At 58.9% G+C, this 56,012-nt stretch carries 44 protein-coding genes and 1 pseudogene; 35 read left to right on the forward strand and 10 right to left on the reverse strand.

Features of this window, described 5'->3' with window-relative positions:
- Nucleotides 1-294: 294 nt before the first annotated feature.
- The 3 genes from CMG77_RS08755 to uxuA form a co-directional block, all read right to left on the reverse strand.
- A complete protein-coding gene (locus tag CMG77_RS08755; protein WP_286875262.1) occupies nucleotides 295-3,006 on the reverse strand; it encodes a [protein-PII] uridylyltransferase in 2,712 nt (903 codons plus the stop codon).
- Nucleotides 3,007-3,008: 2 nt separating this feature from the next.
- Entirely contained in the window at nucleotides 3,009-3,779 is a 771-nt protein-coding gene (gene map, locus CMG77_RS08760; protein WP_286875265.1) for a type I methionyl aminopeptidase, read from the reverse strand.
- 78 nt (nucleotides 3,780-3,857) lie between these two features.
- The gene (gene uxuA, locus CMG77_RS08765; protein WP_286875267.1) at nucleotides 3,858-5,045 is read right to left on the reverse strand and encodes a mannonate dehydratase; all 1,188 of its coding nucleotides are present in this window, start codon (nucleotides 5,043-5,045) and stop codon (nucleotides 3,858-3,860) included.
- Nucleotides 5,046-5,388: 343 nt separating this feature from the next.
- Between uxuA and rpsB the strand changes: the two genes are divergently transcribed.
- The 17 genes and pseudogenes from rpsB to CMG77_RS08850 all read left to right on the forward strand — a co-directional run bounded on the left by rpsB (nucleotide 5,389) and on the right by CMG77_RS08850 (nucleotide 24,983).
- The gene (rpsB, locus tag CMG77_RS08770; protein WP_286904135.1) at nucleotides 5,389-6,132 is read left to right on the forward strand and encodes a 30S ribosomal protein S2; all 744 of its coding nucleotides are present in this window, start codon (nucleotides 5,389-5,391) and stop codon (nucleotides 6,130-6,132) included.
- Between the two features lie 99 nt (nucleotides 6,133-6,231).
- Nucleotides 6,232-7,107 carry a translation elongation factor Ts gene (gene tsf, locus CMG77_RS08775; protein ID WP_286904137.1) on the forward strand — a complete coding sequence of 292 codons (876 nt, stop codon included), beginning with the start codon at nucleotides 6,232-6,234 and terminating at the stop codon, nucleotides 7,105-7,107.
- Between the two features lie 88 nt (nucleotides 7,108-7,195).
- On the forward strand, nucleotides 7,196-7,939 hold the full coding sequence (pyrH, locus tag CMG77_RS08780; RefSeq protein ID WP_286904139.1) for a UMP kinase: 744 nt from the start codon (nucleotides 7,196-7,198) through the stop codon (nucleotides 7,937-7,939).
- Nucleotides 7,929-8,486 (forward strand): ribosome recycling factor, encoded by a 558-nt coding sequence (gene frr, locus CMG77_RS08785; protein WP_286904141.1) that lies wholly within the window; start codon nucleotides 7,929-7,931, stop codon nucleotides 8,484-8,486. The genes pyrH and frr overlap by 11 nt, the downstream gene beginning before the upstream one ends.
- Before the next feature lie 100 nt (nucleotides 8,487-8,586).
- Entirely contained in the window at nucleotides 8,587-9,300 is a 714-nt protein-coding gene (gene uppS / locus CMG77_RS08790) for a polyprenyl diphosphate synthase (RefSeq protein ID WP_502691807.1), read from the forward strand.
- On the forward strand, nucleotides 9,293-10,159 hold the full coding sequence (locus tag CMG77_RS08795; protein WP_286904145.1) for a phosphatidate cytidylyltransferase: 867 nt from the start codon (nucleotides 9,293-9,295) through the stop codon (nucleotides 10,157-10,159). Before uppS ends, CMG77_RS08795 begins: the two co-directional genes overlap by 8 nt.
- Nucleotides 10,160-10,166: 7 nt before the next feature.
- Nucleotides 10,167-11,354: a 1-deoxy-D-xylulose-5-phosphate reductoisomerase gene (ispC, locus tag CMG77_RS08800; RefSeq protein ID WP_286904147.1), complete on the forward strand. Its 1,188-nt coding sequence runs from the start codon at nucleotides 10,167-10,169 to the stop codon at nucleotides 11,352-11,354.
- Nucleotides 11,355-11,364: 10 nt separating this feature from the next.
- Entirely contained in the window at nucleotides 11,365-12,717 is a 1,353-nt protein-coding gene (rseP, locus tag CMG77_RS08805) for a sigma E protease regulator RseP (RefSeq protein WP_286904149.1), read from the forward strand.
- Nucleotides 12,718-12,840: 123 nt separating this feature from the next.
- Nucleotides 12,841-15,486 (forward strand): outer membrane protein assembly factor BamA, encoded by a 2,646-nt coding sequence (gene bamA, locus CMG77_RS08810; protein WP_286904184.1) that lies wholly within the window; start codon nucleotides 12,841-12,843, stop codon nucleotides 15,484-15,486.
- Between the two features lie 126 nt (nucleotides 15,487-15,612).
- Nucleotides 15,613-16,128, forward strand: coding sequence for an OmpH/Skp family outer membrane protein (locus CMG77_RS08815; RefSeq protein WP_286875281.1), 516 nt, complete (start codon nucleotides 15,613-15,615; stop codon nucleotides 16,126-16,128).
- Between the two features lie 14 nt (nucleotides 16,129-16,142).
- Entirely contained in the window at nucleotides 16,143-17,153 is a 1,011-nt protein-coding gene (gene lpxD / locus CMG77_RS08820; protein ID WP_286875284.1) for a UDP-3-O-(3-hydroxymyristoyl)glucosamine N-acyltransferase, read from the forward strand.
- 89 nt (nucleotides 17,154-17,242) lie between these two features.
- Complete coding sequence (gene fabZ / locus CMG77_RS08825; RefSeq protein ID WP_024460588.1) at nucleotides 17,243-17,680, forward strand: 3-hydroxyacyl-ACP dehydratase FabZ; 438 nt, start codon at nucleotides 17,243-17,245, stop codon at nucleotides 17,678-17,680.
- A 71-nt stretch (nucleotides 17,681-17,751) separates the two neighbouring features.
- Nucleotides 17,752-18,522: an acyl-ACP--UDP-N-acetylglucosamine O-acyltransferase gene (gene lpxA, locus CMG77_RS08830; RefSeq protein WP_502691806.1), complete on the forward strand. Its 771-nt coding sequence runs from the start codon at nucleotides 17,752-17,754 to the stop codon at nucleotides 18,520-18,522.
- Nucleotides 18,523-18,531: 9 nt separating this feature from the next.
- On the forward strand, nucleotides 18,532-19,716 hold the full coding sequence (gene lpxB, locus CMG77_RS08835; protein WP_286904153.1) for a lipid-A-disaccharide synthase: 1,185 nt from the start codon (nucleotides 18,532-18,534) through the stop codon (nucleotides 19,714-19,716).
- Complete coding sequence (rnhB, locus tag CMG77_RS08840; RefSeq protein WP_286904155.1) at nucleotides 19,713-20,330, forward strand: ribonuclease HII; 618 nt, start codon at nucleotides 19,713-19,715, stop codon at nucleotides 20,328-20,330. Before lpxB ends, rnhB begins: the two co-directional genes overlap by 4 nt.
- A gap of 15 nt (nucleotides 20,331-20,345) precedes the next feature.
- A pseudogene (dnaE, locus tag CMG77_RS08845) lies at nucleotides 20,346-23,847 on the forward strand (DNA polymerase III subunit alpha).
- A gap of 185 nt (nucleotides 23,848-24,032) precedes the next feature.
- Nucleotides 24,033-24,983 carry an acetyl-CoA carboxylase carboxyltransferase subunit alpha gene (locus CMG77_RS08850; protein WP_286875295.1) on the forward strand — a complete coding sequence of 317 codons (951 nt, stop codon included), beginning with the start codon at nucleotides 24,033-24,035 and terminating at the stop codon, nucleotides 24,981-24,983.
- Between the two features lie 75 nt (nucleotides 24,984-25,058).
- On the opposite strand, the gene CMG77_RS08855 is transcribed toward CMG77_RS08850, so the two are convergent.
- Both CMG77_RS08855 and yciH read right to left on the reverse strand, forming a co-directional pair.
- Nucleotides 25,059-25,595 (reverse strand): energy transducer TonB, encoded by a 537-nt coding sequence (locus tag CMG77_RS08855; protein WP_286804658.1) that lies wholly within the window; start codon nucleotides 25,593-25,595, stop codon nucleotides 25,059-25,061.
- A 453-nt stretch (nucleotides 25,596-26,048) separates the two neighbouring features.
- Nucleotides 26,049-26,375, reverse strand: a complete 327-nt coding sequence (gene yciH / locus CMG77_RS08860) for a stress response translation initiation inhibitor YciH (protein WP_286804657.1) — start codon at nucleotides 26,373-26,375, stop codon at nucleotides 26,049-26,051.
- A 475-nt stretch (nucleotides 26,376-26,850) separates the two neighbouring features.
- On the opposite strand from yciH, the gene CMG77_RS08865 reads away from it, so the two are divergent.
- From CMG77_RS08865 to CMG77_RS08875, 3 genes are all read left to right on the forward strand, one after another.
- The gene (locus tag CMG77_RS08865) at nucleotides 26,851-28,029 is read left to right on the forward strand and encodes a serine hydrolase domain-containing protein (protein ID WP_286904157.1); all 1,179 of its coding nucleotides are present in this window, start codon (nucleotides 26,851-26,853) and stop codon (nucleotides 28,027-28,029) included.
- The gene (locus CMG77_RS08870; RefSeq protein ID WP_286904159.1) at nucleotides 28,026-28,253 is read left to right on the forward strand and encodes a SlyX family protein; all 228 of its coding nucleotides are present in this window, start codon (nucleotides 28,026-28,028) and stop codon (nucleotides 28,251-28,253) included. The genes CMG77_RS08865 and CMG77_RS08870 overlap by 4 nt, the downstream gene beginning before the upstream one ends.
- Before the next feature lie 455 nt (nucleotides 28,254-28,708).
- On the forward strand, nucleotides 28,709-31,711 hold the full coding sequence (locus CMG77_RS08875; protein ID WP_502691808.1) for a bifunctional diguanylate cyclase/phosphodiesterase: 3,003 nt from the start codon (nucleotides 28,709-28,711) through the stop codon (nucleotides 31,709-31,711).
- Between the two features lie 16 nt (nucleotides 31,712-31,727).
- Here the strand turns inward: CMG77_RS08875 and CMG77_RS08880 are convergent, their stop codons facing one another.
- Nucleotides 31,728-33,137: a M48 family metalloprotease gene (locus CMG77_RS08880; RefSeq protein ID WP_502691809.1), complete on the reverse strand. Its 1,410-nt coding sequence runs from the start codon at nucleotides 33,135-33,137 to the stop codon at nucleotides 31,728-31,730.
- Nucleotides 33,138-33,325: 188 nt separating this feature from the next.
- Here CMG77_RS08880 and CMG77_RS08885 point away from each other — a divergent pair, with 188 nt between their 5' ends.
- The 7 genes from CMG77_RS08885 to CMG77_RS16185 all read left to right on the forward strand — a co-directional run bounded on the left by CMG77_RS08885 (nucleotide 33,326) and on the right by CMG77_RS16185 (nucleotide 44,504).
- Nucleotides 33,326-33,574: a sulfurtransferase TusA family protein gene (locus tag CMG77_RS08885; protein WP_286804650.1), complete on the forward strand. Its 249-nt coding sequence runs from the start codon at nucleotides 33,326-33,328 to the stop codon at nucleotides 33,572-33,574.
- A 38-nt stretch (nucleotides 33,575-33,612) separates the two neighbouring features.
- Nucleotides 33,613-34,725, forward strand: coding sequence for an AI-2E family transporter (locus CMG77_RS08890; protein WP_286904163.1), 1,113 nt, complete (start codon nucleotides 33,613-33,615; stop codon nucleotides 34,723-34,725).
- Between the two features lie 65 nt (nucleotides 34,726-34,790).
- The gene (locus CMG77_RS08895; RefSeq protein WP_286904185.1) at nucleotides 34,791-37,592 is read left to right on the forward strand and encodes an insulinase family protein; all 2,802 of its coding nucleotides are present in this window, start codon (nucleotides 34,791-34,793) and stop codon (nucleotides 37,590-37,592) included.
- A 205-nt stretch (nucleotides 37,593-37,797) separates the two neighbouring features.
- Nucleotides 37,798-40,449, forward strand: a complete 2,652-nt coding sequence (aceE, locus tag CMG77_RS08900) for a pyruvate dehydrogenase (acetyl-transferring), homodimeric type (RefSeq protein ID WP_286904165.1) — start codon at nucleotides 37,798-37,800, stop codon at nucleotides 40,447-40,449.
- 71 nt (nucleotides 40,450-40,520) lie between these two features.
- Nucleotides 40,521-42,455, forward strand: a complete 1,935-nt coding sequence (gene aceF / locus CMG77_RS08905; RefSeq protein WP_286904167.1) for a dihydrolipoyllysine-residue acetyltransferase — start codon at nucleotides 40,521-40,523, stop codon at nucleotides 42,453-42,455.
- 123 nt (nucleotides 42,456-42,578) lie between these two features.
- Nucleotides 42,579-43,574, forward strand: a complete 996-nt coding sequence (locus tag CMG77_RS08910) for an alpha/beta hydrolase (protein ID WP_286904170.1) — start codon at nucleotides 42,579-42,581, stop codon at nucleotides 43,572-43,574.
- A 363-nt stretch (nucleotides 43,575-43,937) separates the two neighbouring features.
- The gene (locus CMG77_RS16185; protein ID WP_502691810.1) at nucleotides 43,938-44,504 is read left to right on the forward strand and encodes a CHASE domain-containing protein; all 567 of its coding nucleotides are present in this window, start codon (nucleotides 43,938-43,940) and stop codon (nucleotides 44,502-44,504) included.
- Here the strand turns inward: CMG77_RS16185 and CMG77_RS08920 are convergent.
- From CMG77_RS08920 to mobA, 4 genes are all read right to left on the reverse strand, one after another.
- Nucleotides 44,490-44,870 carry a VanZ family protein gene (locus CMG77_RS08920; RefSeq protein ID WP_286904174.1) on the reverse strand — a complete coding sequence of 127 codons (381 nt, stop codon included), beginning with the start codon at nucleotides 44,868-44,870 and terminating at the stop codon, nucleotides 44,490-44,492. The genes CMG77_RS16185 and CMG77_RS08920 overlap by 15 nt on opposite strands.
- A gap of 2 nt (nucleotides 44,871-44,872) precedes the next feature.
- Entirely contained in the window at nucleotides 44,873-45,727 is an 855-nt protein-coding gene (locus CMG77_RS08925; RefSeq protein WP_286904176.1) for a universal stress protein, read from the reverse strand.
- A gap of 14 nt (nucleotides 45,728-45,741) precedes the next feature.
- Nucleotides 45,742-47,226 carry a SulP family inorganic anion transporter gene (locus CMG77_RS08930; protein WP_286904178.1) on the reverse strand — a complete coding sequence of 495 codons (1,485 nt, stop codon included), beginning with the start codon at nucleotides 47,224-47,226 and terminating at the stop codon, nucleotides 45,742-45,744.
- 335 nt (nucleotides 47,227-47,561) lie between these two features.
- On the reverse strand, nucleotides 47,562-48,194 hold the full coding sequence (gene mobA / locus CMG77_RS08935; RefSeq protein WP_286904180.1) for a molybdenum cofactor guanylyltransferase MobA: 633 nt from the start codon (nucleotides 48,192-48,194) through the stop codon (nucleotides 47,562-47,564).
- 131 nt (nucleotides 48,195-48,325) lie between these two features.
- On the opposite strand from mobA, the gene pdxH reads away from it, so the two are divergent.
- The 8 genes from pdxH (at nucleotide 48,326) to CMG77_RS08975 (ending at nucleotide 55,486) form a co-directional block, all read left to right on the forward strand.
- Complete coding sequence (gene pdxH / locus CMG77_RS08940) at nucleotides 48,326-48,970, forward strand: pyridoxamine 5'-phosphate oxidase (protein ID WP_024460564.1); 645 nt, start codon at nucleotides 48,326-48,328, stop codon at nucleotides 48,968-48,970.
- A gap of 2 nt (nucleotides 48,971-48,972) precedes the next feature.
- Nucleotides 48,973-49,968 carry an NAD(P)H-quinone oxidoreductase gene (locus tag CMG77_RS08945; RefSeq protein ID WP_286904182.1) on the forward strand — a complete coding sequence of 332 codons (996 nt, stop codon included), beginning with the start codon at nucleotides 48,973-48,975 and terminating at the stop codon, nucleotides 49,966-49,968.
- The gene (locus tag CMG77_RS08950) at nucleotides 49,965-51,173 is read left to right on the forward strand and encodes a CaiB/BaiF CoA transferase family protein (RefSeq protein ID WP_286804635.1); all 1,209 of its coding nucleotides are present in this window, start codon (nucleotides 49,965-49,967) and stop codon (nucleotides 51,171-51,173) included. The genes CMG77_RS08945 and CMG77_RS08950 overlap by 4 nt, the downstream gene beginning before the upstream one ends.
- A 38-nt stretch (nucleotides 51,174-51,211) precedes the next feature.
- A complete protein-coding gene (locus tag CMG77_RS08955; RefSeq protein ID WP_024460561.1) occupies nucleotides 51,212-51,481 on the forward strand; it encodes a DUF1653 domain-containing protein in 270 nt (89 codons plus the stop codon).
- Nucleotides 51,466-51,984: a tRNA adenosine(34) deaminase TadA gene (gene tadA, locus CMG77_RS08960; RefSeq protein WP_286804633.1), complete on the forward strand. Its 519-nt coding sequence runs from the start codon at nucleotides 51,466-51,468 to the stop codon at nucleotides 51,982-51,984. The genes CMG77_RS08955 and tadA overlap by 16 nt, the downstream gene beginning before the upstream one ends.
- Entirely contained in the window at nucleotides 51,981-53,174 is a 1,194-nt protein-coding gene (locus CMG77_RS08965) for a BaiN/RdsA family NAD(P)/FAD-dependent oxidoreductase (RefSeq protein ID WP_286804632.1), read from the forward strand. The genes tadA and CMG77_RS08965 overlap by 4 nt, the downstream gene beginning before the upstream one ends.
- A 293-nt stretch (nucleotides 53,175-53,467) precedes the next feature.
- Nucleotides 53,468-54,148: a hypothetical protein gene (locus tag CMG77_RS08970; protein ID WP_152521622.1), complete on the forward strand. Its 681-nt coding sequence runs from the start codon at nucleotides 53,468-53,470 to the stop codon at nucleotides 54,146-54,148.
- 525 nt (nucleotides 54,149-54,673) lie between these two features.
- On the forward strand, nucleotides 54,674-55,486 hold the full coding sequence (locus CMG77_RS08975; protein WP_286804631.1) for a DUF2971 domain-containing protein: 813 nt from the start codon (nucleotides 54,674-54,676) through the stop codon (nucleotides 55,484-55,486).
- Nucleotides 55,487-56,012 lie beyond the last annotated feature (526 nt).

Consider the following 56,012-nt stretch of genomic DNA (forward strand, 5'->3'; position numbering starts at 1 on the left):
GGAGCCCCGCCGTAAACCCATCCCTGGGGGCTTCTCGTCGGCTCCCTGCCTCCGAGAGTCTCCAAACGGTAAACCCCGCAAACGCCTCTGTGCCAGCATCATGTTGTTGGAGTCTTATCTATCTCCACCTCATTATCCGTTGGCACTGGCGGAGGGAGGGTAGGCCTCTTTGAGACCGTTACCCGCCTGGACGGCGGGTAATGAGCCCCCATGGATGGGTTTACGGCTTGTCTCAAAGAGGCCTACCCTCCCGCAGCACTACAATGCGAAGCGCCGGAGTAAAACGGACGAATCTTAGAAATTTACCACCGACGCTGAGGTTTTGGTGGCGCGCTTGTCCAGTTGTTCGCAGATTTCCCGCTGTAATGCCTCGCATAGCGCCGGGTCGCTCAAGGGCTCGCCCTCGTTATCGGTGATGAAAAACACATCCTCCACCCGCTCGCCCAAAGTGGCGATTTTGGCATTCTGCAACAGAATATCAAACTGCAGAAAAACCCGGCCAATACACGCCAGCAAACCCGGGCGGTCCGGACTGATCACCTCCAGTACCGTATAGCCACTGATCATGTCGTTGCTCAAGCTCGTGCGGGTGGGCATCGTAAAGTGCTTCAGGCGGCGGGGCGTGCGGCGGCTGATGACCTCGGAATAATCATCCACCAGTCGCAACTCATCCAGCAGTGCATCCTGAATGCGCTTGAGTACTTTCGGATCATCGCCCAGCGGCTCGCCGTCCTGGTTCAGAACAAAAAAGGTGTCCACGGTGTAGCCGCTGTTCGAGTTGTAAATGCGGGCATCCTGAATGTTCAGGTTCAACTGATCCAGGGCTGTGGCCACGGCGGCGAAGACGTTTTTGCGGCCCTTGCTGCGCACGAAAATCTGGGTCGCGCCCTCGAGTTCCCGGTTGGTGGTCTTCTTGATCAGGATGAGCGGTGTGTCGTCGGTGTGCTGGATCATCGCCTCGCTGTGCCAGGCAATATCCAGTGCCGTCTCGCGCATGAAATACTCTTCACCCATGTCGCTCCACAGCTGCCAGGCGGTGTCCGCGGAAATACCCTTGCGCTCGAGTTTGCGCAGGGCGGACTGCTGGGTTTCTTCGATCAGCTCGTGCTTATCAATATTGTTTTCCAGGCCCCGGCGCAACGCCCGCTTGGTTTCCATATAGAGCTGGCGCATCAGGCTGGCCCGCCAGGTGTTCCAGAGCTCTTTGTTGGTGCCATTGATGTCGGCAACCGTCAGGGTATACAGGTAGTCCAGCCGCTGCTGGTCGCCTACCCGTAGGGCAAAGTCGTGGATCACATCGGGGTCGGAGATGTCCTGCTTCTGGGCCACAGCGGACATGAGCAGGTGTTGTTCCACCAACCAGCAGATCAACCGGGTCTCCCGGGGCGACAGCCCATGGCGCTGGCAGAAGTCCTCGGCGTCCACGGCGCCAAGGGTGGAGTGATCCCCGCCGCGTCCCTTGGCAATGTCGTGGTACAGGCCAGCGATGTAGAGCAGCTCCGGCTTGGGGAGTCGTTTGATCACATGGGCGGCGATAGGAAACTCTTCTTTGGCATCCGGCGCCCAGAAGTCGCACATGTTCTGCATGACCTTCAGGGTGTGCGCATCCACGGTATAGATGTGGAACAGGTCGTGTTGCATCTGCCCGGTGACCTGGCCGAACTCCGGCAGGTACAGGCCGAGAATGCCGTAGCGGGACATCCGTTTGAGCTGTTCTACCAGGCCCTTCGGGTGGTGGAACAGCTCCAGAAACAGTTGGGTGTTGGTTGGGTTGCGGCGGTAGTCGTCGTCGATCAGGTGGCGGCTTTCCCGGATCAGGCGGATGGTGGATGCCCTTACCCCCTGGATTTCCGGGTGTTTGGCCATCAGCACGAAAATTTCCAGAAGCGCTGAGGGCGTTTCCTCAAAGACATAGATGTGCGCGGCCTCGATATAGTGATCGCGTAGCTGAAAGCGTTCATTCAACGCGGTCACATTTTTATTGACGCCTTTCTGCAGGATGACTTCGTGCAGAAATTGCAGCAGCACGTCGTTCAGTTCGCGCAGGGACATCACCAGGCGGTAGTAGCGGTGCATGAACTGCTCCACCGCCAGACTTTCGCTGTTGTCCTTGTAACCGAACATGGCCGCCAGTTCACGCTGATGATCAAACAGCAGGCGCTCCTCGGCGCGGCCCGCGATCAGGTGCAGGCCATAGCGGACCCGCCACAGGAACTCTTCACCGCTCTGGAGCAGGGAGAATTCTTCCTCGGTGAAAAAACCCTTGCCCTCGAGCTGTTTGAGCGTCCGGACCTGGAAGAAGCGCTTGGCCACCCAGCCGATCATCTGGATGTCGCGCAGGCCGCCCGGGGCATTCTTGATGTTGGGCTCGAGGTTGTATTCGGTATCGTTGTACTTCTGATGGCGCTGAATCTGCTCCTGCCATTTGGCCCGGAAAAAATCGTCCGCGGGCCAGAGCTGGTCGGGGGCGGTTTCCTGCATCAGTTGAATACGCAGCGAACTGTCGCCCACCAGTGTGCGGGATTCCATCAGGTTGGTGGCAACGGTAATGTCGTTGCGGGCATAGCCGACGCACTCTTCCAGGGAGCGGACGCTGTGACCGATCTCCAGGCCGATGTCCCAGAGAAAGGTGAGCAACTGCTCGATCTGCTCCTGGCAGCGGTCCCGAATATTGTCGTTGCCGGTCAGGACCAGCAGGTCGATGTCGGAGTGCGGGTGCAGCTCACAGCGGCCGTAGCCCCCAACGGCCTCCAGACTGATGCCCAGGGGCCAGCGATTGCGATGCCAGGCGTAGTGGAGCATGCAGTCGACAAACAGGGCGCGCTCGTGAACCAGTGCGCGAATATCCTCGCCCTCGCGAAAGCGCGCATCAAACTGCCGATTGGCGGCGGTGATCGCGTCCTTGAAAACGGTGATGACGGGCTGCTCTGCCAGAGCGCGGCGAAAGCGCGCCTGATCGAAAAAGAACAGTGGACGTTCGAAGTAGGGCAGCGCGGCAGTATCCATGATCAGAAGTCTTCTTCGCGACGGGCCGTCAGTACTTCAACGCCGTCTTTGGTCACCGCCAGGGTGTGCTCCCACTGGGCGGAAAGCCGGCCGTCCTTGGTTTCCACGGTCCAGCCGTCGCCTTTGGTTTTGGTGTGGCGCTTGCCGGCGTTGATCATGGGCTCAATGGTGAAGGTCATACCTTCCTTGAGCTCCAGTCCCGTGTCAGGGCGGCCGTAGTGCAGGACCTGGGGGTCTTCATGGAAGACCGCGCCAATGCCGTGGCCACAGTACTCCCGCACCACAGAGTAGTGGTTGCTTTCGGCGTGCTGTTGGATGGCATGGCCAATGTCGCCCAGCTTGACGCCGGGTTTGACCATCTCAATACCTTTATACAGGCATTCCTGAGTCACCTGAACCAGGCGCTCGGCGTGGGGCAGGCGCTTGCCGACGAAATACATTTTGCTGGTGTCGCCGTGGTAGCCGTCATAAATCACGGTCACGTCAATATTGACGATATCCCCGTTTTTGAGCACTTTCTTCTCCGACGGGATGCCGTGACAGACCACCTGATTAATGGAGGTGCAGATGGATTTCGGGAAGCCCCGGTAGTTGAGGCATGCCGGAATGGCGTTCTGCTCGTTGACGATGTGGTCGTGGCAGATTCGGTCCAGCTCGGCCGTGGTCACACCGGGCTGGACGTGGGGTTCGATCAGTTCCAGCACCTCGGCGGCCATGCGGCCGGCGACGCGCATTTTCTCGATTTCTTCCGGGGTTTTGATGCTGACAGACATGTCTACTCGCTAGATTGAAGGGAAAACCACCATTCTAAACGATCTGGGCAGTGTCTGACAGTCTGGGAGAGACCGCCCTCAGGCGGCCGCATCCACGTATTCCAGCGCGTGAATGACCCCGCGCAGCTCGGCCAGTCCCTTCATGCGGCCGCCGTAAGAGTATCCGGGGTTGATGCCGGGGCGGCCGATCTCCTCGGCCATCAGGTGGCCGTGGTCTGGACGCATGGCGATTTCCGGCAGTTGGCTGTGGTTCTTGCGTCGGCGCCGTTCTTCTTCCAGCAGGGCCCGGATCAGCCCGACCATATCGTTATCGCCGCCGAGGTGGTCCGACTCGTAAAAGGAGCCATCGGCCTCGCGCCGGATATTGCGTAGGTGCACAAAATAGATGCGGGAACCGAACTCCCGGGCCATGGCGACCAGGTCATTGTCGGCCCGGGCACCGTAGGAGCCGGCACACAGGGTGAGGCCGTTGGCCTCGCTGGGCACGGCGTCAAGCAGGGCGCGGGCATCGGCGGCGGTCGACACCACACGCGGCAGCCCGAAGAGCGAGAAGGGTGGGTCATCCGGGTGGATCGCCAAGCGTAAGCCCACGGCCTCGGCGGTCGGGGTGACGTCTTTGAGAAACTGGATCAGGTTGGCGCGCATGCCATCCTCCCCCAGGGCAATAAACTGCTCGATCGCCACCCGGATGCCCTCGCGATCATAGGAGCCCTCTCCGCCGGGCAGTCCGGCAATGATGTTCTTCTCCAGCTGGACTTTCTCGGCGTCCGACATGGCGCGGAAGCGCTGTTCGGCCCGCTCCAGGATGTCGTCCTTGTAGCTGACCTCTGCGTTTCGCCGCTGGAGGATGTGCAGGTCATAGGCGGCAAAATCGGCCATTTCAAAGCGCAGTGCGCGGCTGCCATTGGCCAGCTCGTAGTCCAGATTGGTGCGGGTCCAATCGACCACGGGCATAAAGTTGTAGCAGACGTCGTGAATCCCGGCCGCGGCGAGGTTGGTAAGCGTTTCCCGGTAATTGTCGATGTGTCGCTCAAAGTCGCCGCTGCGGGTCTTGATGTCATTGTGCAGCGGCACGCTTTCGACCACGGACCATTCCAGGCCCCGCGCCTCAATCAGTGCCTTGCGCTCGAGGATCGCCTTCAACGGCCAGACTTCCCCGGTGGGAATGTCGTGCAGTGCAGTCACCACGCCTGTGGCGCCGGCCTGGGCAATCTGCTCAAGGGATACGGTGTCATTGGGGCCAAACCAGCGCCAGGTTTCTTTCATTCGGTTGCTCTCTCAACGTTCAGTGTTCGTGTATAGCCTGCCGATCGAGGGGGATCGGCCATTTAGTGTCATGGTGACTATTAGACATCAGCGGCCGCTCCGGCGCAACGGCCTGGGCGGGGGAGAGATGTCGTTCGGGTTCCACTGGCCGACAAATTATGGTATAAAGCGCGGCTCCGCGGCCAGTGCGATGCACGACCGAGGAGTGCCGACCCGGTCAAACGGGCGGTAAATAAACCATGAACGTCACACATACACCGTCACGTTCAGCCTGGGTGCTCACTGGTTATCAGTGGGTTGGCTGGCGGGGTGTATGGAGGCCCAACCCGATAGGAATGACAAAATGCCTACAGTAAGCATGCGCGATATGCTGCAGGCTGGTGCCCACTTCGGCCACCAGACCCGCTATTGGAACCCCAAGATGAACCGTTTCATCTTCGGTGCCCGCAACAAGATTCACATCATCAATCTGGAAAAGACCGTACCGGCCTTCGCTGAAGCGATGGACGTGGTCAAGAAGATGGCCGCCCAGAAGAAAAAGGTACTGTTCGTCGGTACCAAGCGCGCCGCCCAGAAGACCATCAAAGAGCAGGCCGAGCGTGCCGGTATGCCCTTCGTCAGCCACCGCTGGCTCGGTGGTATGCTGACCAACTACAAGACCATCCGCGCCTCTATCCGTCGCTACCGCGACCTGGAAGCCCAGAGCCAGGATGGTACCTTTGACAAGCTGACCAAGAAAGAAGCGCTGATGCGCACCCGCGAGATGNACAAGCTGGAAAACTCCATCGGTGGTATCAAAGACATGAACGGCCTGCCCGATGCCCTGTTCATTGTTGACGTTGACCACGAGCGCATTGCCGTTCAGGAAGCCAAGAAGCTGGGTNTGCCGATCATCGGTATCGTAGACACCAACAGCAACCCGGACGACATCGACTACGTCATCCCGGGCAACGATGACGCCATCCGCGCCATCAAGCTGTACGTTTCCGCCATGGCNGATGCCTGCCTGGAAGGGGCGAAAGAAGCTTCTGCCGTGCCCAACAAAGACGAATACGTGCCCGCCGAAGGCGAAGCCGCGTCCGAGTAATCCGGCTCCTGGCCGATCGGCANAAGACAAGGGGGCAGGCCAGANGGCGGCCCCCTTTTTTCGAATACTGAGTTAGACCCATTTCAAGAGGATAGCGACATGGCAGCGATTTCTGCGTCAATGGTTAAGGAGCTGCGCGAGCGTACCGGGCTCGGCATGATGGAGTGTAAAAAGGCCCTGAACGAAGCCGATGGCGACGTTGAAGTGGCGATTGAGAACCTGCGTAAGGCCAGNGGCCTGAAGGCCGCCAAGAAGGCCGGTCGTACCGCCGCTGACGGTGTGGTTTCCGTCAAGGTGGCCGATGACAACAGCTACGCCGTGGTTCTGGAAGTGAACAGCGAAACCGACTTTGTCGCCCGCGATGAAGGCTTCCTGGCGTTCGTCAGCAAGGTGCTGGACAAGGCCTTTGCCGACAAGCAGAGCGACGTGGCGGCCCTGATGANCGGCGATCTGGAAGGCGATCGCGAAGCGCTGGTACAGAAAATCGGTGANAACATCACCGTACGTCGCGCCGCCGTGGTAGAAGGTGGTGTGGTNGACGGTTACGTTCACTCCAACAACCGCATTGCGGTGGTTACCCANCTGCAGGGCGGTGGCGATGCCGAGCTGGCGCGCGATGTGGCNATGCACGTNGCCGCAGTAAACCCCCAGGTCATCAACCCGGACGATATGCCCGCNGAGCTGGTGGAAAAAGAGAAGGAAATCATCAAGGCTCAGCCGGATATGGAAGGCAAGCCGGCTGAAATCGTCGAGAAGATGATGATGGGACGTATCAACAAGTTCCTGAAGGAAGGNAGCCTGGTTGAGCAGCCGTTCGTCAAGAACCCGGAAATCAAAGTGGGCAAGCTGGCGGCTGACGCGGGTGCGACCATCCAGAGCTTTGTGCGCTTTGAAGTGGGCGAAGGTATCGAGAAAGAGACCGTCGATTTCGCCGAAGAAGTGGCCGCTCAGGTCAAGGCCTCTTCCAAAGGTTAATNGCCGCTGCTCTNTCGTCANGTGGGCCCGANCTGGGTNNACNTGNCGAATTTCTTAACCTGAATGAGCACCTTGCGGAGAACCTGGTATGCCAAGCGCGCGCGACAAGAAGTACAAACGAATTCTGTTGAAGCTCAGCGGCGAAGAGCTGATGGGCTCCGAAGGCTTTGGGATTGATCCCAAGGTNCTGGATAAAATGGCCCTGGAAATTGGCCAGTTGGTTGGCATCGGTGTCCAGGTGGGCCTGGTCATTGGCGGTGGCAACCTGTTTCGCGGGGCNGCGCTCAGCAGTGCCGGCCTGAATCGCGTCACCGGCGACCATATGGGNATGCTGGCNACGGTCATGAATGCTCTGGCCATGCGGGATGCACTTGAGCGCTCGAATATTTCCTCCCGGGTGATGTCCGCCATCCCCATGAGNGGCATTGTCGAACACTANGACAGTCGCCAGGCCAACCGCGCNCTGACCTCGGGCGAGGTGGTGATTTTCTCGGCCGGCACCGGCAACCCGTTCTTTACCACCGATTCGGCGGCCTGCTTGCGCGCCATCGAAGTNGAGGCCGANATTGTNCTNAAAGCNACCAAGGTNGANGGNGTNTACACNGCNGANCCGATGCAGGATCCNGCNGCNACCAANTANGANCGNCTGACCTACGACGAAGTGCTGGAGCGNAANCTGGGNGTNATGGATNTGACCGCGATTTGCNTNTGNCGGGANCACGATATGCCNGTACGGGTATTNCGCATGAATAAAACCGGGGCNCTGCTCAACATTGTGGTCGGTAGCAATGAGGGCACCCTGATCGAAGAGGGCAAAAACAATGCTGAATGAATTTAAAAAAGATGCCGAAGCCCGTATGGCCAAATCGGTCGACGCGNTGGGNAATAACTTCAACAANATCCGTACNGGCCGTGCCCATCCGAGCATCCTGGACGGTATTCATGTGTCCTACTACGGCGCGGAAACGCCCCTGGCNCAGTTGGCCAACGTCAACGTGGAAGATGCCCGCACNCTGAGCATCANCCCCTGGGAAAAGCAGTTGGTGCCGGAGATCGANAAAGCGATCATGAAGTCGGANCTCGGNCTGAACCCGTCCACCAACGGTGGCGTGATTCGCATNCCNATGCCGCCGCTGACCGAAGAGACGCGTAAAAATTACATCAAGCAGGCGCGCCANGAAGCNGAGAANGCNCGNGTNGCNGTGCGCGGNGTGCGTCGTGACNTTCTGTCCGATGTGAAAGCGCTGCTCAAAGACAAGGAAATCAGCGAAGACGACGANCGTCGTGCTCAGGACGAGATTCAAAAAATAACCGATAAATACATTGCTCAGATTGACAAGGCTCTCAGTGCCAAGGAAGCGGATCTGATGGAAATCTGAGCCGTGGGGCGGTCCTCCNGACCGCCCCATTTGGCCCGCGCGGCAACTGATCCAGGAGTTTTTTGTGACCAGCAATTCCCTGCGCCATATCGCTATTATCATGGACGGCAACAACCGCTGGGCCAAGCAGCGAGGACTGTCCGGTGTGGCCGGTCATAAGGTCGGTGCCGAGCGTATCCGGGACATCATGACCGCCTGCCAGGACCTGGGCATTGAAGTGCTNACCCTGTTCGCGTTCAGCAGTGAAAACTGGAAGCGTCCCAANAAAGAAGTGGAAGCCTTGATGTCNCTGTTTCAATGGTATTTGAAGCAGGAGGCCAAAGAGCTCCGCAAGAAAAATGTCCGGCTCCGTGTGGTAGGCAACCGCGAGCGNTTCAGTCCNTCTNTGCAAAAGTCCATAGCCGATGCGGAGGCCATGACCCGCGAGGGTGATACGACGCTGGTGATCGCGGCGGACTACGGCGGTCGATGGGATATTGCCAACGCCGCCCGACAGATGGCGGAACAGGTCGCTGCCGGTACTCTGGACCCGGCCGATATCGATGAGCACACCTTNCACCGCCATACCAGCCTGAGCGATCTGCCCGACCCGGATCTGTTGATTCGCACGGGGGGCGAGGTGCGTATCAGTAACTTCCTGCTCTGGCAGTCGGCCTACGCCGAACTGTATTTCAGTCAATTACTCTGGCCGGACTTTGGCGCCGATGAGCTCAAAGCCGCNGCNGANGATTTCTATCGACGCCAGCGNCGGTTCGGAAAGACCGCGGATCAACTGGANGCGCCGGGTCGCGCCGGGGAGGCGAGACATGCTTAAGCAACGAGTGATTACNGCGGTTCTGCTGGCCAGTGTNTTTGTCGCTGCGCTGGTGTTTTTGCCGGGGCCACTTTTCTCCGCCTTTGCCGCCACCATCACCCTGATCGGGGCCTGGGAGTGGGCCAATCTGTCCGGCCTGTCAAAGCGCTGGCAGCGCGGGGTCTATGTGCTGGCGGTCGGAGCCTTGCTGGGCCTGGGCGCGGCGTATCTGGGCGTTCATCATCTACCGGATCAGTCCCTTGATAGCCGCGAGTTGATGGAAAGCCAGAGTCTGGCGTTTCGCAATATTCTGATGGTGGGCTGTATCTGGTGGGCGCTGGCATTGCTGTGGGTACAGGGTTACCCCAGTAGTGCACTGCTCTGGCACAGTCGTTGGATGCGGGCCCTCATGGGGTTCTTCGTCCTGGTACCCGCNTGGGCGGGGCTTTCGTACCTGCGCGTTCAGGACAGCGGGCTGTGGNTGCTGGTGTTGTTGGTGGCGATTGTGGCCTGTGCGGATATCGGTGGCTACTTTGCCGGGCGTCGGTGGGGCAAACATAAGTTGGCGGTCAGCGTCAGTCCGGGCAAAACCTGGGAAGGGTTTGCTGGCGGCGTTGCGGCCAATATCCTGCTGGCTCTGCTGGTCGGGTACTTCTGGCAGGGCAGTGTCTTGTTCTGGCTGGCGATCATTCTGCCNACCAGCCTGGTGTCGGTGCTCGGGGATCTGCTCGAGAGCATGGTCAAGCGCCAGCGGGGTATCAAGGACAGCAGCGCGCTGCTGCCGGGCCATGGTGGCGTTCTGGATCGGGTCGACAGCCTGACGTCGGCCGCNCCGGTATTTGCCCTGGCACTGTTGGCCGGCGGCTGGCCCCAGGGCTGAGGTCACTATGCAGTTTGTTACTATTTTGGGCGCATCCGGATCAATCGGCAGCAGCACCCTGGACGTATTGGCCCGGCACCCGGATCGCTACCGGGTATATGCGCTCACCGCGTTTTCCCAGTGGCGCAAGCTGGCGGACGCCTGCCTTACCCACCGGCCCCGCTATGCGGTTGTGGTCGAACCGGCCGAAGCCGAGGCTCTACAGGCGTGGCTGAAAGCCAAAGGCAGCGAGACCGAAGTCCTGTCGGGTACTCAGGCGCTGAGTGAGGTTGCGGCAGCGCCTGCCGTGGACACCGTCATGGCGGCCATCGTCGGGGCGGCCGGTCTGGTGCCGACACTGGCGGCGGTGGAGGCCGGTAAAAAGGTGTTGCTGGCCAACAAAGAGGCACTGGTTATGGCCGGTGCTCTCTTCACCCGGGCGGTCGAGCAGCATCGCGCAACACTGTTGCCCATTGATAGCGAGCACAACGCCATTTTCCAGTGTCTGCCCGCCCACCCTCAGGATTGCCTGAGCGAAGGCCTGGCGACCTGTGGTGTGCGGAAGATACTCTTGACGGCCTCCGGCGGTCCCTTTCGAGAATATTCCCGCCAGCAGCTTGAGGCCGTCACCCCCGAGCAGGCTTGTGCCCACCCGAACTGGAGCATGGGGCAGAAAATTTCCGTTGATTCCGCCACCTTGATGAACAAGGGGCTGGAGCTGATTGAGGCGTGCTGGCTGTTCCGTGCCCGGCCCGAGCAGATTGAGGTGGTTGTCCACCCGCAGAGCGTCATTCACTCCATGGTTGAGTACGTGGACGGTTCGGTGCTGGCCCAACTGGGGAATCCGGACATGCGCACACCCATTGCCCACGCACTGGCTTGGCCCGAGCGCATCGCCTCGGGCGTTTCCGGCCTGGACATGATCAGCACCGCACGCCTGGACTTTGAAGCGCCGGATCTGGATCGTTTTCCGGCGCTGAGACTGGCGGTGGAGGCGGCGGGGCAGGGCGGTACGGCGCCCGCACTGCTCAATGCGGCCAATGAGGTGGCGGTAGCGGCATTTCTTCGGCGTCAGATCGGCTTTACCGATATCCCCAAGGTGATCGAATCCGTGCTCGAGCGGGTACCTGTGACTGAACCCGAGGACCTGCTGGTGGTCCAAACCGCGGATCAGGAGGCCAGACGCCTGGCGCAATCCCTGATCGAAGCACGCTGAGAGGTATTTCGTGGCTCTTATTCAGACAATAATCTGGTTTCTGGTCGCCCTGGTCATTCTGGTGGCTGTGCATGAGTTTGGGCATTTCTATGTGGCGCGCCGCTGTGGCGTCAAGGTCCTGCGGTTTTCCATTGGCTTCGGCCGGGTGCTCTGGCGCCGGACAGACCGCCAGGGCACGGAGTATGCGCTGGCCGCCATACCGCTGGGCGGCTACGTCAAAATGCTCGATGAACGGGAAGGTGAGGTGCCGGAAGAGGAGCTGCACCGCTCGTTCAATCGAAAAAACGTCTGGCAGCGCATCGCCATTGTTGCGGCGGGGCCGGTGGCCAACTTCATTCTGGCGATTCTGCTGTTCTGGCTGTTGATGATACCCGGCACCCGGGAGCCGATTCCGATCGTCGGTGAAGTGGAGCCAGGGTCGGTCGCCGCCCAGGCGGGCCTGGAGGCCGGTCAGGAGATTCTGGCCGTGGATGGCGAGCCCACCCCGACCTGGCAGGCGTTGCACCAGCAGTTGCTGCGCCGCCTGGGCGAAAGCGGCACCATTCAGTTTCTGGTGAAATACCCCGGCTCCGATCTGCAGTACATGTCCCAGGCACCGCTTGATGGCTGGCTGCGCGGCGCTGAAGAGCCGGACCCGGTGGCCGGACTGGGGCTGACCCTGGATCGGCCCGAGCCGCAGGCGATCCTCGGACAGATTGTGCCGGACAGCCCGGCTGAGCGAGCGGGGCTGATCTCCGGTGACCGCATTCTCAGTGTCGACGGCGAATCGGTGTCGGGCTGGTCCGAGTGGGTGGATTACGTTCGGGCCCGACCCGGGCAAGAAATTCAGATGACAGTGGAACGCGATGGCGGTCAGACGAGTCTATCGGTGACGCCGGAGACGATAGAGGAGAATGGCGAGCGCTTTGGTCGCGTCGGCGTGGGCATTCAGCCGCAGCCGTGGCCGGAAGAGCGAATCAGGACCTATCACTATGGGCCNGTGGANTCNTTNGTGGCGGGCGTGGACCGCACCTGGGAGACCGCCGGCTTTGTNCTGCTCTCNGTGAAGAANNTGGTNGTGGGCGAAATTTCGACGAAAAACTTGAGTGGCCCCATCACCATTGCTAAGGTGGCCGGCGATTCCGCCGAGAGTGGCTGGAAAAGCTTTGTGGGCTTTGTGGCGCTGCTCAGTATCTTCCTCGGNGTGTTCAACCTGTTGCCGATTCCGGTGCTCGATGGTGGNCATNTGCTGTATTACGCCATTGAGGTGGTTAAAGGNAGCCCGGTNTCTGATCGCGTTCAGCAGGTCGGGTATCAGATTGGCCTGGTGATGGTGGTCGGNCTCATGGTGCTGGCGTTCTACAACGATATTATGCGCCTCTGACGATGCGTCTTTAGNCATNGCCCCAANTGNAATTGGGGACATANAAGATACGTGGCGGTGCCAATNCTGCCGAATGCAATTGATCTCAACCGAAAAAAGAATTTTTCTATGATGCGAGTTTGGATGCGAGTGATGAGTCTGNTGGCNGCCCTGTTGCTATCGGCAGTGGTGCAGGCCCAGAGTTTTCAGATCAGTGACATTCGGGTGGAAGGCTTGCAGCGGGTNTCTGCCGGCACCGTGTTCAGTGCNCTGCCACTGCGAGTGGGNGATCAGGTAACNTCTGAAGATATCCGGATGGCCACNCGCTCGCTGTTNCAGGTGGGNTACTTTGCCGATGTGGCCATGGGCCGGGACGGCGATGTTNTGGTGGTAAAGCTCGAAGAGCGTCCAGCCATTAACGAAATCACCATTGAGGGAAACAAGGTCATCAAAACCGAAGACCTGATGGGCAGTCTTCGCGATAGCGATCTGTTTGAAGGCCAGATTTTTCAGCGCGCCACTCTGGAAGGGATCAGTCAGGCGNTGGAGCGAGAGTANATNGGCCAGGGTCGCTACGGNGCNTCGGTGGANATTGANGTNGAGGATCTGCCTCGCAACCAGGTGAAGGTGACCGTCAACGTCAATGANGGCAANCCGGCNCGGATCAAGGGNATCAATATTGTNGGCAACGANNTNTACAGTGAAGAAGAATTGCTGGAAGGCTTTGAACTCAAATCTTCGGGCTGGCTTTCATGGATTACCGGGGATGATAAATACTCCCGGGAAAAGCTCACCGGCGATATTGAAACCCTGGAGTCCTTTTACCTGGACCGCGGCTACCTGAGTTTTCGTATTGATTCCACCCAGGTGGCGTTGAGCCCGGACAAATCCAAAATCTATATCACCCTGAATGTTTCCGAAGGCGAAATTTACAAAGTCAGTGAAGTGGAACTGGCCGGTGACCTGAAACTGCCGGAACCCCTGGTTCGGCGCGTGATCATGCTGCGTGAGGGTGACGATTTCTCCCAGATCCTGATGACCAACTCATCCGAGTACATTACCCAGCGCCTGGGCAATGAAGGCTACACCTTTGCGGAAGTGGAGGGGATTCCCGAGAAGAACGAAGAAGACAAGACCGTCAAGGTGACCTTCTTTGTGGATCCGGGTCAGCGGGCCTACGTGCGGCGTATCAATTTCAAGGGCAATACCAAGACGATCGATGAGGTGCTGCGTCGGGAGATGCGGCAGATGGAAGGCGGTGCCGCCTCCAACTCCCAGATCGAGCACTCGAAGATCCGCCTGGATCGCCTCGGCTTCTTCAAAGAGGTCAACGTCGAAACCAACGAGGTTCCGGGCACCAGCGATCAGGTCGACGTGGAGTACACCGTCGAAGAGCAGCCCTCCGGCAGTATGGGGTTGCAGATTGGTTATGCGGAATACAGTGGCTTGCTGCTGTCGGCCAATATCCAGCAGAACAACTGGTTTGGCACCGGTAAGCAGGTGGGATTCTCCCTGAGTAACAGCCGCTTCCGGACCGCCTATAATTTCAGCTACAACGACCCCTATTTCACCAAAGACGGGGTGAGTCGCGGCATCAACCTGTACTACACCAAAAGTGATTACGCCAACTTTGGTGTGGCCGGTTATAGCACCGACACCTATGGTGCGCGATTGAGTTTTGGCTATCCGATCTCGGAAATCGAGCGCATCGGATTCAGCTTTGAGGCGCGCGATCTAACGGTCAAACCGTCGGCATCGTCTCCGCGAGAAATCATCCGTACGCCCGTTATCGGCGAAGGGGCTCCCTACATCACTCAAACTGAACTCGAGCAGATGCGGGAAGATATCGCCATGGGACGCGACTTCCCCGATGGTTACAGTGATAACCGGGTGACTGAGTCTGTATTGGGCGAGCCGGGGTATCTGGATCTGTATGGCAATGAATTTCAGGATGGGCTGATCGGTTTCAATTACGTCAAGTCGACCCTGAACCGTGGGATGCTCGCGACTCGAGGCACTTCGCAGCGATTCTCCATTGAGGCGGCGGTTCCCGGTGGGGACCTCGAGTACTACAAGATCCAGTTCCAGGGCGAGACCTACAAACCCCTCACCCGTGCTCTGACCCTGAAACTGCGCACCAATCTGGGGTTTGTGGACAGCTATGGGGATACCGAGCTGCCGTTCTTTGAACACTTTTACGCCGGTGGCTTCGGCTCGGTGCGCGGGTTTGAGCGCAACAGCCTCGGTCCGCGGTCAACGCCGGCAGAGCGCTCCTATACCGTGCCCTTTGCCTGGGACGATGCCAATGGCGATGGCGTCATCTCTGACAGCGAAACCTCCTCTGGCTACCTGTTGTGTGAAGATCAGGAAGCCTTTGGTGAGAACTATGACCTGGACGCGCTCAAGTGTAATCCCGGCGAACTGGTCACCCAGTACGGCGTGCGGCAAAGCCAGTTGAGCAACCGCAACAGCCGCTACGATGCCTTTGGCGGTAACATTCAGGTTGAAGCCGGCGCGGAGATTCTGTTCCCGCTGCCGTTCATCAAAGACCAGCGTATGCTGCAGTCCAGCTTCTTTGTGGAGGCGGGCAACGTGTTCAGCACCACCTGCTCTGAGCGCCAGCGCAACTGTTACGAACCGGATATTGATCGGCTGAGTGCCTCCGCCGGTTTTGGTCTGACCTGGATTACCGGGTTTGGTCCGCTGACCTTCGCGGTGGCCCGCCCAATCAACGAAAACGAGGAAGACAAAGCGGAATTTTTCCAGTTTTCTTTGGGTGGATCCTTCTAACGCGGTATCATTGGCCCTTTTTCGGGCCTTGCCCGCAGGATATGACCCCTTCAGGGGACTCAATGGCCCTGATTGCAGGGCCTTTTCATTTCCTAACCTATTGATAATACAGAGGAAATTAACATCATGTTGGCTAATGCAAAGAAAATCGCCCTCGGGCTGGTATTGCTCCTGGGTTCCTCCGTCGCGCTGGCGCAAGGTAAAGTCGTGGTCCTGGACCTGCAGGCCGCCGTGCTTGGCACCGATAAAGCACAAGCGCGTCTGGAAAGCCTGGAAAAGGACGAGGATTACGTCGCTCTGCGCACCCGTTACCAGAGTCTGACCTCTGAGTTGCAGGCGTTTCAGGAGGATGCTCAGAAAAACGGCATGACCTGGTCCGATGAGCAGAAGCAGGCCAAGCAACAGGAAATGCGCGAGCTGCGTGAGCAGTATGAGCGTACCGTGCAGGGGCTCCAAGGCGAGCGCCAGCAGGTGATGCAGGTCATCATGCAGGAAATGGGCGAACAGACTCAGTCAGCCCTGGCGCAGTTGATCGAAGCGGAAAAAATCGGCCTGGTGCTGAACAGCCAGAGCGCGTTCCACGCCTCAGCAGAGTATGACATCACCGATGACCTGACTGACATGCTGAACAAGGCTAACTGATAGAGGGCCCGAGTGTGTCACCCACCTTGACTCTGGCAGAGCTGGCGGCGTGGCTGGATGCCGATTTTGAAGGCGATGGCGACTGCCCCCTGAGCGGGCTGGGAACGCTCCAGTCGGCGCTGCCGGGGCAGTTGAGTTTTATTGCCAACCCGGTTTATCGGAAGTATCTGGCGAGCACGCGCGCCTCGGCGGTGATCATGCGTCCGGATCTGGCCGCAGAGTACCCGGGTAACAAGCTTCTGACCGCCAACCCCTATGAGGCGTATGCCCGGCTGACAGAACGTTTCGATGACCGGCCGGCGGTACCCACTGGCTGTCATCCTACTGCCGTGATCGGCGATGGCTGCCAACTGGCGGAGGGAGTTAGCATCGGTCCCCAGGCGACGATTGGCCGCCAGGTAGTGCTGGCGGAAGGCGTCGAGATCGGGGCCGGAGCCAGCATTGGCGATGGCTGTCACATCGGCGCGGGAACGCGAATTGCCGCCCGCGCCGTTCTCTACCACGACATTCGCGTGGGGGAGCGCTGTGTGATCCACAGTGGGGCGGTCATTGGCGCAGACGGATTCGGATTTGCCCCCACCGCCGACGGCTGGTTGAAAATTCACCAGCTCGGCAGTGTTGTCATTGGTAATGATGTTGAAATAGGCGCCGGAACAACGGTGGATCGGGGCGCACTGGACGATACCCGAATCGCGGATGGCGTAAAAATCGACAATCAGGTGCAAATCGCGCACAACGTCTCGATCGGACGAAATACGGCCATTGCGGGACAAGCGGGTCTTGCCGGGAGCACGACGGTAGGGGAGAATTGCACGATTGCTGGCGGAGTGGGCATTGTGGGCCATCTGACGATTGCCGATGGGGTACACGTTACGGCCATGAGCCTGGTCACGCACTCCCTTCAAAAGCCTGGTTCCTATTCCTCCGGGACCCCACTGGCGCCCACCCGAGAGTGGCGTCGAAACGCTGTGCGATTTAAGCAATTGAACGAGTTGGCCACACGCCTGAAAAAGCTCGACGAATAGATGAACCTATCGCTGCCGGATGGCGGCGTCAGAGATAAACTGCCGGCCAACTCAGGCGGGCAATCATGAACACCCAGGGGTCGTTGACTATGATGGATGTACGAGAAATACGTGAATACCTGCCACACCGCTATCCGTTTCTTTTGGTGGATCGGGTTGTGGAATTAGTGGAAGGCGAGTCAATCGTCGCTTACAAAAACATTTCGGTCAACGAAGAGGTGTTCAACGGTCACTTCCCGCAAAGCCCGGTATTTCCCGGCGTCATGATTCTGGAAGCGCTGGCTCAGGCCTCGGGCATTCTGGGCTTTAAAACCATGAACAAGAAGCCGGAAGATGGCTCCATTTATCTGTTTGCCGGTGTGGATGATGTGCGTTTCAAGCGCCAGGTCATTCCCGGTGATCGTCTGACGTTAGAGTCCCGGGTGGTTTCCGTGAAGCGGGGCATCTGGAAGTTTGAGTGCAAGGCCACCGTCGATGGCGTTCTGGCGGCCTCCGCCAACATTCTGTGTGCGGACCGCAAGGTTTAATAGAAGCCCCGGGGTGTTCCGTGTGAGCCCCCCTCCACCCTCGAACTTCCCGGACAAGAGTGAGAACAGCGTTGATTCACCCCACTGCGATTATTCATTCTGATGCNNGCTTGGCGCCCGACGTGGAAGTCGGGCCCTGGACGATAATCGGTGCTGATGTCGAAATCGGCTCGGGTACGGTGATTGAGTCTCACGTCGTCATCAAGGGGCCGACCCGAATTGGCGCGCACAACCATATNTTTCAGTTCTCGACTATTGGCGAAGCAACGCCGGATCTCAAATACAAAGGCGAGCCCACTCGGCTGGTCATCGGTGATCACAANATCATCCGTGAAGGGGTGACCATTCACCGCGGAACCGTTCAGGACCGCAGCGAGACCACCATCGGTGATCACAATCTGTTGATGGCCTATGTGCATATCGGTCATGACAGTGTTGTGGGCAACCACTGCATTCTGGTCAACAATACGGCCCTGGCAGGTCATGTTCACATTGGTGACTGGGCGATTCTCAGTGGNTTNACCCTGGTNCACCAGTACTGCCACATTGGCGCCCACAGCTTTACCGGCATGGGNACCGCTCTGGGCAAGGANNTGCCGGCGTANGTCATGGCCAACGGCAATCCGGCGGAAGCGAAGAGTATCAACGCGGAAGGCCTTCGGCGCCGCGGTTTTGACANGTCGGAAGTCGCCTCAATTCAAAAAGCCTTCAAGCTACTGTATCGCCGCGGCCTGACGNTGGGCGAAGCACTGGCCGAGCTNGANCCNATGGTNGCCGATTGCAGGGCGCTCGAAGTGATGGTGGACTCTATCCGGAGCTCGTCACGCGGTATTGTTCGCTAGGAACTTTCTATGGAAGCGCAAGGGCACTCGACATCGACCTCATCTCGTGGCCGACTGCAGATTGGTATGGTCGTGGGTGANGCGTCCGGTGATATTCTGGGCGCCGCTCTCATGCGCGCTCTGCGNCAGCATTATCCGGACTGCGAATTCTCGGGCATCGGCGGNCCGCGTATGCTCGAGCAGGGCTTCCACTCGTTTTTCCCNATGGANCGACTGTCGGTCATGGGCCTGATNGACCCGCTCAAGCGNCTGCCGGAACTGCTCAAAATCCGNAAGTTTCTGAAAANTCATTTNACCGAGCAGCCGCCNGCGGTCTTCATTGGNGTCGACTCNCCGGATTTNACCCTCAATATCGANCGGCACCTGCGCTCGGCGGGCGTGCCCACGGTGCACTATGTCAGCCCCTCGGTCTGGGCCTGGCGCCAGGGGCGGATCAAAGGCATTGCCCGCAGNGTCGACCTGATGCTGACCCTGCTGCCCTTTGAGGCGGCCTTTTACGAGCAACATCAGGTTCCCGTGGCCTTTGTCGGCCACNACCTGGCCGATGAAATNCCGCTGGAGNTCGACGCCATGGGCGCCCGNGCNGCCCTGNGAATNGATCACAAAGGCCCCCTGGTGGCNCTGCTGCCGGGCAGCCGCAGTGGCGAGGTAGAGCAACTCGGCCCCCTGTTTCTGAAGGCGGCCCGGCTGTGCCGGGAGCACCGGCCCAACCTGCAGTTTGTGATTCCCGCCGCCAGCCCCGAACGCTACCGGCAGATTCATCATCAGTTGTCCGAGTTTGTGGATCTACCGGTNCACCTGGTGCAGGGGCAGTCCCAGCAGGCCATGGCGGCNGCCGANGTTGCNCTGATTTCCTCCGGCACCACGGCNCTGGAGGCCATGNTGCTCAAAACNCCCATGGTGGTGGCCTACAAAATGGCCCGCTTGTCCTACGCGATCCTGTCCCGNATGCTGAAAACGAAGTACGTCTCGCTGCCCAACCTGTTGGCCGACCGCGCCCTGGTACCGGANCTGCTNCAGGACGCGGCCACACCNGAAGCGCTNAGNGCGGCGGTNTTGGACTATATCGACCACCCGGAGCAGACTGAGGCACTGGTGGAGACNTTCACGGATATGCACCGGAACCTCGCCCGCAATGCCAGTGAAAAAGCCGCTGCAGCCATTGCGGATCTACTGGAGACCCGGGCCCGATGAGCGTGGTTTTGGAACCGTTCGAACCGGCGTACACTGGCCCATGGCTCGCTGGCGTGGATGANGTGGGTCGAGGCCCCCTGGCGGGCGACGTCGTGGCCGCCGCGGTGATTCTGGATCCCAANCAACCCATTGANGGCNTGAANGANTCNAAGAAACTCACCGAGAAGCGGCGNGAGCGGTTGTTCGATGAGATTCAACAGAAGGCCGCGGCCTGGTGTATCGCCCGGGCGTCGGTGGCGGAGATTGATCNNCTCAATATTCTGCAGGCGAGTCTGTTGGCGATGACCCGCGCGGTAGAGGGNTTGGNGCCGCCGCCGGAGCATGTGCTGGTGGACGGGAACCGTCTGCCCNAGTGGGCGTATTCNGCGGANGCGGTGGTGAAGGGCGATAGCCGTCACCCGGCAATCAGTGCGGCGTCGATTCTGGCCAAGGTGGCNCGNGATCGCGAGATGGTGGCATTCGATCANCAGTANCCGGGNTATGGGTTCGCGGAGCACAAAGGCTACCCGACCAAAACCCACATGGCGGCGCTGGACACCCTGGGTGTNACACCCATCCACCGCACNTCCTACGCCCCAATCCGCGAACGCCTGGAGCAGATTGAACTCTTTTAATACCCGGCAGATTTTATGACCACACAATTCGTCCATCTCAGATTACACACCGAATACTCCCTCTCGGACAGTTTGGTGCGCATCAAACCCCTGGTCAAACGCGTGGCCGANCTGGGNATGCCGGCGGTGGCCGTCACCGACCAGACCAACTTCTACGGCCTGATCAAATTNTACAAAGCCGCCCAGGGCGCCGGCCTCAANCCCATTGCCGGCAGCGACTTCCTGGTCGCCAATGCCGACCCCGACGGCAANCCNACNTTGATTACCNTGTTGGCNATGAACAANAANGGNTACAANAACATNATTGAACTGATCTCCCCGCGCCTGGCAAAANGGCCANCAGCAGGGCATCGCCTATGTCCAGCGCGAGTGGATCAGTGAACTGGCCGAGGGCGTGATCGCGCTCTCCGGAGGTAAGTTCGGTGATATTGGTGTGGCGCTGATCGCCAGTCGGCAGAATCAGGCCAAAGAACTGCTCAGCGGTTGGATGGCGGACTTCCCCAACCGGTTTTATCTCGAGCTGCAACGCACCGGTCGCGACAACGATGAAGACTATCTGCACGCGGCGGTGGACCTCGCGGCGCAGGCGCAGTGTCCGGTGGTGGCGACCAATGATGTNCGGTTTCTTCGGCAAGACGAGTTCGAGGCCCATGAAGCGCGGGTCTGTATCAGTGAGGGGCGGGCCCTGGATGACCCGCGTCGCGAACGGCGCTACGGCGATCAGCAGTACCTGCGCTCGCCCGAGGAAATGGCGGAGCTGTTCAGCGACATTCCCGAAGCGTTGGAAAACTCGGTCGAAATTGCCAAGCGCTGTAACCTGGATATTGAACTCGGTAAATATTATCTACCCGAGTACCCCATTCCCGAGGGAATGACCGAGAACGAATTTTTCGAGAAAATTTCCTACGAAGGTCTGTACAAACGACTGGAGCGAATTCTCGATCCGCAGGCGGCGGATTATCAGGAGCGTAAAAAAGCCTACGAAACCCGACTGCAGTTTGAGCTGGATATCATCATCCAGATGGGGTTCCCCGGTTACTTCCTGNTCGTAATGGACTTTATCCAGTGGGCCAAAGACCACGATATTCCCGTAGGGCCCGGGCGGGGTTCCGGTGCCGGTTCGCTGGTTGCCTATTCACTGGATATTACCGATCTGGATCCACTGCAGTACGACCTGCTGTTCGAACGTTTCCTGAACCCGGAACNGGTTTCCATGCCCGACTTCGACGTCGACTTCTGCATGGACAATCGCGATCAGGTGATCGCCTACGTGGCCGACAACTATGGCCGGGATGCGGTCAGTCAGATCATCACCTTCGGTACCATGGCCGCCAAGGCCGTGGTGCGCGATGTGGCTCGGGTTCAGGGTAAGTCCTACGGCCTGGCGGACAAGTTGTCCAAGATGATTCCGGCCACGCCGGGGATGACTCTGGAAGCGGCGTTGGAACAGGAAGAGGTACTGCGCGAATTTCTCGAAGTCGACGAGGAAGCCCAGGAAATCTGGGAAATGGCCAGGCAGCTCGAAGGTTTGGCGAGAAACGTCGGTAAGCACGCCGGTGGGGTGGTGATCGCCCCGACCAAGCTGACTGACTTCGCCCCCCTGTACTGCGATGAGACCGGTAGTGGTCTGGTCACCCAGTACGACAAGAACGACGTGGAAGACGCCGGCCTGGTGAAGTTCGACTTCCTGGGCCTGCGGACCCTGACGATCATCGACTGGGCCAAGGCAATGATCGATCAGCAGCGCGCCAAGGTGGGCGAGGAGCCCCTGGATATCGCCGCGATTCCCCTCGACGACAAGCCCACTTTCGATATGCTCAAGCGGGCGGAAACCACCGCCGTGTTCCAGCTCGAATCCCGGGGCATGAAAGACCTGATCAAGCGCATGGTGCCGGAAAGCCTGGAAGAGCTGATCGCCCTGGTGGCCCTGTTCCGTCCNGGCCCGTTGGACTCGGGCATGGTGGACGACTTCATCAACCGGAAGCACGGCCGCGCCAAGGTGGCCTACCCGGATGCCCAGTACCAGCANGAACGTCTGGAGCCGATTCTNAAGCCNACCTACGGCGTGATCGTGTATCAGGAACAGGTGATGCAGATCGCCCAGGAACTGGCGGGCTACAGTCTCGGCGGCGCCGACCTGTTGCGCCGGGCCATGGGTAAGAAAAANCCCGAGGAAATGGCCAAGCAGCGGGAAGTGTTTGCGCAGGGGGCGAAAGAGCAGGGCATTGATCCCGACCTGGCGATGAAAATTTTCGACNTGGTGGAAAAGTTCGCCGGCTACGGTTTCAACAAATCCCACTCCGCCGCCTACGCGTTGGTGTCGTATCAGACCGCGTGGTTGAAGGCCCATTACCCGGCACACTTTATGGCCGCCACCATGTCCTCGGACATGGACAAAACCGACAAGGTGGTGACCTTCATCGAAGAATGTCGCCAGATGAACCTGCAATTGTTGCCACCGGATGTGAACACCGGTGAGTTCCAGTTCAGCGTGGATGATGACAACAACATCATCTACGGTCTCGGTGCCATCAAAGGCCTGGGTGAAGGCCCGGTGGAAAGCATCATCGCGGCGCGCAAGGACGGTCCCTTCAAGGACCTGTTCGATTTCTGTGCCCGCGTCGATCCGCGCAAGGTGAACAAGCGGGCCCTGGAAGCCCTGATCCGCTCCGGTGCCGCCGACAAGCTGGGCCCGGGCGTGGATATTGATTACGATCGCGCGGTCATGTTCGCGGCGATCAACGAAGCGGTGAAAACCGCCGAGCAGAAAGCCGCCAATCAGAGTGCTGGCATGGTGGATCTGTTTGGCGATGTGATTCCCGGCGGTGACCCGGAAGGGGATGCCTACGGGGAGTTTCACAAAGTCCGCAGCTGGAGCATGAAAGAGCGCCTGCATGGCGAAAAGGAAACCCTCGGCCTGTATCTGACCGGGCACCCGATCGACGAGTACGACAGTGAGCTGAACCACCTGGTGAGCTCCCGCATCATCGATCTGAAACCCCAGAAAGAGTCCCAGACGGTGGCCGGGTTGGTGGTGGCCATGCGGGTGATGAAAACCAAGCGCGGCGACAACATGGGCTTTGTCACCCTGGATGACCGCACCGGCCGCATCGAGGTGGCGGTGTTCAGCGATACCTTCAATNAATACCGGGACCTGCTGTTGAAAGACAGCCTGTTGGTGATCACCGGGCAGGTTAGCCACGACGACTACAGCGGTTCGCTGAAAATGCGCGCCGATCAACTGCGCCTGCTGTCGGATATGCGTCAGGAGCGGGCTCGGGAGCTGTGTCTGGCGGTGGAGGCGGGCGCTCTGTCAGCCAACTTCTCGCGCCAGTTGGGCGAGCTGCTGGATCCCTATCGGGAGGGCCGCTGTCCCATCGTGATCGACTACACCCGCCAGGGCGCCCGTGGTCAGGTGCGCCTGGGTCAGGCCTGGCAGGTCCGCCCCGAGGATGATCTGCTCCAACGCCTGCGCGACACCTATGGCCCAGAGAGCGTCCACTTGGTCTATTCCTGACCCGCCCGATACCCGCCCGACCTTCGCGTAGGGCGGGTAAGCGCAAAGCGCGCACCCGCCGCAACCCAGAGTCACCCACCCACGCCGCCTCAGAGGTCGACTATTTTGACGGTTTCGCGTATCTTAGGCGCCTTTCCATCCGCGTTTATTGATCGGACGACAACACTGAGCCTGAAAAGCCGACTATGAATCTGAATTATCTGGAATTTGAACAGCCCATCGCCGAACTCGAAGGCAAAATCGAAGAGCTGCAGCTGGTGGGCAGCGATAATGACCTCAATATCACCGAGGAAATTGCCAAGCTGCGCGAAAAGAGCACCAAGCTTACCGAGAGCATCTACGCGCAACTGACCCCCTGGCAAGTGGTGCAGGTGGCCCGCCACCCGCATCGCCCCTATACCTCTGACTACATCAAACGTCTGTTCACCGATTGGGATGAGCTGCACGGTGACCGCCATTTCGGCGATGATCACGCAATTATCGGCGGCGTTGCCCGCTTGGACGGCAAACCCGTCATGGTGATTGGCGAGGAAAAAGGTCGTAGTGTCAACGATAAGGTGTATCGCAACTTCGGTATGCCGCGCCCGGAAGGCTACCGCAAGGCGTTGCGTCTGATGGAAATGGCCGAGCGTTTCAAGTTGCCGGTCCTGACCCTGATCGACACCCCGGGGGCCTACCCCGGTATCGACTCGGAAGAGCGTGGTATCAGTGAGTCCATCGCCCAGAACCTGGCGGTGATGTCCCACCTGCGCACGCCGATCATCTGCACCGTGATTGGTGAGGGCTCCTCCGGTGGCGCCCTGGCCATTGGCGTGGGCGATCAGCTCAACATGCTGCAGTACTCCACCTATTTTGTGATCTCGCCGGAAGGCTGTGCCAACATCATCTGGAAAACCGTGGCCAAGGCGCCCCAGGCCGCCGAGGCCATGGGTGTGACCTCCACCGTGCTGGAGGAGTTGGGCATTGTGGATGAAACCATTCCGGAACCCTTGGGCGGCGCCCACCGGGATATCGACGCCATGGCGAGCAAGCTCAAGGAGCGCTTGAGTGCGCAGCTGGATCGTCTGAGCAACGAGCCCATCGACGATTTGCTCGAGCGTCGCTACCAGCGCCTGATGAGTTACGGCAATCCCTGATCCTGAACTGGATTGGTGTGACTATGAAAAAACCGCTCCGTTGTGAGCGGTTTTTTTATGTGTGGTGGTTGTAACCTAGGCGTTCGCCAGCAGCCGATCGTACTTGCGACTCAGCAGCTCATAGAACTTCTCCCGGGTGCGCGCTACCTCTTTTTTGAACGCAGCAATCTGCTCCAGGCTGATATCCTCCCGCCCGGCATACACCTGCTTGCGGAACTGGGCAATCTGACTGCCGTACAGGCGCAGGCTGCGCTCGAGGTTGTTTTCACCGAGCATGAGCAGCTTGGCCTCGGCATCCGCCAGCCCTTTGAACTCGTTCACCAACTCGGCGCTGATCTGTTCCAGCTCGGCGCGGCGCTCTTTGGGCCAGCGTTTGCCAAACTGGATGGATTCGGCGGCCAGTGACGAGTATTTGGCGAAGGTGTGGGTAACCCGCCCGACTTGTCCGGACACGTCTTCCAGCAGGCTGAGTTTGCGGTTTTCCTGGGGGGAGCGGGAGCCGACAATGGCGTTGCGCCGCATGACCCACCATCCGGCCACCCCGGCGATGAGTGCCCCCAGGGCGACTTTGAGGGAGGTATCCAGCAGTTCGATAAAGATCGCGCTATCCACGGTTTGAGTCCTCGAAGACAAAAACTTGACGTTATGAAGGTTTGTCTCGGATTACTGCAAAAATAGCGCCAGGTGTTGCCTGTTTGCCAGGGACGTTGTAGCGGAGTGCTGCGGGTGGATATCTCCGGGAGATAGCTGACTCTCGCCTGTATCGACTTGCTAGTGAGTAGGTCGGATTAGCGCGAAGCGTGTAATCCGACATTGCTTGGCGAAAAACCACTGCTTGAGGAGAGCCCATGTCGGATTACGCTGTGCTAATCCGACCTACTCACTACCTCCAGCCAACGTTCGGCTACTCCTGGCGGAGGAAGGGTGAGCCCCTTTGAGACCGTCACCGGCCTGGATGGCCGGTGCAGAGCGTACAGGGATGTATTCACAGCGTGTCTCAAAGGGGCTTACCCTTCCGCAGCACTGTAATGCGGAGTCCCCCGACTTCCAACGTGAGGGCAACATTCACCCCCCAGCAATCTTCACCGTAAATCCTTTCTTCTCAAGTGCCGGCTTCAGCTTTTCCCGGACATCACCCTGAATCGTCACCTCACCGTCCTTGATCGTGCCGCCCACACCGCAGAGCTTCTTCAGCTCCTTCGCCAGCGCCTTCAATTCCGCGCCGGCCAGCGGAATCCCCTTGATCAGAGTCACCGCCTTACCGCCGCGGCCCTTGGTCTCGCGGTGCAAACGCACAATGCCATCGCCTGCGGGGGGTGCCTCCGGCTCCTCGGCTTGCGGCTTGATGCGACCCACTTCCGTCGAATACACCAGACGACTGTTCTTGCTCATCGAAACAACCTCCCCCNGGGACAAAACCCCCATGATACCAACCTCAATGNTAGAATCCCTCCCGATTTTCGACCAAAGCCTATCGACAAGGGGATACCAGTGACATCGAACAATCTGCCGTGGCGNCTGTTNAAAGGGGCGTTGCTANTNAGNGCCGGCTGGGCATTGATGGCCTGCAGTGATNGCGAATCGGGNGGCAGCGCCCAGGCATCANTCAGTCCCGAGNAGCAGCGTATTGCCGANGGTAAACGGGTGGCACGTATGTGCGTCGGCTGTCACGGGCCCGANGGGNTCTCNNGNGTGGCNTCTTANCCNTCNATTGCCGGTTTGCCGCANGANTACCTGGAGNAGCAGTTNCATGCCTTNCGCAGCGGCGAACGGGANAACCCCATGATGNGCTCAGTGGCACGTAACCTTAGCGATGAGGCGATCGANTCCCTGAGNCACTACTTCGCCAGTCTGCCGGGAGCCGGTGATGAGTGAGGTTCAGGGNCNCTGGACGGATCGCTGGCNGCCACTGGTAAACGCCTTTCAGGAGAATATGGCCGAGGCCGGTGAAGAGGCGGCGGCACTGGCGGTGTATCGTGCCGGNGAGCCNCTGGTNANNCTCTGGGCGGGGGAGGCCTCGCCGGGGCANTCCTGGCAGGAGGATACCCAGGTCAATCTGTTTTCCGCCAGTAAGGGGATAGTGGCGCTATCCATACTGCANCTGGTGGATGCCCGNCAGCTGGATCTGGANAAACCNGTNGCTCACTANTGGCCCGAGTTCGCCCANCAGGGCAAAAGNGGNATCCGGGTCAGGGATCTGCTGAGTCACCGGTCGGGNCTGTCCGCGCTTCAGGACCGGGTCGCGGAGGNTGACATCTTCGACTGGGATGCCATGGTTGAGCGTATCGAGCGGGCCGAGCCCTGGTGGTCCCCCGGNACGGCCCAGGGCTACTCCCCGTTTCTGTTCGGCTGGGCACTGGGNGAGCTGGTGCGTCGCATTACCGGGGCGGANCGCTTCAATGATTGGGTCGCGGATCGTATTNCCCAGCCCCTCGGGCTCGGACTGGGCTTCGGCGCCCGGGGTGAGGTGTCNCTGGCGCAGGCCCGGCCGCTGAAAAAGGCGCTCGGTGGCGCCAGTAACGGAGCGGACAGCCAGTCGCTGGGGAAAATCATGAAGGCCGACCCTCGCGGTGTCACCAACAAAGCCTTCAGCAACCCCATGACCCTCCTGACCGCCGCCAATACCGAGCNGTGGCGNCAGGCCGAGATACCCGCCGCCAATGGCCACAGCAGCGCNCGCGACCTGGCGGCNCTGTATGGCGCNCTGGCCAANCGGGGNGATCTGGGCGGTGTGCGCCTGCTCTCGGAAAAGCAGCTCGCACTGTGTGGCGACGAGCTGACCTTCGAGCAAGACCGCGTACTCGGTTTGCCGCTGCGNTTCGGGCANGGTTTCATGTTGTCCCAGAAGCGCGCTGACTGCCGCTTTGGGCGGGGNNGAGGCGGTTTTGGTCACCCGGGAGCGGGGGGCTGNCTCGGTTTTGCCGATCCGGACTACGGCATTGGTTTCGGCTATGTCACCGGGCGGATGGGGCAGAGCCTGCTTATCGACCCCCGCCCACAACGCCTGATCAATGCCCTCTATGACTGCCTGGGAGAAGCGCCATGAGTGACTCTGATNCCTTGGAAGATCTGCAATCACGCCTGGCGTTTCAGGAGCAGACACTGACCGACCTCAACGATGTGGTGGCGCGNCAGACCGAACAGATAGATCGTCTGGAACAGCAACTGCGGGCGCTGGCCGNCAAGTACCGGGACTTGAGAGATGCGGTGGAGCAGTCTCCGGGGGAGGAGGGCGGCAGTCCGGCCGACGAGCGCCCGCCGCATTACTGACGACTTTTCGGNTGTATGGTGGTTTTTGACGATAGGCGTTGCCTTGAGCGCTCATTCAGCGGGTGTTTTTCGTCTACACTTGGGTCACCCATTATCATTTCGAGTAAAGAGTCGACCTTCAGAACATGCCGCAGGGATACTCCGGTCAGTCCAATGCCGCTCCGCTAACCGGCTCGCTCTCCGATCCTGATCTGGTGGGGTCGGCGCTCAGTGCGTCGNATATNGCACTCTGGGAGCTCTCGTTGAATGACCGGACGCTGATGCTGTCCGACACGATATATCGCTGGGTTCCGGAGCTGGGCGAGATCGCCGATGAGACCCAGTTACTGGCGCTTATGCCTCCGGCGGATCAATACCTGTTTCAGCAGACGTTTTCCGCCCATCGCCAGGGCGATGGGCCCGCCTCCTGTGAGGTCTGTCTGGCCGGCCTGGCCAGCCAGCCCCGGCTGCGCTTTATGGGGCGCCGATGCCGGACCGACTCGGGGGCTCATCACTATGTGGGGGCGGTGGTCAGCAGTCAGCATTGGCTGGCCAANCCCGGTCCCGAGTATGTTCAAAGCNTGCTCTCCCGCCTGTTTGCCGAAAGTCCGATTGCCAGTTTTGTCACCGATCCGGACGGGGTAATGCTCGAATGCAATCACGCCCTGGAAGTTCTGCTGCAGCTCACTCCNCGCCAGAGTACCGCCGGAATCGGTCGCTACCGGGTATTGCGTGACCGGGTGCTGCAGGCGCGCCCGGATNTGTTGAGCCGGGTGCGACGTGTGTTTCAGCAAGGCGAAATTCAGTGTTTCGACCTGGATTACCCTCTGGCCAATGTGCACCGCAATGAGTTGTTTACCGAGCAGGAGGTTCCGCTCAGGGTGAGTTTTCTGCCCATGCGGGACCGCTACGGTGACGTGACCCGGGTGCTGATTCAGTGTCAGGACCGCAGCGGCGAGCGCAGTGCTCACCAGGAGCTGTTACACCGGGATCAGCTGCTCTACAGCCTGATCAACAACTCGCACAACCTGGTGTCGATCAAATCACTGGACGGCAAGTACCTGCTGGTTAACGACAGCTTTGCCCGCTGGTTTGGCCGGGATGCCGACGATCTGTGCGGGCAGACCGACGATGACCTGTTTCCCNCCCCGATTGCGNAGCAGCGACGGGTGCAGGAGCAGGCACTGCTGGCCGGCGCTCTGCCGGCGGAGGTCGAAGAAGTTCTGCCGGGGNAGGACGGTCGCCAGTACACCTTTGTCTGTGTTCGTTTCCCAATCGAGGGGCCCGACGGAGCCCAGCGGGGAATCGGTCAGATCATGACCGACATCACCCGTCAGAAAGCCATTGAGCGCAGCTTGCAGAGTCAGCAGCAGGAGCTGAGGCTGTTGCTGGACTCCATGCGTGCCGGGATCGGCTANTTCGATCGCTGGGGNNTGGTGAAGGATTTCAATGAGCTNGCCAGAGGCCTGCTCGGANCNGCGTTGCAGGTGGGCAAAAGTTTTCTCGAAGTCGCCCCNCAGTGGGANAGCCCGGANGAGCGTCANCGNGAGNTGATGCAGGTGGTCCGCACCGGTGATGCNCAGTTGAATTCCGTTGAAAGTGCGCAGCGGGACGGGTCGCGTCACTGGTTTTCGGTCGACAAGATTCCGACCAAAAACAATCAGGGCTACGTCAACGGGGTACTGTTGGTAGTCAACGACATTACCGACAGTGTTCTGCGCGAACGGGCGCTGGCCCAGAGCGAGGCACGCTATCGGGCTTTCATCGCNAACAGCTCCGAGGCNATCTGGCGTTACGATATGNCGCCACCGGTGCCCACGNATCTGACNCCGGATGAACAGNAGGCCGCNATTGTCCGCAGTGCCCGTCTGGCGGAAGGCAACCGGGTTCTGGCNCAGATCATGGGGGCGCCCTCGGTCGAGTCACTGTTGGGNAGCGGNTTGNGGGAAACCGGCTCCAGTCGGTATCGCTTCGATGTCCAACAATTCATTGGNAACGGCTATCAACTGATCGACTATGAAATTGCCCGAAGTGATCCGCGCGGNCGGGGCGAGATCCACTTCCAGATTTCCTGTGTCGGTGAAGTCGAAAACGGNNCGCTGTGTCGCGTCTGGGGNACCAGTAAAGACATCACCGCGCGCAAACGGTACGAAGAGAANCTCGAGTATCAGGCCACCCACGATGCCTTGACCCGNCTGCCCAANCGCACCCGTCTGTACCGGGAGATNGAGCGTTGGTTGAAACAGTCGGATGGGCGNAAGGCGGCCCTTTTGTTGATTGATCTGGATCGCTTCAAGGAAATCAACGATACCCTCGGTCACTCCGTCGGCGACCAGTTACTGAGCCAGATTGGGCCGAGGCTGAGTAGCGAAATGGCNGACACNGAGGGGNTGGTTGCCCGCCTGGGCGGNGATGAGTTNGCGATTTTTCTGCCGGATATTCGNCACCACCGACAGGCNNTGGTGNTGGGNCATCGGGTACTGGATGCNCTGCGCAACGANTTTGTTATTGAAGGCTACACCNCNGAAATCAGCGCCAGTATCGGCATTTCGATGAGTCCNGATCAGGCCAGCGATGTCAGTACCCTGATGCGCTATGCGGATGTNGCCATGTACTGCGCCAAGTCGGAAATGACCGGTGTGGCCCTGTANGACGNTGAAAAAGACCCGCACTCTCCTCAGCGACTGTCATTGATCAACGAACTCGGGCGGGCCATTCGGGANGATCAGNTGTGCCTGCATTTTCAGCCCAAAATCGAACTGCACGGTCAGCGCTGTTACGGCCTGGAGGCGCTATTGCGCTGGCAGCATCCGACACTGGGCATGATTTCACCNGCGGANTTTATCCCCATCGCCGAAGCCACCAACCTGATTCACCCGCTGACCCACTGGGTGTTNAAGCAGAGCATNGCCACCTGNTGTGAATGGCACNGCGCGGGATTCCCGCTGNGCGTGGCGGTCAACCTGTCCGCGCGGAACCTGATGGACGACACTCTGCCTCGACAGGTGGAGNTGCTGCTTGANGANTANGGNTTACCGCACTGGGCCCTNGAGCTGGAAATTACCGAAAGCTCGATCATGACCGATCCGCGCCGNGCGATGACCAATCTCGAGCGTCTGCATGAGCTGGGGATCTGTCTGAGCATCGACGATTTCGGAACCGGTTATTCATCCCTCGCGTANCTGAAACGTCTGCCCGTGCAGACGCTTAAAATCGACTTCTCATTTGTCCGGCAGATGCTCGACGACGAGCAGGATGAAATCATCGTCAAATCGACGATTCATCTGGCCCANAACCTGGGGTTGAACGTGGTGGCCGAAGGGGTGGAGTCCGAGGCGCTGCTGCGCCGGCTGCAGGCCCTGGANTGTGATCTCGCCCAGGGCTATCACATTGGCCGGCCCATGCCGCAAGCGGCGCTGGAAACCTGGCTGACGGANTCCCGGTGGGTCGAGCGGCCCTGCGCCGCCCGACGCGGCTGATAACAGTCCCGCCGCGTTACAGAATTCGCGCCGCTGTGCGCTGCATTTCCTCGACCTGCTTGATGCGCTCTCTTAACAGAATCCGCGTATGGGTGCTGTTGTCATCCGTGCGTTTGAGGGCATTCTGCAGTTGCTGCAGGGCCTGGCTGTAGGCGCCCACCTGAATGAAATATTCGGCNCGGGCTTCATGGACCTGCTGAATATCACCGGCCAGGCCGCTCACTTCTGCCAGCCAATACCACACGGCCGGATCGTCCCGGCGCTGACGAGAGAACCGATTGAGCAATCGGGTACTCTGTTCGAATTGGTTGGCTTTCATCAGCGCCAGCGCATAATTCATGGTCACTGCATAGTGGTCCGGTTGCGTCTGATAAAGAGCACTCAGGCGCTCCAGGGCCGGCTCATGGTTGCTCCGCTCGGTGTCGAGCTCCGCCGCCAGCAATTGGTACGTCAGTCGGTCGGCGTCTTCCTCGAGCAACGGCGCCATAGTGGCCTCGGCGGCGTCAAACTGTCCGGCCCGGATCTGCGCCAGCGCCAGGCCATACCGGCTGGCGGCCAGGGGTTCGCGCTTGGCGTCCAGCTCGTTCTGAAATAGTTGTACTGCCCGTTGCGCTGATTGCTCGTGTTCCACCCGGGTACGGGCCCTCATCAGGTGGTATTCCAGATTGACCGCTGGCTTCGTCCGGGGCAGGTTCATGGCGCGATTTCGGGTATCGGCAATCCGCCGCTCGGTGACCGGGTGGGTCAGCAGAAACTCGGGGGGGCGTTCGGTATAGCGGGTGGCCCGCAGCATGATTTCAAAGATATCGCTGGCGGCGTTGGGGTCCAGTCCGGCCCGGGCCATGGTCTGCATCCCCAGGCGGTCGGCTTCCTGTTCAAATTGCCGGCTGAAGCGCAGTTGGGCATCCAGCGCGGCGGCCTGGGTACTCATCATGGCGGCAATGCCCGCGTCGGAGCCGGAAGTGGCGGCCAGGATCAGGCTGCCCAGCAGGGCGGCATAGTAAGGGACGCTCATCTGTTGCTGTTGTTGCAGGCGCCGGGCGTAGTGGCGTTGGCTCAGGTGCGCCAGTTCGTGGGCCAGCACCGAGGCCAGTTGGTGCTCGTTTTCAGCGTAGTTGAGCAAACCGGTATTCACCCCGATAATGCCCCCCGGGGCCGCGAAGGCGTTGATGTTGGGATTTTCAATTACCACCAGTTGCAGGCTGGGGTCTTCCAGTTCACTGTGCACTGCAAGCTGATTGAGCAAATCCTCCAGGTACTGGACGACCTGGTAATCGGAGGACGTCGGCATCCGACTGCGGTACAATCGCAGCACTTCCCGGCCCAGTTGCTGCTCCTGATAGGGCGAGCTGATTGCCGAACTGGTATCGCCCAGCACCGGCAATTGCAGCTCCCGGTTCGCGTTGGCGGCACCTGACAGCAGCATCAGACTCAAGACAAGGGTGACAACATGTTTCACGTCGATTCAGACTCCGGTGTTCTTCCTGTTGCGCACAGTGTAGCCTTGGCCGCACCTGAGGCGCCAGAGGCAGGCCGCGCTTCCGCACTGGCGTTGCTCCTGAGACCACGGACGCCCGACTCGGTTCAGCCGTTACCGAAAAGCGGGGGGCACCCATGACCGCTCGGGAAGGATCTGCACCGGTCGTGCTGGAGGTGGATGCCCAGGGGCTGCGCTGCCCTCTGCCGCTGCTCAAGGCAAAGCAGGCGCTGCGCGATCTCGCGCCGGGTGAGGCGGTGCGGATCCTGGCCACGGACAGCGGTTCGGTTCGGGACTTTCAGACGTTCGCCACCCTCGCGGGTCACGGGCTGGAGCGGGAAGAATCCCCCGACGGCCTCTATATCTACATTCTGGTAAAATCCTGACCCGCCTTACGCGTGGCTACAGGTCAAAACGGACACTTATGCTGAAAATTATTCGCCGCTGGATCGATCGCTACTTCTCCGATGAGGAGGCAGTACTGCTGCTGGTGTTGCTGGCGGTGGGCCTGGTGGTCATTCTGACCCTGGGGGCCGTGCTGGCGCCCATGATTGCCAGCCTGATCATCGCNTTTTTGATGCAGGGCATGGTGGTCCGGCTNAAATCCCTGAGGGTCCCGCACTGGCTGGCGGTGCTGATCACGTTCATGGTGCTGATGGCCAGCGTGGCGGCCATCATGCTGGGGCTGTTGCCGGTTATCTGGCAGCAGTCCACCCGCTTTTTTGCCGAATTGCCGAGGATGCTCCGGGAGTGGCAGGAGCTGATGCTNCTCTTGCCCGANCGCTANCCGAGCCTGATCAGTGAGGCGCAGGTGGAGCAGATGATGTCCATTACCAGCTCTGAANTGGGTTATGTGGGACAGTACATNGTCAGCTTTTCCGTATCCAACCTGCCGGTGCTGGCCACAGTACTCGTCTACTTCGTTCTGGTACCCATTCTGGTGTATTTCTTCCTTAAGGACAGTCAGTCCATCATGCGTTGGTTTGCNGGTTTTCTGCCGGAGAAGCGACCGCTGATGAGCAAAATATGGCAGGANATGAANCAGCAGATTGCCAACTACGTCAGGGGTAAAGCCATCGAGATTGTCATCGTCGGCGCGACCGCNTACGTAGTCTTTGTCCTGTTTGGCCTGAACTACAGCGCGTTGCTCGCGATCGCGGTCGGATTGTCNGTGNTGGTGCCNTANATCGGGGCNGCGGTCGCNACCATACCGGTGGCCCTGGTGGGATTCTTTCAGTGGGGCTGGGGCCCGGAGTTCGTGTACCTGTTGGTTGCGTACGGCATCCTGCAGGCACTGGACGGTAACGTGCTTGTNCCATTGNTGTTTTCCGAAGCGGTCAATTTACANCCGGTGGCCATCATTCTGGCCGTACTGGTTTTCGGTGGCTTGTGGGGATTCTGGGGTGTGTTTTTTGCGATCCCCCTGGCTACGCTGGTCAAGGCAATCCTTTATGCCTGGCCAATCGGCGTCAAGGAGGCGCACAATCAGGAACGGCAGGGACAGGCTTTACATGACACCGAACAAAGCGAGGCATAATGCACGCAGCCGTCCCTCTTCGCCGTTGGAGCCTTGTCGTGGCTTCCCTGTTGGTAACCACCGTGATGCTGGNGGCCTCGGCCCAGGCCGTGACGCCCGTAAAAGGNGATATCGATCACCGGGATTANCGNTACCTGACGCTGGANAACGGGCTGAAAGTCCTTCTGATTTCGGANCCGCAGGCGGAAAAAGCCGCGGCTTCNCTGGATGTTCATGTGGGCCATCATCAGAATCCTCTGGGGCGCGAGGGCCTGGCGCACTTTCTCGAGCACATGCTCTTCCTGGGGACGGAAAAATATCCGGAGCCGGATGCCTATCCCGCGTTTATCAGTCGTCACGGCGGCAGCCACAACGCCTATACCGCGAGCGAGCACACCAATTANTATTTTGATATCGACCCCGAGTACCTTGAGCCNGCCCTGGATCGCTTTGCGCAGTTTTTTATTGCGCCGCTTTTCAATCCCGAGTACGTCGANCGGGAGCGGTTCGCGGTCGAGTCGGAATACAAGGCCCGCCTGAACGATGACGCCCGTCGNATACAGGATGTCTATCAGGCACTGATGAATCCGGCTCATCCGGCGTCCCGCTTNGGGGTCGGNAATCTCACGACCCTGGCGGATACCGAAGAGCGCCCCCTGCGCAAAGACCTGATCGANTTTTANCAGCGCTACTACTCATCGGACCTGATGTCGCTGGTNGTNCTGGGNCGGGGCAGTCTCGATGAGCTGCAGAAACAGGTGACGGAACGGTTCAAAGCGATTCCAACCCGGGAGGTTTCCCTGCCCGNGGCCTACCCTCCGCTGTTCGGGAAAGATCANCTGCCTGTGCGGGTGTCCATTCAGCCCGAAAAAGACATTCGCCGCCTGTCCCTTCTATTTCCTCTTCCGGTCAACGCCGATAGCGAGGCCCATAAGCCGCTGCACTACATCGGCCACCTGTTGGGGCACGAAGGGGAGGGCAGCCTGCTGTCGCTGCTCAAGGAGCTGGGTTGGGCGGAAGGCCTGAGTGCCGGCACCCGACACCGGGACCGGTACGATGCCATGTTCCAGGTGTCCATTCAGTTGACCGAGCTCGGAGTTCGGGCCGCCGATCAGATTGTGGCCCTGGTGTTTCACTCCATTGAGCAGATTGAGGCTCGGGGTCTGGACGCCTGGCGATACGAAGAGCTCCAGCAGATGGCGAACATCGACTTCCGTTTTCGGGAGGTCAGCGCTCCGATGGACACGGTCCGTGGGCTCGCCTACNGACTGCATCTCTACGAACCGGAAAACGTGCTGTGGGGTGATTACCGGTATGCGGGGTATGACGCCAAACTGATCAAGAAGTACCTTGGATACCTGAATAGTGGGAATGTGCTGGTGTCCCTGGTCGCTCCCAAGGTGGAGGGGGAGAGCCGCTCTCCGTATTACCAGACGCCTTACCAGGTCCAAGAGCAGGCGGTGGAGCAGCCCGAAATCAAGGCCCGAATCCAGAAACAGCTGGTNTTGCCCAAGCCCAATGACTTTATCCCCAGTCGACTGGCCGTCAAGGAGGCGCCGCTGCTGCCCGGGCCGGGTGCCTCGGACGAGGCTACGCCCCGTCTCCCNGAGGCGGTGGTCGATAAGTCGAGAATCAAGGTCTGGTATCAATGGGATCAGAAGTTTGAGGTGCCCAAAACGAGCATGCGCCTTCGGCTCAAGCTACCCCAGGTGGCGGCCGGCGTTGAAGGCGCGGCCAAAGCCGAGCTGTTATCCGAGCTGGTGCGGGACCAGCTCAATGAATTTGCCTATCCGGCCCAACTGGCCGGACTGGATTTTTCCTTGCGCCCCAACACTCGGGGCCTGGATATCGAAATNTTTGGTTACAGCAGTCGCCAGAATCTCCTGTTGACCCGTATTGTTGAGGCGTTGCGCAAGGGGCGGTTTGCACAGGACCGCTTTGATGACCTTAAGCGCAAGGTGGAGAGGCGCTGGCGCAACGAAGCGCTCGATACTCCCTACGGCGTGATCGCCAGGCAGGTGCCGCGCCTGCATTTTGAGCCCTATTCGCTGGGACGGGACAAGCTCCAGGTGCTTGAGGGGATTGACCTCAAGGCNATCCACCAGTTTGCCGACTCGGTGCTAAAAGACGCTGANCTGGAAGTGTTGCTGTACGGCAATTTGTATCGTCAGGAGGCGGTGCGCCTGGCGGCGTACCTTGAGCATCAATTGCTCGGCGATCTGACGCGCCTGGATCTGGCGCCGGCCCGGGTGTTCCGCCTGAAATCCCAGGGCCCCTGGGTGTATGAGCGGCCTCTGGAGCATAACGACAGTGTCACCATGCTGTACGTTCAGGGGCTCTCCNCTAAGCTGAATGATGTGGCCCATATGCAACTGGCCCGACGGTTGCTGCAACCGGCATTTTTTCATGAGCTGCGCACCGANAAGCAGTTGGGCTATGTGGCGACGGTNTTTGCCTTACCGCTTAAAGATCAGGAGGGCACCGTGNTGGTNGTCCAGTCGCCATCGGTTGACAGTGACCGCCTCTGGCGGGAAATGGATGGCTTCCTGGNTGGCGCTGAAAGCCACTTAAAAGAGGGGTTGGCGGAACAGAAGGCNGCNCTGGTCCGCGAGTTGCGCGAGCCGGCCAAGACCCTGTACCAGCAGTCTGGCCNGTACTGGGANGACCTGATGATGGGGGANACCCGCTTTGATCGGCGCGAACGCCTGGCCCAGGCGGTGGAGGCCGTNACGGCTGAATCCNTGCAGGCNTATTANCGCCAGGTGTTTGCCGANCCCGCCCGGCGTCTGTGGCTGGTGACGGATCGNTCNGAAGAGGCNCCGGAGGCNANCCCNATCGACGCCATACCCGATTACCAGAAGGCCCTTGAGGCCCTGAGTTACCCCTGAGNCCGCNGCGCGGCGGCGGACTGGTAAAAAAGGCGTGAATATGTAAGAATTCGCTGATTTTTCGGCTCTACCAATACTGGCCATAACCCTATATAACATCCCACACAAGGGCTCTATGGCGGTGCAGAGACACCTGTTTTCAATTTCCTATTGATTGAACGCAACGATTAGATGTGCCAATGCGTGCACGGCTGAGGAGAATTTAATGCAAGAAGATATCGATGCCCTCGAAACGAGAGAATGGCTGGATGCCCTTGAGTCAGTTGTTCGCCACGCAGGCAAAGAACGGGCCACTTTCCTTCTGAAGCAACTGTCAGAAAATGCGGTAGACCACGGTATTGATCAGCCCTCGGCGATCACCACCCCTTATCGCAACACCATTCCGGTTTCGAAAGAAGTGCAGAGCCCCGGCGATGCCTACATCGAGCGCAAGATTCGCTCCATTATTCGCTGGAACGCCATTGCCATGGTGGTTCGGGCGAACAAGAGTGCCGACGAGTTGGGTGGCCACATTGCCTCCTTCTCCTCAGCTGCAACCCTGTANGAAGTCGGCTTCAACCATTTTTGGCGCGGCAGCGAANNCGGNAAGCCGGGCGATCTGGTGTACTTNCAGGGCCACAGCTCNCCGGGTATGTACGCCCGCTCCTTCCTCGAAGGTCGCCTGACCGAAGAGCAACTGGACAACTTCCGTCGCGAAGTCGATGGCAAGGGCCTGTCCTCTTANCCGCACCCCTGGTTGATGCCGGATTACTGGCAGTTCCCGACCGTTTCCATGGGTCTCGGTCCGATCAACTCGATTTACCAGGCGCACGTGATGCGTTACCTGGATCAGCGCGGCCTGATTGAAAAGGGCGATCGCAAGATCTGGGCNTTCNTGGGTGACGGTGAGTGTGATGAGCCGGAATCTNTGGGTGCCATTTCTCTGGCGGGCCGCGAGAAGCTCGACAACCTGATTTTTGTCATCAACTGTAACCTGCAGCGCCTGGACGGNCCGGTGCGCGGTAACGGCAAGGTGGTTCAGGAGCTCGAAGGCGTNTTCCGCGGTGCCGGNTGGAACGTGGTAAAAGTGCTTTGGGGCGGTGCCTGGGACAAGCTGCTGGAGAAAGACAAAACCGGNCTGCTNCAGAAGCGTATGGACGAAGTNCTCGACGGCGAAATGCAGAACTACAAGGCCAACGGTGGCGCTTACACCCGTGAGCATTTCTTCGGCAAATACCCCGAGCTGCTGGANTTGGTCAAAGACATGACCGACGACGAAATCCTGCACCTGGCCCGTGGCGGTCACGATGCGCACAAGGTGTACAATGCGTACCACAACGCGGTGAACACCAAAGGCCAGCCCACCGTCATTCTGGCNCAGACCGTAAAAGGTTATGGCATGGGCCCGACCGGTGAAGCGGTCAACAATGCGCACCAGGTCAAGAAGCTCGACATCGATGCGCTCAAGACCTTCCGTGACCGTTTCAACATCCCGATCGAAGACAAGGATCTGGAAAAAATCCCGTACTACCGTCCGCCGGAAGACAGCGCGGAAATGCAGTACCTGCACGAGCGTCGCAAGCAGCTCAACGGTTATCTGCCGGCTCGTAAAGCGGATTTCGAAGCCCTGGAAATCCCGGGCCTGGACGCCTTCAGCAAGCAGCTCGAAGGCACCGGTGACCGCACCATTTCCACCACCATGGCTTTTGTTCGCGTGCTCAACACGCTAATCAAAGACAAGAAGGTGGGCAATCAGGTCGTACCGATTGTGCCGGACGAAGCCCGTACCTTTGGTATGGAAGGCATGTTCCGCCAGATCGGCATTTACTCGGCCGAAGGCCAGAAGTACACGCCGCAGGATGCCGGTCAGATCATGTACTACAAAGAGGATCAGAAAGGTCAGATCCTCGAGGAAGGTATCAACGAAGCCGGTGCCATGTCCGCGTGGATTGCGGCCGCGACTTCCTACAGCAACAACCACAAGCCGCTGCTGCCGTTCTACATCTACTACTCGATGTTTGGCTTCCAGCGCGTCGGTGATCTGGCCTGGTTGGCCGGTGATGCCCAGGCACGTGGTTTCCTGCTCGGCGGTACCGCCGGTCGCACCACCCTGAACGGCGAAGGCCTGCAGCACCAGGATGGCCACAGCCACATTCTGGCCAACACCATCCCGAACTGCCGCACCTATGACCCGACCTACTCCTACGAGGTCGCGGTGATCGTGCAGGATGGCCTGAAGCGTATGTATCAGGAAAAGGAAAACTGCTACTACTACATTACCCTGATGAACGAGAACTACGTTCATCCNGATATGCCCAAGGGCGCCGAAGAAGGCATCATCAAGGGTATCTATCAGCTCGAAAAAGGNACCAGCAAGAAGAAAAACCGCGTCCAGCTCATGGGCTCCGGTACCATTCTGAATGAAGTGCGTGAAGCCGCCGAGATTCTGCGCAACGACTTCAGTGTGGAAGCCGACGTGTGGAGTGTCACCAGCGTGAACGAACTGACCCGCGACGGTCAGCGCGCCGCTCGCTGGAACCTGCTGCACCCCGGTGAGAAGCCCCGTAAGGCGTACCTGACCGAGCAACTGGAAGGGCAGGACGGTCCGTTCATCATCGCGACCGACTACATGAAGAACTACTCGGAACAACTGCGTCCCTACGTGCCGGGCGACTACTATGTACTGGGTACCGACGGCTTCGGTCGCAGTGACAGCCGTGAGAAACTGCGTCACTTCTTTGAAGTGGATCGCAACTTCGTTGTGATTGCCGCGCTCAAGTCCCTGGCGGATCAGGGCAAAGTGAAGCCCGAGGTGGTCAGCAAGGCCATCAAGCAGTTTGGTATTGATCCGGACAAGGCCGACCCTCTGACCGTTTAACGAATCGGTACGCCCCGGGGCTGAGTCCCCGGGGTTTTGGGTCGAACACCAAGAATATGTGAGGAGTTACTGTGGCCACAGAAACCATCAAAGTCCCCGATATCGGCGGCTCCGAAGATGTAGAAGTGATTGAGATCAGCGTCTCGGTGGGGGATACCGTCGCCGCTGAAGACACNCTGGTTGTGCTGGAAACGGACAAAGCGTCCATGGACATCCCTTGCCCCAAGGCGGGTAAGGTGACCGCCATCTCCGTCAAAGAGGGCGACAAGGTCTCGGAAGGTTCCGCCATTCTCGAGCTGGAACTGGAAGGCGAGGGCGCCGGTGACGATAGCCAGGCCGAGAGCGCTGAATCNTCCGCTTCGGACAACGCCGCAGANTCCAAGGCATCGCAAGAGGCCCCCAAGGCCTCCGGTGGCAGTGAAATGGATATCCCGGTACCGGATATTGGCGGCTCCGAGGGTGTGGAAGTCATTGAGGTGTGCGTCAAAGCCGGTGACGAGGTCTCCGAAGGGGATTCATTGATCGTGCTGGAAACCGACAAAGCCTCCATGGAAATCCCGGCTCCGGCCAGCGGCACCATCAGCAGCATCGCGTTGAAAGAAGGCGANAANGTGTCTGAAGGNGANGTCATCGGNAANATGAAAACCGCCGGTGGCGAAGCNCCCGCGCAGAGCGAGNCGGNGAGCCAGTCCGNNTCNGAAANTGCCGCTCCGGCCGCGCCTCAGGGCGGNGGTGAGCAGGACATGCCGGTGCCGGATATCGGCGGTGCGGAAGGCGTGGAAGTGATCGAAGTCAGCGTCAAGGCCGGCGATGAAGTGTCCGAAGGCGACACCCTCATCGTGCTGGAAACCGACAAGGCGTCGATGGAAATTCCCGCTCCCGCCTCCGGCAAGATCAAGAGCATTNCCTTGAAAGANGGCGACAAGGTATCCCAGGGCGANCTGATCGGTGTCATTGAAGCCGAAGGCAGTGCCGCGCCGGCACCGTCCGCTNCGGCCAAAAGCGAAGCGCCCGCCAAGAGCGAGCCGGCGCCTAAAGCCGAGCCGTCTTCTCCGGCCACCGCCACCGGTGCCAGCGCCGAAGTCATCAACAGTGGTGATGTCTACGCCGGTCCCGCCGTGCGTCGACTGGGTCGNCAGTTGGGTGTGGATCTGGCCAAGGTGAAAGGTTCCGGTCCTCGCGGTCGCATCACCAAAGACGATGTGCGCAGCTATGTGAAAAACATTGTCACGGCGTCTCAGTCCGGTGCTGCACCGGCCGCCGGTGGCGGTGCCATTCCGCGTATTCCGCNGATCGACTTCAGCAAGTTCGGTGAAGTCGAAGAAGTGAAGATGAGCAAGATCAAAAAGCTCACTGCGGACAACATGACCCGCAACTGGCTGAACATCCCCCACGTTACCCAGTGGGACGATGCCGATATCACCGATATGGAAGACTTCCGTAAAGGCCTGAAAGCCGAGGCGGAAAAGCGTGGCACCAAGCTCACGCCGCTGCCGTTCCTGCTCAAAGCCTGTGCNGCGGCGCTTGAGGCCGAGCCGAGCTTCAACGTGTCTCTGCATCACGATGGCGAACATATTGTTCAGAAAAAATACGTTCACATCGGTATCGCGGTGGACACCCCGAACGGTCTGGTTGTGCCGGTCATCCGTGACGTCAACAAGAAAGGCTTGTGGCAGTTGACCGAAGAGATCAATGCCATGGCCAAGAAGGCGCGCGATGGCAAGCTGACGGCTGCAGAAATGCAGGGCGGTTGCTTTACCATCTCCAGCCTGGGCGCCATGGGTGGCAGCGGCTTTACGCCGATTGTGAATGCCCCGGAAGTCGGCATCCTGGGTGTGTCTCGCGCCCAGATCAAGCCNGTGTGGAATGGCACAGAGTTTGTGCCGCGCAATATGCTGCCAATCTGTCTGTCCTACGATCATCGCGCCATCAACGGTGCCGATGCCGGTCGCTTCTTCACTTTCCTGGCCGGAGCCCTGGCGGACGTGCGTCGCCTGTTGCTCTAAGCGNNAGTGAAGTGTTGCAGTNACAAAAAAGGCCAGCGTTTGCTGGCCTTTTTTGTGTNNNTATCGGCACCCATGCAGTGCCAAATCAACCATTCAAAATGATAAAACCAATGAGAGAACACCATGAAACAATTCGCCTGGTTATTCGCCCTCCTGTTTTTATTCGGCTGCGCCCGATCCGTCATCACCGAACCTCCGGTGCCGTTTGAAAACACCTATACGGCGGAAAATACCTATCANAAGGAAGTAAAGCAGTTCCCGCACATTGAAATCGCCAGTCTCGATACGCCCGANGGAGTACGCGTCGAGCGGGACCTGACTTATGTGCAATACGGTCGGCGGGCGCTGCAACTGGATCTGCATCGGCCAGAGGCGGGGAGCTTTCGTCCGGCNGTGGTTCTGGTGCACGGGGGCGGTTGGCGTTCGGGTTACCGGGAAAACCTGACGCCCCTGGCCAACGCCTTGGCGGAGCGAGGGTTTGTGGTGGCCAATATCAGTTATCGGCTGGCGCCCGAGGCGCGCTTTCCCGCCGCCATTCACGATGTCAAAGCGGCGATTCGGTGGTTACGCGAGCATGCCGAGGCCTATGGTGTTAACCCGGACCAGATTGCCGTGGGTGGTACCTCCGCCGGTGGGCAGATTGCCAGNCTGACCGGTATTACCGCAGGCGACCCGTACTTTGACCCGCAGCGGGCACACAGCCCGGCATCCAGCGATGTGCAGGCGATTCTGAATATTGATGGTCTGTCTGACTTCACCTCGGAGGAAGCGCGTCACTACGAAGATGATCCGAGCAAGAACCCGTCGTCCGCCGGTTCCTGGTTCGGCGGGCGCTACGCGGAGCAAACTGAACTCTGGCATAAAGGCTCGCCCACTTACTATGTCCACGCCGATATGCCGCCGATTCTGTTTCTGAACAGTGCCCGGGAACGATTTGGTGTGGGGCGCGATGAAATGATCGCCAAGATGGAACCGCTGGGGGTCCGCTACCATGTTCAGCGCTTTGACAATACGCCGCATACGTTCTGGCTGTTTGACCCCTGGTTGCAACCCACAGCGGATGAAGTGTCCGCCTTCCTTCGCGGGATCTGGGGCGGCACTGGTACCTCGCCAGAGTGAAGCGTATGATGGTTTTTGCGTCGTTTTTGAAATGGAGGTAATTCCGGTTTGAGTCCATCGTCCGGAAAACGGTCCCCCCTGATTGTGCCTGCACTGGTGTTTCTATTGGTCATCGGCGTGGTGGAAGGGGTGATCTTCGCTTACAAGGGGAAGCTGTACAGCGATCAGCGCTTTCAAGCCGTGACCTTCGCCGCCGACCTGCGCGCCAATGCCGAGCGCGAGCTGAACAATGTGCTTTATCTCACCCGTGGTCTGAGCAGTTACTTTTCCGTGCGCCACGACTCCCTGGAGCGTGAAGAGATTCTCAATATTCTGCGGGTGGCCTACCAGACCAGCCCGGTCATCCGGAATTTCGGTGTGGCCGTGGACTACCAGTTGAGCTATGTCTATCCCACCGAAGGCAATCAGGCGGCCATCGGCCTGGATTACCGCGAACTCGAAACCCAGTGGCCGGACGTCAAAAGGGCGGTGGAGCAGCGCCAGCCGGTGCTGTCCGAGGGCGTGAAACTGATTCAGGGCGGTGAGGCTTTCATCTACCGTGATCCCATTTATGTGGACGACGCCTATTGGGGGTTGCTGTCCACGGTGATTGATGCCGAGCCCTTGCTGGACGCCATGTTCGGGGTGATGGACCGGGACAGTCGCCATCGGTTTGCGGTGCNGGTCANNCGCCCGGGGAATTCCGTGTCCCTGTGGGGCGACGAGGCGCTGTTTGAGGNCGAGGATGTGGTGCGCCTGGGCTCTGAACGTGGCTGGGAGTTCGCGGTGCAGACCCGCTCTCAGGATGCGCACTGGCTACCGATNTTCGTGTTGCGGATATTTGGTTGGGTGTTGGCATTGGTAACCGGGTTGGGCACCTATTCGGCCTTGCTGCATCGACGCCAGCGACTGACCCAGGGGGCCCGAGGTCAGGAATCAGCGTTCGAGTAAGGCGCGGCTCAGGTTGGGAGCGAGCCGGCGGGCCAGCTCGGCCGAGCCAATACCCAAAAGGGCGCCGCTGACATTGGCCAGAATATCGCCGAGGCTGAAGGTGCGCGGCGGCAAAAAATGCTGGATCACTTCAATACCCGTCGAGTACACCACCAACACCAGAAGACGCTGCCACACCGGCCAGCCCGGTAGGGCNACGGTGANTGACCAGCCGGCAACGCCATAGCCGAGAAAGTGCATCAGCTTGTCGTTGTATTGCGGAATATGGGGGCCNGAGGCGGTGGTGAGCCCNAAATAGGTGAANATCGCCAGCAGCAGNANGAACTGCCANCGGCACAGCGGGCGCCACCACTCNGGNACGNTCATACTCAGCGCAGCACCATCAGTGAGATGCNGGTTTTGCTGATCATGTGAGTGGTGGTGCTGCCCACGATCAGTTGGCGAATACGCGAATGGCCGTAGGCGCCCATGATCAGCAGATCGATATTGTGNGTGTGCTGATACTCTTCCAGAACGGNTTCCGGGTCACCGGCAATGATGGTGGCCTGGGTTTCGAAACCGGCCTCGGTCAGTTTGTTCTTGGCCCAGTCNAGCTGTTCGCGGTTGCTGTCCACGTCCGCACCGACCGTGACCAGGTGAATCGGAATGCCTTTGAACAATGGGCTGGCGGCTACCATGTCCACGCCCTTACGGGTGGTGGCGCTGCCGTCAAAGGCAAACATGATCGCCTTGGGNGGCTCAAAACTTTGCTGGGCAATGAGAATCGGCCGGTGCAGGGTGCGGATGATCTGTTCCAGATGACTACCGATATGCCCGTGGGCCGAGGCGGTGTCCGCACCGCGCTTGCCCACCACCAGCATCCGGGTTTCGGTTTCCAGCTCGGCCAGAGCACTGACCAGCTCGCCGTGACGCTGGCGGGTTTCCACCTCGTTCACACCTTTCTGCTCCACCCGTTCACGGGCAGCCTTGAGCATCAGTCGGCCGTGTTCCATGGCCACTTTGGAGCGCTGCTCGTCCAGGCTGGCGAGTTCTTCCAGCAAGGCCTCCTGAGAGCCAAAGCCGATGCTGCCACTCAGGTTCTGTTTCTTGCCCTGAGTGGGCTCGTCCAGCACGTGCACCAGGCTCAGCGGCGCGTCCATTCGCTGGGCGGACCAGGCCGCGTAATCACAGACGGATTCGGCGTACTGAGAGTCATCGATACAGGCAATCACTTTGTTGTGCATACTCTTTCTCTCGGTTAGTGGCCCATCAGGCGTTCAACAGCGTCCGGCTTGTCGTGCACGGCAAATCGGTCCACCAGTGTGGCACTGGCTTCGTTCAGGCCAATCAACTCCACATCGGTCCCTTCGCGGCGGAACTTCAGTACCACTTTATCGAGGGAACTGATCGCCGTAATGTCCCAGAAGTGGGCGCGGTGCAGATCGATGGTAACCTTTTCAANCGCCTCTTTGAAATCGAACCCGTCAATAAACTGCTCAGCGGAGGTGAAGAATACCTGGCCGACCACATGGTAGGTGCGATGCTCGCCGTCGTCCGAGAGGCTGGAGCCGATGTACAGAATGTCGCCCACCTTGCGGGCGAAGAACAGCGCGCTCAGCAGCACGCCCACCAACACGCCGAGCGCCAGGTTGTGGGTGGCGACCACCACAGCCACGGTNCTGACCATGACGATGCTGGAGCTCTTGGGGTTGTCTTTCAGGTTTTTGACCGAAGACCAACTGAANGTACCAATCGACACCATGATCATCACCGCTACCAGAGCGGCCATGGGAATGGCCGCGACCCACTGGTCCAGAAACACCACCATAATCAGCAGCACGACCCCGGCGGTCAGGGTGGAGAGNCGGGTGCGACCACCNGATTTCACGTTGATCACCGACTGNCCGATCATGGCGCANCCGGCCATACCACCGAGNAGNCCGGAGCCNATATTGGCGGTACCCTGGCCNATNCACTCNCGNTTNTTGTTACTNGGNGTATCGGTCAGATCATCCACGATGGTGGCGGTCATCATGGACTCCAGCAAACCGACCACCGCCANGGTGATCGAGTANGGGAAAATGATCTGCAGGGTTTCAAAGTTCAGCGGNACATCCGGCCACAAAAATACCGGCAGGCTGTCCGGNAGNTCGCCCATNTCGCCCACGGTGCGGATGTCCATACCNAGGTACATGGCGATACCGGTCAGGACAATAATGCACACCAACGGGGACGGCACAGCTTTGGTCAGCAGCGGAAACAGATAGATGATACCGAGGCCCGCCGCAAGCATGATATACACCGGCAGGGTGGCATTTTGCCCGGTGATTTCCGGCAACTGCGCCAGGAAAATCAGGATCGCCAGGGCATTTACAAACCCGGTCACCACCGAGCGGGAGACAAACCGCATCAGCGCCCCCAGTTTTAAAATCCCGGCAATAATCTGAAAAACCCCGGTCAACAAGGTGGCGGCGAGCAGGTATTCCAGCCCATGCTCCTTCACCAGCGTGACCATCAGCAGCGCCATGGCGCCGGTGGCGGCGGAAATCATGCCCGGGCGGCCCCCGACAAACGCCGTGACCACGGCGATACAGAAAGACGCGTACAGGCCGACCTTGGGGTCGACCCCGGCAATGATGGAGAAGGCGATGGCTTCGGGAATCAGCGCCAGCGCCACCACAATGCCGGCGAGGCTGTCGCCTTTGAAATTCGAGAACCAATCCTGTCGAATGTTTGCGAGCATAAGTATCTTCCAGCAGATCGAAGTCAATACCGTGGACGGCCGCATAGGGTGGGCGTCACCGATGGTTTTGAAAAGAGAAAACCGGCTGGCAAACCGGCCGATAGGTGGCGGTTTACAAGTGAACTGGACGGGCAACGGGAACTTCCGTGGGCCAACCTTCAGGGCTTAATGCCCGGGGTCGACTGCCAAGTCGCGAGACCGGTGATGAGTATCGTTATCATCAGCACCCAGACTGGAACGGCGCGCATGCCGTGAGACCGGTGGCTTGGTTTGAAGGCGGCGGAGTATACCGGAAAGGGGCCCGTATTGCACGGGCTGGGCCTNGGTAACAGGGGCTAGCGGGCGCGGTCGGTCAGAGGCAGTAGCGCCTCGGCATCGTACAGNTCCTGNGGGCGGTTGATGTTNAAAAACGGGTCNTANCCGGTCTGCTCAAAGGTCACCGATTCGGCNTTCTGTTCCCGCGCCCAATCCTGCAGTCGCGGTGTCTGGTCCGATTGCAGCGCCTCACGAATGGCCGGCAATAGGGAGCGGTGCCACAGCCCGAAGATCGGATGGGTCTGCTCGCCGGAGCGGGCCAGGACCAGAGACGCNTCGGTCTCCTGCGCCTGGCGGTACANTTCGCTGACCAGATTGTCCGGGAAAAACGGCGTGTCGCTGGCAAAGCTGGCCAGCCACTGTTGCTCCGGGCGATGGTTTTCCAGCCACTGCAGNCCGGCGTGAATGCCCGCCAGAGGGCCGGGAAAATTGGGATACTCGTCNGACAGGACCGTCAGCCCGCTGCGGGTAAACCNCAGATGGTTGCCNTTGGCGTTGAGCAGCAGCTCGGTTACCTGGGGTCTGGCTTTGGCAATCGCCCGCTGGAGNAGGGTCTGGCCGCCCAGNGGCAGCAGGCACTTATCGCCGCCGCCCATGCGGCGGGCGAGTCCTCCNGCGAGGATAATGCCCAGAATCGGGGGTCTGTCGTTCATAATCTCTGGTTAACGGTNTCGGGTTTTACCAGTACTATACGCGGTAAGAGATTGAACGCGCGACTGTTTNNTGTCGATTTTTTTAACGGTTCCGNATCGAGCGGAGTCGGTTTTCACCGGGAGTCTTGAGTATGGGTCTTGATTTGCAGAGTCTGCGCCGGGAGTACTTGCGCGGTGGTTTGAACCTGGAAGATTTGAGCGCCAGCCCCATTGATCAGTTTGAAGTCTGGATGGAGCAGGCGGTGAAGGCGGAGATTCCCGACCCCACGGCCATGGTGCTCGCCTCCGCCTCCCCGGACGGGCAGCCCTCCCAGCGTATCGTGCTGCTCAAAGGGCTGGATTCCGACGGCTTCGTGTTCTACACCAACCGCACCAGCCGCAAGGGGCGCGAGCTGGCCGCCAACCCCAAAGTCAGCCTGCACTTTCCCTGGCACACCCTTGAGCGCCAGGTGGATGTCTGCGGTATCGCTGAACCACTGTCGGCGGAGGAATCCGAGCGCTATTTCCACTCCCGCCCCCGGGAGAGCCAGCTGTCCGCCTGGGCGTCCCACCAGAGCCGCCCGGTTGAGTCCCGCGAAGCCCTGATGGCCCACTTCCGTGAACTGGAACAGCGTTTTGAGGGCCAGGACATCCCGCTGCCGGACTTCTGGGGCGGCTACCGGGTTCGTCCCCAGCAGATGGAATTCTGGCAGGGCGGCGCCCACCGGCTGCATGACCGGTTCGAGTACAACCTGCAGCCCGACGGCAACTGGACCATCGACCGGCTGGAGCCCTGAATATGGCGGGTCAAGCCACCATGCGTTACATCCACCACAGTGCCGCCGGCGCGCCTTCCGTACTGGCCCTGACCGAAGGCCCGGTACCCGAGCCCAGCGCTCATGAAGTGTTGATTCAAGTCGCCGCCGCCGGGGTAAACCGCCCCGACGTACTGCAACGACAGGGACTCTACCCGCCTCCGGAAGATGCCTCCCCAGTGCTCGGGCTGGAAGTCTCGGGAACCGTCGTCGCGGTCGGAGAGGGCGTTCAGCGTTGGCAGTTGGGCGACCGGGTCTGCGCTCTGGTCAACGGCGGCGGCTACGCCGAATACGCCGTCGCCCCGGCGGATCAATGCCTACCGGTACCCGAGGGGCTAGACCTGGAAGACGCCGCCGCACTGCCGGAAACCCTGTTCACCGTATGGCACAACCTATGGCAGCGGGCCCGCTTGCAGCCGGGCGAAACCCTACTGATCCACGGCGGCGCCAGCGGCATCGGCACCACCGCCATCCAGCTGGCCAAGGCCCTGGATCACCGGGTCATAGTGACCGCCGGCAGCCCTGAAAAGTGCGACGCCTGCCTGGCGCTGGGCGCGGACCGGGCGATCAACTACCGCGAAGCGGATTTTGTCACCGAGGTCAAAGCCTTCACCGACGGCCAGGGCGCCGACGTGATTCTGGACATGGTCGGCGGCGACTACGTCCAGCGCAATATCAAGGCAGCGGCCAAAGAAGGGCGCATCGTCAATATCGCTTTTTTAGACGGCAGCAAAGTCGAGGTAGACTTGATGCCCCTAATGCTCAAACGCCTGACCCTCACCGGCTCGACACTAAGAGCCCAGAGCACCGAAGCCAAAGCCGGCATCGCCCGAGAACTGGAACAACGCGTCTGGCCCCTGATCGCCCTCGGACGAGTAAAACCCTTGATAAACCACCGCTTTGCACTAAGTGACACCCAAAAAGCCCACGAACTGATGGAATCCAACACCCTGATCGGCAAAGCCATTATCGACCTATGACAAAAACCACCCCCCACCGCCCCCTAGAAGGCATCCGCGTCATCGAACTCGGCCAACTCATCGCCGGCCCCTTCGCCGGCTGCATGCTCGCCTACTTCGGCGCGGAGGTAATAAAAATCGAACCCCCGGGCAAAGGCGACGCCCTACGCGGCTGGCGCGTGGTGGAAGACGGCACCTCACTCTGGTGGCGCAGCCTGGGCCGCAACAAAAAAAGCGTGACCCTGGACCTCAAACAGGACAAAGGCCGGGACATCGCCCGGCAACTGATCGACAGCGCCGACGTCCTGATCGAAAACTTCCGCCCCGGCGTGATGGAAGACTGGGGGCTCGGCCCCGACGTCATCAAGCAGAGCAACCCGGCACTGGTCTACTGCCGGATCTCCGGCTTCGGCCAGACCGGCCCCTACGCCAAAAAACCCGGCTTCGCCTCGGTCTGTGAAGGCATGAGCGGCTTTCGCTACGTCAACGGCCACCCGGACCAGGCGCCGGTGCGCCCGAACCTGAGCATTGGTGATACCATCGCCGGTCTGCACGCGGCGCTGGGCATTACCCTGGCGCTGTTCGAGCGCGAGCGCCAACCGGGCGGGGAGGGGCAGGTGGTGGATGTGGCCCTGTACGAAGCCATGTTCAACCTGATGGAAGCCGTGGTGCCGGAATACGACGGCGCCGGTGTGATCCGAGAGCCCTCGGGCACCACCGTCACCGGCATCGTGCCCACCAACACCTACCGGTGTCAGGATGGCAAATACGTGGTCATCGGCGGCAACGGCGACTCCATTTTCCAGCGCCTGATGCGCGCGGCGGATCGGCCAGAGATGGCGAAAGATCCACGCATGGCCACCAACGCCGGGCGCGTCGAATGCGTGGAAGAAATCGATGGTGCATTATCCGACTGGTGTGGTTCTCTCGCGTCCACCGAGCTTCTGGCCAAACTCGAAGCGGCGCGGGTGCCCTCGGGCCCGATCTACAATGTCGCGGATATGATGGCCGACCCGCACTTTCAGGCGCGGGGCCTGTTTGAGCAGGTCGAGATCAATGGCAAGCCGCTGAAAATCCCGGCGATGATGCCGCGCCTGGACAGCACCCCGGGCGGCACCAACTGGCCGGGCCCCGAGGTGGGCCAACATACCGACGGCGTATTGCAGGAGGCTTTGGGCCTCAGTGCGGAAGACTTGAGTGATTTGCGCGAACAGGGCATTGTGTAGCGGCCCGATACGACGCCCGATAGAACGAGTAATCTGTTATGAACAAAACCGAAGAACGACCCGACGAGCCGCTAAAGCCCGGCCGCTATCGCCACTACAAAGGCAAGGACTATCAGGTACTGGAAGTGGCCACCCACAGTGAAACCGGGGAGGCCATGGTGGTCTATCGTTGCCTCTACGGCGACTACAGCCTCTGGGTCCGGCCGCTGTCCATGTTTAACGAGTCGGTGGAAGTGGCGGGGGAAACCGTGCCGCGTTTTGCCTATGTGGAACCCATGGAGAAGGATCACCTGTGGGCGGGACAGTAACGACGGACGACCTGAACGCGCGGGACGAACACTGGATGCAGCGCGCCCTGGCGTTGGCCGAGCAGGGTGCCCAGCGAGGCGAAGTGCCGGTCGGTGCCGTGCTGGTCCGCGACGATGAAGTGCTCGGCGAAGGCTTCAATCAGCCCATTGGTGCTCAGGACCCCACCGCCCACGCCGAAGTGGTGGCGCTGCGTCAGGCCGCTGCAGCGGAGCAGAACTACCGCCTGCCGGATACCACTTTGTACGTGACCCTCGAGCCCTGCACCATGTGCATCGGCGCCCTGATTCACGCCCGCGTCGCACGCTTGGTCTACGGCACCACCGAACCCAAAGCCGGCGTGGTGGAAAGCCGCAATCAACTCGCACAGACGGACTACTACAATCACTGGCTGGAAGTACAGGGCGGCGTACTCGCCGAAGCCTGCCAGCAGCAACTGACCGACTTTTTCCGCCAGCGCCGGGCCGAAATCAAGGCACGCAAACAGGCGCAAAACCCCTCATGAAATATTACGACTGCGTGATTATCGGCGGTGGCGCCGCCGGCCTGATGTGTGCCGCCACGGCGGGTTTTCGCGGGCGAAGCGTGGCGGTGTTGGACCATGCCAATAAAGTGGGCAAAAAAATCCTGATGTCCGGTGGCGGCCGCTGCAACTTCACCAACTACGATGTCTCGCCGGAAAACTTCATTTCCGACAATCCCCACTTCTGCATCTCCGCCCTGCGCCGATATACCCCTTATGACTTTCTGGCGCTGGTGCAGCGCTACGATCTCCAGTATCACGAAAAAGCGCTGGGGCAATTATTCTGTGATCACAAATCCCGGGATATTCTCGATATTCTATTGGCCGAGTGCGACCAAGCCGGCGTGAGCATCCAGACCCAGTGCACCATTGAATCGATCGAGAAAACCGACAGCGGCTTTACGTTGACCACAACCAACGGCGGTGTGCAGTGCGAATCCCTGGTGGTGGCCACCGGCGGCCTGTCCATTCCCACCATGGGCGCCACCGGCTTCGGTTACCAGATCGCCAAACAGTTCGGCCTGCCGATCACCGAGCGTGAAGCAGCACTGGTACCCTTCACCCTGAGCGGCCAGTGGCTGGAGATTGCCCGTTCCCTCTCGGGCGTGTCCTTGCCGGTGACAGTCGAGTGCGGAGAGCAGCGCTTTGCCGAAGCGCTGCTGTTCACCCACCGGGGCCTGAGTGGCCCGGCCATCTTGCAGATTTCCAATTACTGGCACCGCCAGGAAGCCATCACCATCGACTTCCTGCCCGGAGAATCTCTCGGGGAGCTGCTGAACCAGTGGCGCTCCGACGGTCAGAAAACCACCCTGAAAAACCGCCTCTCTCGCCACCTGCCCAAGCGCTTTGTGGAAACCTGGCTGGAACTGCCGATCTTCCCGAGCGGCCTGCAGGACAAACCCCTGGCGGAGTGGAGCCGCACCGACATGGACGCCCTGTGCGACGGCTTCCACCGCTGGCAGATCGTCCCGCCGGGAACCGAAGGCTACCGCACCGCGGAAGTCACCCGCGGCGGGGTGGATACCCAGGCGGTGTCCTCCAAGACCTTTGAGGCAAGAGCGGTGCCGGGGCTGTATTTTATTGGCGAGGTACTCGACGTGACCGGTTGGTTGGGGGGCTACAACTTCCAGTGGGCCTGGGCCAGTGGGTACTGTGCAGGGCGGGTGATTTGAAGATTTAAAGCTCATATTTGAATTTCTGAAAAATTAGTGCACACTTTACATTCAGGCGGTTAACGCTTTTTTGACCCGATAAAATAAAATTTAGAAAAATCAATGGCTTACTGAAATTGGTTAAAGGTAAGCGTGCCGCAGGTCGGGAGAAACAGTGCCAGCACACTTTTACACCCAGGGAGGAAGGTATTGTTGTCGGGAGTTGGTTGAGTGTCAGCACTTTACCCCGTGGCCTACCTTGACTCATAAACGTACAGGCTTGATATACAGTTGTTAGATTCTGAGGGGCTTTTTTGGATTTACCACCTAGTTTTTTAGCTTCCATGTTTGGTGCCATATTAGGGTCCCTGTTGGCAGGTGTGGGGTTTCTCTACAGACGTTCTGCTGAATATAAAGATGAATTCCGAGGGCTAATATTCACGCTTCTAGGAGTCTATAGTTCGTTAAGAGCTACGCAAATCCTCAAACCAAGAAATTATCTTGAAGCATGCGCTGAAGTGATGGAGCGTCTAGGCCACAAGAACTTGGCGAAAAATGAAGAGTTTTTCCGGATTATGGAGCCTCTAGTTAAGCCCCAGCTGGAAGCAATGCTATCCCAAGTCAATGGTTGGGATGACGCAGGTTATGTCCAAAAGCTCGAACGAATTGCTCGAAATAATCCCGTGCTAGCACATCGCCTTAAATCTAATTCGCTGCTAATGGATATTATCCCTCAAGTCCGTGAGTATTGGGTTCGTTATTTGGAGATGCTTAGTGATAACGACCTTTCAGCGGAGCATGTTGAGTCTGAACTTCCAAAAATGGAGAGTGAACTTGTCGAGCATCTTTTGGCCGAATTGAGGTCAGATATTCTTAAGGTTTCCAAATCTATTGGTATTATCCAATACGTTAGAGTGAGACGTCTTTTTAATGTCTATAAAAAACGCACTTCTGAGAATATTTTGGAGCCATTATTCAAAAAATTGATTTCATGAGTCATCATGCTTATGAACAAAGATCAGACAAGACTTAACCATGCGCTATTTCGGGACAATTCCCTTCCGCTTCGCGGCTCCAAAGTGTCCGAAAAGTTTCTTTTTATGTAACCGTTGCTTGGAAGACGTCGCCCTTTTGAATGTGGTTTTGTTGGATGTGCAAAATTAATTATCTAAATAATAGGCGGAGAAGGTGATGGCAAGAGTAATCGAAGAAAAATTGGAGTACTGCAAAAGGTGTTCTAAAACTACCAAGCATCATCGAAATAATAGTAAGTCAAGCGGGTTTATGCTTCTGGTGCATCTGATTCTGACTGTCGCAACTGTTGGTGTGTGGTTGCTGCTTGTCATCGTATGGAAGATTTTAAATGTGCAGGTCGGTGGCTGGAAATGCAGTGAGTGCGGAAGCTAAGTAGTACATAATAAACGGTTGTTGCTGATCCTTTGGAGTGAACGGCTTTCCCGCTACTGAATGGCTGCAAATCCGCTCCAAAAGCCGGTCGCTAGCTTTTTTGAGAGAGGTTCATGATCCTATACAAGTACATGTCCTTCAATGCCGCTCGGAAGGTGATCGATTCCCTATCAATAGGATTTTCATGCCTTGAAGACTTGAACGATCCTTTTGAGTGCACAGCCTTTGGTTTTCGAGATGGCGATGATTCTATAAGCGCGAAAACAGCCACGGATGCGTGCAGAAACCGCTTCTCGAGAAAATACGGTGTCTTATCGTTGACTCGGCAGCCGTTAAACGCGCTTATGTGGTCGCATTATGGAGACTCTCACCAAGGGGTGGTCCTTGGGTATGATTGTGATTTGGCCGGATTTTCAGACCCGCAAAGCAATGTGATTTCAAGCCAGTATGGAGAGATGATCTACTCAGCTACAAAGCCTCATAAGGATCTCCCTGTGATTGGCGAGCATGAGCTGATGAACATTGGCGGTAAACTTCGTTTTGACTCGAATGCCTACAATTTGATGAAAAGAGCTTTTCTATATAAGTCTCTTGAGTGGGCATACGAAGAAGAAGTCCGTATTGTAAAAAATATTGAAAATATCCCCTTCGGATATCACACAGGTAGTGGTCGATATCGTGAGTGGAATAAAGTAATTGTCTCTGGTCGACCTTTATACTGCCTTGATGTGCCGGAAAACTCGCTTAAAGAAATTTATTTAGGGCGAAATTTATATAGAAATGTTACCAAAGGTGGCTCTGTTACTGACAAAGAGTTGAAGGATGTGCTTCAGTCCTGGGGGAGAAAAGATGTCAAGATGATGCAGTGTGAACCCGATGTTAAATCGTGGAACCTCGTCGCAAAAAAATCTATCAACAAAAGCTAACCCGTGGCTGTTGACGAGCGCACTCGCGCTGGGACTTCGTTATACCGAAAAGCGACGGCGTTGAATGCTTTGTAGGAATAATGAGGGTGGAGTAGTGACACATCCAAAATTCATCGTAGGGAGTTTCGTCGAGGCGTTGGCGGCCTCGCGGTTGATTGAGTCAGCTATAGTCATAAAGCTTTCGAGTGATCCGTTGCTCGACATTCCGGGTGCAGGGGCAATAGTCGAAGGTTATGATTGGCTTGACAGTACTGGGTCAAATACGAGGTATGACTTAGTGGTCCTCGATCTTCCATTGGGGACGGCCCGAAAGAAGATCGAGATGGGTGGCTCAACAATCAGTGCTCGGGGAAGCTGGATAGAGTTGTACAAAGCACTTAACCTGCTTACCTCAAAGGGTTTGTGTGTTGCAATAATGGAGTCGACCTGTAGTGGCATAGTGATTCTGGCCACCTGATTTTGAGTGTATTATCACTCACAGAGAAAGTCAGGTGGATATGATGACAAAGACGAGAAATTTCAGCCC

Source organism: Marinimicrobium sp., from assembly GCF_002695945.1.
GTDB lineage: Bacteria > Pseudomonadota > Gammaproteobacteria > Pseudomonadales > Cellvibrionaceae > Marinimicrobium > Marinimicrobium koreense.

Excerpts from the sequence above, each read along its gene's own strand:
- CMG77_RS08965 (WP_286804632.1), top strand. The coding sequence starts at position 51,981 with ATGAAATATTACGACTGCGTGATTATCGGCGGTGGCGCCGCCGGCCTG.
- ispC (WP_286904147.1), top strand. The coding sequence starts at position 10,167 with ATGCAGTTTGTTACTATTTTGGGCGCATCCGGATCAATCGGCAGCAGC.
- CMG77_RS08950 (WP_286804635.1), top strand. The coding sequence starts at position 49,965 with ATGACAAAAACCACCCCCCACCGCCCCCTAGAAGGCATCCGCGTCATC.
- CMG77_RS08755 (WP_286875262.1), bottom strand. The coding sequence starts at position 3,006 with ATGGATACTGCCGCGCTGCCCTACTTCGAACGTCCACTGTTCTTTTTC.
- CMG77_RS08955 (WP_024460561.1), top strand. The coding sequence starts at position 51,212 with ATGAACAAAACCGAAGAACGACCCGACGAGCCGCTAAAGCCCGGCCGC.
- fabZ (WP_024460588.1), top strand. The coding sequence starts at position 17,243 with ATGATGGATGTACGAGAAATACGTGAATACCTGCCACACCGCTATCCG.
- map (WP_286875265.1), bottom strand. The coding sequence starts at position 3,779 with ATGTCTGTCAGCATCAAAACCCCGGAAGAAATCGAGAAAATGCGCGTC.
- yciH (WP_286804657.1), bottom strand. The coding sequence starts at position 26,375 with ATGAGCAAGAACAGTCGTCTGGTGTATTCGACGGAAGTGGGTCGCATC.
- CMG77_RS08885 (WP_286804650.1), top strand. The coding sequence starts at position 33,326 with ATGACCGCTCGGGAAGGATCTGCACCGGTCGTGCTGGAGGTGGATGCC.
- CMG77_RS08975 (WP_286804631.1), top strand. The coding sequence starts at position 54,674 with ATGATCCTATACAAGTACATGTCCTTCAATGCCGCTCGGAAGGTGATC.
- uxuA (WP_286875267.1), bottom strand. The coding sequence starts at position 5,045 with ATGAAAGAAACCTGGCGCTGGTTTGGCCCCAATGACACCGTATCCCTT.
- pdxH (WP_024460564.1), top strand. The coding sequence starts at position 48,326 with ATGGGTCTTGATTTGCAGAGTCTGCGCCGGGAGTACTTGCGCGGTGGT.
- CMG77_RS08850 (WP_286875295.1), top strand. The coding sequence starts at position 24,033 with ATGAATCTGAATTATCTGGAATTTGAACAGCCCATCGCCGAACTCGAA.
- CMG77_RS08815 (WP_286875281.1), top strand. The coding sequence starts at position 15,613 with ATGTTGGCTAATGCAAAGAAAATCGCCCTCGGGCTGGTATTGCTCCTG.
- CMG77_RS08945 (WP_286904182.1), top strand. The coding sequence starts at position 48,973 with ATGGCGGGTCAAGCCACCATGCGTTACATCCACCACAGTGCCGCCGGC.